Raw genomic sequence first — 49,821 nt, 5'->3', positions numbered from 1 at the left:
GACCGAAAAAGTGCTAATACATTCCGATCAAGGTGTGCAATATACCTGTTCAGATTGGCGTAGTTTTCTTAAAGAACACAACCTTGAAGCAAGTATGAGCCGCAGAGGGAACTGCCATGATAACGCTGTTGCAGAGAGTTTTTTCTCACTCCTAAAGAAGGATAGAGTTAAGCGAAAAGTCTATAAAACCAGAGATGAAGCACGCTCAGAAATATTTAACTATATCGAATATTTCTATAATCCAGTGCGCCATCATGGTAGTAATAACGGACTGTCACCAATGAAGTTCGAAAAGCAGTATTTTGAGAAACTAGAAAGTGTCTAGATAACTAGGGGCTTACCAAATCGTACCGCAAGTGCAAATACTGGATACCATCTTTTGAAATAGAACGAGTGTCTAAAACTCCTAGTTTGACACGCAGAAGTTCTTGATTGTCACCTGTATATTCAATCGGTGGATATACTGACGCGCCTTCATACCACTTTGCAATTGGCACTCGTGTTTTTCGGTCATCTGCTTTTTGGTTATAAACCTCAATAATCCACTTGTGCAGTAATTCATTAAATAAACTAAAACTAATGGCAGCTTCTTTATCTGGTTGGTAATCCCCTTTAGCATCAATGCTTCTAAAGTTTTTGCCTGGTAGAGAGTCTAAAAACTCTATGTTTAATGTTCTAAAGAACCGCTCTATTTTGGGCTTTTTCCAAGGTTTGCCAACGGGATTGTAACTCGTATTTATACCAAGCTCTTTACAAGCAGACTCTAACGAATCCCCCCAAAACTTTACCCCATTATCAACGACTAATAGCTCAATTTTTCCATGGCAAGGCCAGTCAGCATTGATACTTGAAAAACTATTAGTTACATCATCTTTACTCAGCATGGTATTAACTAATGCTGCTCGAATAGATAAGTGACTAGGCTCATTAAAGCTGACGTAAAACCCCACAACGCAACTACTGTAGCAATCCACGAGAGCGGTAATAGTTGGACGACCAATCACTGTCTGGTTGTCTTCCATTAATACAGTGAAATCGAGTACCGTGTGATCTATCTCCACTCGCTCCATAACACTGGTTGGCTCAGCAAATTTATCACCTAGCTTGTACTTTTTTTGGACATAACTACGACCAAAACGAGCTAAGTCAACATCATAGGGTTCCAAACTTTTAATACGTGCATTAAATCCTGTATAAGAAAGAGGGGTTATAGCTCCTGATACCAAACGACTATTTTCAACTTGAATTAGATCACAATAGTAACGGTAGGTAGTTGCGACACTTGGACGCTCTTTTCGTAAATACTTGTCTTCCAGTGCTTTATTAAAATAAAAATCACCACTGCTATTTTTAAGGGCTCTATTACCTTTTTTACCATGGGAGGGAATAAGTGCGGTTATACAGAAATTAGATTTTCGATATTTACTGTACCAAGCAGCGATAGCGCGCCACTTAGGCTTAGGTTCATTATCATAGGAAGTCATCTGTGCCAGTAGTGGATCTATATTCTTCTGAGTCCAACCTCCACCTATACGTTTTTCAATAAATCTGATGTAGTGCAAACGCTTTTTAGTTTCATATTGAATAGCTTGATCATACATCTCGAGAGGTTTGCTAGCATGAACACTAATCGAGACTTCGGCATCACTATTTGCATTAAAAATCTCAGAATCGAAGTCATCGATTTCATCCTTAAATAGATCTGTATCTTCATCCATGAGCGATAGAAAGTTCAGTATCTAAACCAAAAGGAGTCGCAGCTAAGTCAAACTTTAATAGCCCCTGTGATGCGCCAATTAGCACCAGTTTATTAAGCTGCCCATGGGTTAACTTGGATTCATCAAGTAACTCACGAATTGTCACTACACCAAGCTTACGTACCAATGATAATATCCATTCAATTTGAGTATTGTATTTTGCATCTCCAGAATAGCGATGTAACAGTTTAAGATTATTAAGGAGTGGACCTTTGTGTAGCTGTCGTTCCGTGACTAATCTGAGCTCTATACCGAGCTCAATACAAGCCTGCTGCTTATGCCTAAACCTGTGCTTCACCTCTGGATCACTAGCCTCTTTTGAACACTTAACTTCATAGTAGATCTGCTTACCATCTGCGCTTGAGACTAGAAAATCGGGGGTATAAGGAAGGGACTTACCGTAATATTGGTAATAAAAACCGATAGGTTGTGCTTCAAAGGCTGACACCGACTTACTGTATTCAAAATGAAAGCAAGCATCAAACTCTAATGAAGACTCTAGCGTTAACGAAGCATGATTCTTTAAGCTAGCAAACTTAAAGAGATTCTTCACGCGAGAGTGCTTTATGTTTCTTTGATACATAAAAACACTCAGATGTAGTTAAATGACAAACAAACAGTACACTATGTGAACTTATAGTTCAAATTATGCACACTTATCTATCACTATGCAGACTTATATGTAATTTATGCAGGCTTATGCTTTAAACAACATTACTCATGTCCCCAAGGTACTGGTGGCAGTGTTACGGGTTTGCTTAAGTCAAAATCGACACGGAAATCTCGGTTTTCGCGGGTTAAGCGATAAGTAAATTCAGAGGGTTTGATATACATATGCCACACGTTGGTGATGGAAACATCAAGGCCATTTTCTCTAAAGTTATTGATTGAGTGAGCATCTGCAGGGAAAGATTGCTCGGTCGCGCTCCCCATGTCTGCGGTCATACCGCCATACATGGTCACTTTGTCTTCGCTACCATCTTCATGGCGATGGTCGTGAGCTAAATGCAAACCATACTGGGTTTTGGTGATCACCCAAGTACGTGAATGATCATCACCAACATGAAACGGCACTTTTAACTGGTCATCAGTGCATTCACGCACATGCATCACCAACTTCTTACCGCTGAACGCTGAATCAGCATCGTTACCCGCGGTTACGGTACCTTCAAAGGCTTTGCCGCAATGGGCGGCAATATTATCAAAAAATTGATTTTGCTCAGTGGTGGTTGCCATTGCAGGGGCTGCAAAAACGGCTGCAGAGGTCAGAAGCAGCGCCAGCTGTGAATTTTTTGTTGTTGTCATTGTTGTTCTCATAGCTATCTTATTCATGATGGATAGATGAGGCTAACATAAACAGATAAAAATTAACTTAACGGTCGTACACTAACCAAACCAAGTGGCGCACTTCTGCTCGGCCTGCTTACGAACGTCATCGTCGATATACAAACTTACCATCGCTAATGCGGCAGCTAGTGCGCCTAAATCATCAGAAAACCCGACTACGGGCGTCAAATCAGGTATCGCATCTAGCGGTGCAATAAAGTAAGCCAGTGCACCAAATATCACAGTCTTAGCCCATTTAGGCGTATCGGGCCTTTGCGCCGCGTAATATAGACATAGGGCATTATCAATCACTTCACGGCCAGCTTGTTTAGCAAACTGTTTCACTTTTTGCCAAAAGCTGGCATCACTGTAATCGTCCGGTCCGTGGGGCGTACCCGTTGAAGAGTCGTGCTGCTGAGACATAATTAACTCCTAAAAAATAGGGGGAACATCAATGATATTCCCCTATTTCTCGCCAAATAACTACTACCTTTGATGCTTAGGCGTTGTGCCCCAAGCATTTTTAGCCGGGCGACGCTTACTGTTTGCGTTAGCTTGCCCACCTTTACCAGTCGCTTTACCACTAGCTTGGCCGCCGGATTTAGCCGTGTTCTTATTGCCTGACTTAGGTTTATGACTAGGCTTTTTGTTACCTTTGCCCGCTTCTCTATCGGCAAATTGATCGCTACTAAAACGGGTGAAAGCCCTTTTACTGCCGTCTGCTTTGGCATTGCCGCCACCTTTGCGCTTACCACGGTTTGCTTCGCGCTCTTGACGAGATTCAGCCGGCACTAAACAATCTGGACCATTACCAATCAGCTTAGTTTTGCCCATATCGGTCAGTGCTTCACGAATAAGCGGCCAACCAGCTGGGTCATGATAACGTAACAAGGCTTTGTGTAGCTTACGCTGACGTCCGCCTTTGGGGACATCGACTTGTTCACTGGTGTGCTTAACATTCTTCAGTGAATTGAGTTCAGTATGATAAATCGTGGTGGCGTTCGCCATTGGTGATGGATAGAAGTTCTGTACTTGGTCTAGCTTGAACTTCTCGCCTTTTAACCACAGCGCTAAATTGACCATATCTTCATTGGTGGTGCCAGGATGCGCCGAGATAAAGTACGGGATCAGATACTGTTTCTTACCCGCTTCAGCAGAGTACTTGTCGAACAACTCTTTAAACTTATCGTAGGTGCCCATGCCGGGCTTCATCATCTTGTTGAGCGGCCCCTCTTCTGTGTGCTCTGGGGCAATTTTCAAATAGCCGCCCACATGATGACTGGCTAGCTCTTTCACATAGCGCGGATCTTCAGTCGCTAAGTCGTAACGCACCCCAGATGCAATTAGCACCTTTTTGATACCCGGTACATCTCGAGCAGCGCGATAAAGATCGATGGTTGCCTGATGGTCGGTATCTAAATGGCCGCATATTGATGGGAATACACAAGATAAGCGTCGGCAGGTTTTCTCTGCTTTCTCACTTTTACAGCCTAGACGATACATGTTGGCTGTTGGGCCACCCAAATCGGATATCACCCCAGTAAAACCGGGCACCTTGTCTTGAATATCTTTAATTTCTTTGACAATGGACTCTTGCGAGCGGCTTTGAATAATGCGCCCTTCATGTTCGGTGATCGAACAGAAAGAACAGCCACCAAAACACCCACGCATAATATTGATCGAGGTTTTGATCATGTCATAAGCCGGAATTTTATCCTGACCATAACTCGGGTGAGGCACTCGCTGGTAAGCTAAATCGAACACCCCATCCATCTCATCAGTGTTCAATGGCCACGCGGGCGGATTCACCCAAATAGCGCGCTTGGCATGGGGCTGGAATAAGGCTCTCGCACAACCTGGGTTTTGCTCTTGATGCAAAATACGCGAAGCATGGGCATACAGGTACTTATCTTCTGCGACCTTTTCATAGCTAGGTAGGAGTACATAGGTTTTTTCCCACGGCTTAGGTCGCGGCGGCTGCACAGAGATGGCTTTAGGTGCATCGTTATCAAACACCTTTTCATCTGTTGGGCCTGAAAGGTTTTTACACCCTACATCATCGGCACCATACGGATTAGGAATGGGGTCAATTTTATGTAATTGATCTAGCTTGCGCGAGTCCATGCCTTTCCATTCAGGCAAAGGCTCATTACGGATCACCGCAGTGCCACGTACGTTGTGGATCGCACTGATAGGCTCTCCGCTGGCGATACGATGAGACAGCTCAACTAAGGGGCGCTCAGCATTACCGTAGACGAGAATGTCAGCTTTAGCGTCCAGAATTACGGAACGGCGCACTTTATCTGACCAATAATCATAGTGGGCTATGCGGCGCAAACTGGCTTCAATGCCACCAATAACCACTGGCACTTGTTTAAAGGCTTCTTTGCAGCGCTGGGTATACACGGTGACGGCTCTATCAGGTCGCTTACCGCCAATGTTGCCCGCAGTATATGCATCGTCATGGCGCAGTCTACGCTCAGTCGTATAACGGTTGATCATCGAGTCCATGTTGCCAGCAGTCACACCGAAATACAGATTGGGCTTACCCAGCTCCATAAAGTCGTTTTTGTTCGACCAATCAGGCTGAGAGATTATCCCCACCCGAAAGCCTTGTGCTTCAAGCATACGGCCAATTACCGCCATACCAAAGCTGGGGTGGTCCACATAGGCATCGCCGGTCACAATGATGATGTCACAACTATCCCAGCCTAATTTACCCATCTCCTTGCGGGACATAGGTAAAAACGGCGCCGCTTTATGTTGCTCGGGGCGGTATTTAGAATGGGTAAATAGTGTCGATTCAACTTGCATGTATCTAGGTGCCTAACTCTGCTACAGTCGTTATCTGAACATTAAGTATAAACCTGCACCACAAAAAGCGGCGATAAATCAGGTAAACTTCGACAGTATAACAACCTCATCACTGACTAAAATGGACGCGGAGTATAACAGGCTCAGGCAGCTCTAGGCGAACAAAAATCAACCAAACCTTTAAGAAAATGCACTAAATGCAAAAAAAATGATATTAACCACAGACAGCGTAAGGACAAGCAACCAGCTAATTAACCCACCCATAAAACGCCCATAATGATAGCCGCCATTGCCTTGAGTCAGCCCCATAGCATGCAATAGGCGAGCAACAATCCAACTGATACCCACAATGTGCAACCATAGCGGTGCAAGACCTTGTGATTCTGCCACCACCATTAATAGCAAAACAAATGGTGCATTCTCCACTAAATTGCCATGCACGCGACAGGCCAGCTCGAGTGCGCGATTATCTGCAGTACCGATACCAACCTTGTGTAACCGGCGTAACTTAACCACCCGCATCGCTAACACCACCACTAAAATAGCGGTTAAACTGATATATAACCCCGAAATAGCAAACGTCATCTGTCTTCCTTGTTATCCATTGGCAAGCTTAATCTAGCCATTTATCCACAATGGCTTGTAGCTCGCCTGATTGTTTTAGTTCTGCAAATGCGGCTTGGTAGGCCGCAACAAGCTCAGTATCACTGTCTAAGTTCATGGCAATGGCCATTGGCGTCGGCGCAGACTTCACCACAGGTGAATGGGCTACAATAACATGATCATCTGCCATTTTTTCAAGTAGGTAGGCAAAAGAGTGGCGACCAGAAAGAATAAAATCAATCCGCCCTTTTCTTAGTAAACCGATGCTCTGGCTAAAACCATTGGTGATATACAGGTTTTGGTTACGGATAAAACCGTGACTCTCAAGCATGGGGATATTGGCATCATCTCTGGGTAAACTCGTTAGATAATTCACCCGTTGTGGCCAATCATCTAAGGTTAACTGTAGATTTTCTTTGCGGGTCCATATCCATAATTCGTCCCAAAATGGCAGCTCGCCTACCCAATGAAATTGGGCGAGTCGAGCCTGGGTTTTGGTGATCCCTAAAATAATGGTGTTTGGCCGAGTGCTAGCCAAATAGATGGCGCGACTCCAGGGGTAAATATCAATTGCCGGCGTTTGGCCTACGAGTTGGTCTAAGCGCTTAATGATTTCAATGGACAAACCATGGAGCTCACCCTGCTGATGAAATTGATAGGGCACCATTTCTTCAGCAACCACAATAAGCTTGTTGTCAGCTACGGCAACAGACTGGCACCAGCCTACAGCAATACATAGGCATATCCATAGCCGTCGACACCTTGCCCATTCACCCATGATTACCGCCGTTTATTTGCTGCTATTACAGGCTAACTTATGCTGGAAGTTATTGGTTTGCAATTGATATGAAAAATAATAACTTAAACAGAAACCACCCATCTACTTAGAGTATTGCGCTACTTTTTAGCTTTATGACTTAAGGTTAACTACCTCAAGTTAGCAAGTGCTAGCTTAGCCCACTAAAGGATAGGTGATAACCTCACTTTTCACCTAGTTAGATTTGCCATCAATTAGCAGAATATCGCTAATTTAGCCTATTTTTTTATTCTGTGTGTTAGGCACAAAAAAACCTGCAACTCGTTAACCTTTTTGGCACAAGATAGGTTACTATGCGCTCGCTTGAGCCTAGGCTCACTACTTGATTATTGGACGGTATCACCAGTGACCAACGAAGAGTTTATTGAAAAACGACGATTTATCATAAAATTGGGCAAATCTTTGCACAAATTTGGCACCCCTGCCTATCGTTTAGAAGCTCACTTACAAGCGGTTTCCAACTTGCTGGGTATCGACGGCTATTTCCTGATCTCTCCAACCGCGATGACCTTTGTACTGCAACATGATACCGACCAAGAGTATAACCATGTTGCTCGCGTGCGACCCGGTGAGCTAGATTTAGGCTCGCTAGCGCGTACCGATGAACTGGTCGATGAGCTCGTGACTGGGCAGCGTACTTTAGCCGAAGCGTTAGAGCGTCTTGAAGAGATCGCTAACAAGCCTAACCCCTATGGTAACCTGCTTACTTTGCTAGCGTTTGGTAGCTCAGCCGGCGCTTTTGCCATGCTAATGGGCACCAGTTGGAATGATGTGTTTTGGTCGGCACTGCTCGGATTTATGGTTTATTGGCTGGTCTACCGCGCCGAGCGATCTAAACGTATGGCTGAGACCCTCGAACCCCTAGCGGCAATTTTATGTGCCATTGCGGCCTGTGGTATTGCCCAGTACGACCCCAGTATTAATATTCCGGTGGTGATTTTATCGGGAATTATTATCTTCATCCCCGGCCTAGCGCTCACCTTAGGCTTGGCAGAGTTAGCCGCTCGCGATCTGATATCGGGTACTGCCCGCATCATGGATGCGTGTATGTTGCTGTTTAAGCTCTATTTTGGCGCCATATTTGGCATGGTGATCGGCCAGGCAATTTTTGGCGAAGCTATCTACTTTGAACCACAACCGTTACCGCAATGGGCGATATGGTCAGCAGTGCCGATTCTTTCTATGGCGCTGGTTATTATTTTCAAAGCGCGCCTTAAAGACTCCCCTTGGGGAGTACTCGCCGGTATCGTGGCCTTCTTTTCAGCCATGCTTGGCGGCATCTACTTGGGCGATTCAATAGGGATTTTCTTCGGCGCGCTGGCGGTTGGGATCTATTCCAACCTATACGCGCGGTGGATGAAAGCACCGGCGTCTATCGCATTGCTGCAAGGCATTGTTATCTTGGTACCCGGCAGTAAAACCTACATCGGCCTTAACACCCTCATTTTGGGTGAGACCATGCTTAACCAGAGCCACATTGGCACACAAATATTCCTTATTTTTATGTCACTCATCGCTGGACTGATTTTCGCCAACGTCGCCGTACCACCACGTAAAACCTTATAATTCATCTTTACAGCAGTCACTAGCTTATCCAGGGTAAGTTAGTGATTGTTGATGTAAAATCATCTACTTATTTTGTTTCCAACCTTGACTAAAGCTGGAACTCGGTCTGTTATTAATAGGTCACCTATTTATCGTGTTTAGCGCCTATGTCTCCTTAAGTTGATGGTTGGATTATATTGAAAAGCCGCTGTGGTACGTTCATTTTATTGCTCACTCTCAGCCCCGCAGCTTGGAGCGATGTACCACAAGCCCACACCACCGCGGTCACCTCCAGCGCACTAAACCAAGCTTCAGAACATAAAATCAGTAAAATTGTTATCGTCAGTAACCCCATTTTTGATGAATCAGATGAAGATGCATTTTTTATTCACGACTGGGCCAACTACCTACATATCAATACCCGAGAATCCACCATATTAAACAAGCTGGCATTTGACGAAGGTGACACAGTATCAGTCAAAGATCTGCAAGAAGCCCAGCGCATATTGCGCAAAGAGGCTTACCTGCGCGATGCGGAAATTAGCTTTACCCAACTTGATCCCAACGAGGAAAATAACCACAGTGAGCAAGTGATTTTAGTCGAGACATGGGATAACTGGTCACTGCTACCAACCTTTAGCCTGAGTCACAGTGGTGGTGAAAGTAAGTTCTCGGTGGGGATTAAAGAAGATAATTTGCTTGGTTACGGTATCCGCACTCGACTGCGTTACTCTTCTGATGACGATCGCAGCGGTTACAAATTTGCGATTGAAGCGCCACTCGATGGGTTTATCAAACATTCAACGGTCGCGGTAGATTTTCACGACAACAGTGATGGCCAAGCCACCCAACTGCTGTTCAACAAACCCTTTTATACCCTTGATAGCCTAGATATGTACGGGGTGAATTTTATTGATAATTTACGCACCGATACCATCAAACAAAACGGTGAAGACATCCGTGAGTTTGCCCATCAAATAGATTATCTAAACCTACAATATGGCCGACGAATTAGCCGTAATGCCACCTCGCGCAGCCGCTTGCTTTTCGGTATTACTCAAGATAAACATCAGTTTTCCCACGTGCTCGAATACCCTGATGCTCCATTGCCACAAGACCGCGACTTTCTCTACCCTTGGTTAGCCTATGAGTATCTAGATGATGATTTTAGGGTGCTCAATAATATCCACTTAATCAGTCATAATGAGGACGTTAACTTAGGCTGGCACCACTTTATTAAGCTTGGCATCGAAACCCAAGATCTCAACGACAGTGACCCCCTCGGTTATCATATCAACTATTACGCATCACGCGGTTATCAGGCTCACAATCACCTCACTTTACTGTCTTTTAGCGCTGAGGGGGTATTTGCTACTGCCCAAGCAGACCGCTACAAAGCCTCGTTTAGCGCGGAGTATTTTTATCACATCACGCCTAAATGGACCTCATATAGCAAAGTCAGGCTCACTGGTTCGAAGAATAATTACCTCGACCAACCCATGACGCTTGGCGATGAAACCGGGGTGCGTGGCTACCCAAATGATTATCAACATGGGGATAACCAGTGGCTATTCACCACTGAAATTCGTAACTACCCCAATATCAATCTTTATCAATTAGCTGATTTAGGCTGGGCGGTGTTTACCGATTTGGGTGAAGCGAGTGGCGGCAACTATCAAACCAATGCCATTGACGGCCCTATTGGCAGTGTTGGCATTGGCGCACGCATCTATTCATCACGTTCAAGCTACGGTAATGTGGCCCATATCAACTTTACCGTACCTTATAGAACCGGCCCTAATGTCGATAAATGGGAGTGGCAATTCCAAGTCAAACGCCATTTTTAACCGACAGCTTTATAGGGAAACCGTCGATAAGGATGGACTAATTCGCCGCTAGAACTGGCCTAAAAAAGCTGCGTTCATAACTCACTATACAATCGGTTTCAGCGCCGAATTGAAATGCCTTCTGGCAATCTGGACAAGTTAACGACTGCTGGCGATAGCCTTCATACGCCGCCAAGCTCGCAAAAGTAAACAATGCTAGCGCAACGTTATTAGCGCCTTCAGACGGCAGAAAATAACCATTGTGCTGACCACCGAACTTTTCCACTAACGGAATCCACATCTTGGCATACGTTTCAAATTCGCTGATTTTTTTAGGGTCTATAATGTAGCGCACATAACAGGTGACCATAGTGATTTCCTCCTTAAAATAATCCCTAAGCATACCTGCTTATCGGCTGGCTCGCTGACCTTTAATGAGCAGTAAAATAAAGTACATGCCACCCACAACAGACACCACAGTGCCCGCCGCAATCTGCGACGGATAAACCACGTTCTGCCCTATCCAGTCTGACAAAATCATCAGGCCCGCTCCCATCAAGGCTGCAACCGGTAATTGCTGCTGCGCTTTTTTCGCTCCCAGCATCACCGCCATATGCGGCGCAAGCAAACCCACAAAAGCCACAGGCCCCATCGTGGCTGTCACAAATGCACACAGCAATGCCACACAGCAAAGCAGCAGAAGAAATGCGCGAGGAACATTGAGACCTCTCGCCTTGGCAAAATCACGGCCCGTTGAAATCAGTGTTAACCAGCGGCTGGTCAACAGTGCAAATGCCATTAAACCCGCTACGCCAAACAGCAGCCACAAAGACGCCACATTAGAGACCCGATATGTCGACCCAGCTAACCAACTCAAAATGGTGTAAGAGGTTTCATCACCGCGCGCCAGCGCAAATTGCACTAGGGCTTCAATGAGTGCCGTTAACGCAATGCCGGTTAAAATCAGCATAGATGGTGCAAATTGGTGCCGTCTGCCAAGCAGTAACAGTAGGCCGAGTACGGCCATGCTACCCGCAAATGCAATGAAAGGTGCGGCATCAAAAATATTCAACCCAATAAAGACACTGCCAGCGACCAATGCGCAGGTAGCACCGGCCGATATCCCGAGAATATCGGGGCTTGCCAATGGGTTATAAATCAAACGTTGCAGCAGCACCCCAGCCACTGCCAAACCAGCTCCAGCGGCGATACTGGTCGTGAGCCTTGGCCATTGAATTTGCCAATCAAAAGCACTGGGTAGCTGCCACTGCCAAACAGTATGCGCGTCAATAGTGGCTTGGCCAAATAGCAGCGATACCACTGCTAATACCGCCACGCCCACAGCCATCCATACCACCCCGGATGCGCGCATTTGGTAGGCACTTTTAGGCATTGAAAATGACAACTGATCTTGCGCTGATAATTTACGTCGCGTAAACCATATTAACGCGGGCGCGCCAATCAGGGCGGCCGCGGTACCTGAAGGCACCACATCGAAAGTCAGCGTGCTCATCAGCATTGCTAGCGCATCGGTCGCCACCAGCACGATTGCACCTAATAACATACTTAGCAGCAGCTCATCTTTGGGAGTCCGAGCCCCCAATTGCCGGGCAATATTAGGTGCTAATAGGCCAATAAAACTGATCACGCCAACGGTGGTGATCGACACAGACACGAGCCAAATACCTAAGGTAAATAATCCTAAAATTGCAGGGATGATATTTAAACCACGGGCAGCTGCGCCGGCTTGTCCCATGCGTAATAACGCTAGAATACGCGGCGCAAACACAAAAATCAGAATAGCGATCATAAGCTTGGGCCATAACCACTGCACTTGCTGCCAACCGTTTTGTGCTAAATCACCCGCCCCCCAAATAAACAGGTTTTTCGCGTATTGATCGTTAAGCAAGATAATGGCTGTCGCTACCGCGCCCAGTAAGATATTAACCGCCATACCTGCCAGCACCACAGGTAAACCAGACAAGTTATTGATGCCGGCGATAAGAATCACTAAGCCTAAGGTCAGCATGGCACCCGTTGTTGCCGCCAGCGGCGCGTAATCGCCAACCCAGGCTGGGAACCACACATTCATCGCCACTAACGCCAACCAGGCACCGGAAGCGGTACCTAAAGTCATTGGTGATACCAATGGGTTTTGGGTTAGTTGCTGCATCAAGCTACCGACTAAACCTAATACCGCCCCCACCATCAATGCCATCACAATACGCGGCATTTGCGCTTCGACAAACATGATAGCGTCAAAGTCATTAGCCAAGTTGCCGCGCTCAGCGAAGTGAATCAGTAACTGCCATTGCTGCGCTAAACTAATTTGGGTGTCGACTTGCGCAGATATGACGCAGAACACCAACAAGATGGCTAGGCAGAACAGATAGCGCAAGCTCACCGAAGCCATCATGGGGTCACCTCAGTAGCACTGGTTTTACGCGGTGCAATAGCCAATAGGCTTTGGGTCAAGGCCTCAGCCATATACTCTATTGATACCGCGCCACCGTAATTCCACGCCGAGGCCACTGAGCTCATTTTGCCATCCCGAACAAACGGCATGGCATTCCACATCACACTGCCCGCCAGTTGCTCCTCCTGGGCAAAGGGCTCGAAATACAAAGCCACCCCTTCACCAATATGCCTAAGGTTTTTCAGTCGCTGCTGTTTCACGCCCCATTGGGTCGGCCCTTGCTTGATTGCCGGCGCAATACCCAAGCGCTGCAACGCATACTGCGCAGTTGAGTTATCACCGTATTGATATACCGAGGTCATACTGGCAAAGCGAAAGGTAGTGACGGTTGGTAGCTGGCCCGCATAGGCTTGCATGAGCTGTGTTTTTAAGTCTGCTAAGCGTTGATCCATTTGCGCCAGTCGTTGCTCTGCCTGTTGCCGGCGGCCCAATAGTGTGGCGATATGCTTAAAATTATCAATTGCAGCTTGGGCGTTATTATGCTGCTCGCTGTAGGTTTGAAAAAACAGTACTGGCGCAATTTGCTGTAGCCGCGGCATTAAGTCTAACTGTGGCGAGGCAATAATAATCACATCCGGCTTGAGTGACGCTAGACGCTGCAAGTTTGGCTCAACACGGCTGCCAATATCCATCACACTGTCGGGCACTTCTGGTTTCATAACCCATTGACGGTATTCGCCGATGTCCGGCATCGCAATGGGCGTGACACCCAGTGCCAATACTTGCTCGGCAATATCCCAGTTGAGCGCTGCTACCCGTGATGGTACATGCTCGAATGTATGTTGGCCTTGGCTGTCTTGAACCACGATGACATCTTGTGCGCGGCTAATATTAGTCAATAAGGTGATTGCCACAAGACTCATCAATAGCAGGGCTTGTTGGCAGCGTACTAACATACAATCGCGACTTTATGTGGTCGATGAGGATGGTCGATAAGCGTAACAGGTGTGGCGTATAAATCGCTGAGCCGTTGCTCATCTTGCAGCAAACTAACATCGCCATGAAAAGCCACTTTCCCCGCTTTCAAAGCCACAATTTGGGTGGCATAACGCAAGGCTAAATTCAGATCATGCAAGATAACAATCACGCCTTTACCTGTGGTTTTATTGAGGCGACTGAGTAAATCCATTAACTGATACTGGTGTTGAATATCCAGTGCTGAAGTGGGCTCATCGAGGATCAAAAGTTCTGCTTGCTGAGCGAGCAGCATGGCCACCCAAGTCCGCTGGCGCTCACCACCTGAAAGCTGGTCGGCCAAGGTATCTTTAAACTGTGTCACCCCGGTTTCCGCCACTGCATCAGCGATGATTTGCTCATCTTCTTTGCGCCAACGGCCTAAGGTTCCGCGCCACGGGAAACGGCCTAACCTAACAAGTTCGGCGACATTCAACCCCGCCACTTCAGGCAACTTTTGCGGCAAGTAAGCCACGGTTTGTGCCAGTGCTTTAGCACTGTACTGCTGCAAGGTTTTGTCCGCTAAGGTGACGGTTCCCTGCTCGGGCTGGAATTGATTGGCAAGTAAGTTAACCAAAGTCGATTTACCAGAACCATTGTGTCCTAGTACCACAGTTAACGCGTGAGGATCGATATTTAGCTGCTCAATACCTAAGATTGTGCGCTGCTCGCGGATCACTTTGACATCTTTTAGTTGATACATGTATTACTCTTTACTTGAGCCGAGGGCAATTGGCACATTTACTTCCAGTTTGGGTTTTATAGACCGCGCAGCAGCTGCTGCGTTGCAATACTAATTTACCTTCACAATTGCTGTGAACCGTATCAAGCGCACGAAGGGGTAACGACATCGCCTCAAGCCACCAACCAATATGCTGACGTAAGCTAGCAGTGGGCATCTCTGGATGCGTTTGCTGTAACAATAATAGGCGACTGATTAACGTATCAGCTAATAGCGTATCGGTAAACTTAGGTCGGCATCGCACAGACTGGTCGAGCTCAACTCGATAATGGTCAAACATGGCACGCAACTGTTGCCCGGCTTGCTGAATAAGTTGCTTGACTGAGCCACTTGCACAGGCAGTACAGCTAAAACTGAAACCTGCCACCACACCATCACAATGGCGCTGCTGCATATGCTGCAAATTAGGTAAAGCCTGACATTGATAGATGGCGGTAACCGCAAGATACAAAGGTTGCCAAGTCAGCAAATCCCAGCTTCTGGTGAGCCAGTAACTGCGGCCCGCTTCTGGCGCTTGTTGCTGTAGATGATGATGCAGTGACTTAATGGTCGTGACGTTGCTGCCATTAACACTGATGTGACTGTCATTCGCTTGCAGTTCTGCCGTTGCCATCGCCTTAAGGTAGGGCGACAGTTGTTCACAGTGCTGATAAATCTGCTGAATAACCTGTTGTGTCATAGTTCACCAAACGGGTTAAGCGGTGAGCCTGACTCACCGCTTAACCACACTTTAGAAATTATACTTAAAGTTCAGTTCGATATTGCGCTCTGCGCCATACCAGCAGTTCACTGAGTCATAACAGGTATAGTACTCTTCATTGAACAGGTTGTTGGCCACAAGGTTTACGCTGGCACCAAGCAAGCTGGCACTGAGTTCGCTCAGATCGTATCCCACAGAGAGGTCAACTAAAGTGTACGACTCAACTGTGTCGGTGTTCATTGCATCCATCTGCATTTCACCCACATAGCGAACGCCGCCACCAATGCGCATACCGGCTAGTGCACCGTCATCGATGTGATAGTTAGTCCATAGTGACGCGGCATGTTTAGGCACATAAATAGGTTGTGTACCTTGTAAACCATTGCCGGCATCTTTAGTAATTTCCATATCGATGTAGGTATAGTTCAGTGCGACATCAAAGTTATCGGTCACAAACCAATGGCCTTCAAACTCAGCGCCACGGGATTCGATTTCACCAATTTGTAGCTTGTCACCCCAAGGATCATCAGGGTTGGCCATCAGCGCGTCACTTTTAACAATGTTGAAAAATGAAATCGCTGCCGTTTTACTGGCATCATCAGAGCTATATTTTAAACCGAACTCAAACTGCTCACCCATTTCAGGCTTGTAGGTTGTTCCGTCGGTTTTAGTGCCTGCAACAGGTTCAAAGCTAGTGGCATAGCTAATGAAGGGGGAAATACCATTTTCAAACTCATACATGGCTCCCACACGGTAAGAGAACTCTTGCTGATCGGCCTGAGTTTTACTGGCACCATAATCGTCAGAGTAGTCGCTCGATGAGCTATAGTCGTCCCAGCGGCCGCCAACAATCATGATTAATTGGTCAAAACGCATTTGGTTTTGGAAATACACGCCCAACTGCTCAACTTGCACATCATCAGTCGCGTCATAGGTCGATGACAACTGAGATGGGTCAATCATATCGTTATTCGGGTTAAAGATATTAAAGGTCCCAAATTGGCTAGTTGTGCCGTACTCTGAATATGCAGACACCCCATCAAGTTTCTGGTAATCCAAACCAAACAATAGATTATGTTCAACGCTGCCGGTCATCACTAAGCCCGACAATTGGTTGTCTATGGTGTAACCGGTTGAGCTTTCTTCAGTGCTGTAAATATTACGATCTAGATTACCTGTGGTCGGATCAAAGTTATCACCAATATGATAGGTATTCTTTTGGGTCAGTGACGCATCCATATAGCGGAAGTTCTGCAAGAACGACCAGTTATCATTGAATTCATGATTAATTTTATAACCCGCTAATACAAACTCACGCTCAAATTCAGACCAGTTTTTATCGCCTGCAAAGGTCGATGGGCTGGTGCTGCCATTAGGGTTATCGTAAATCATCCCCGATGCGGGTAGCGATGAGTTCATCCCCATTGATGGGTCTTTTTGATAGTACAGGTTGAAATTCACATAGGTGCTGTCAGATACATTCCAGTCAATCGACGGGGCAAATACAAAGCGCTCCTCTTCAGTATGATCCACTTGACCATCTTTACTGCGCGCCAATGCAATCACTCGATAAGAAAAATCGCTGTCGCCAATTTGTCCGGTAGTATCAATTGACGCTTCCATTAGGTTATGCGAACCGGTGGCTACATTGACCTCAGTGCTGCTGGTGCTTTGTGGCGTTTTCGCAATCATATTCACCATGCCACCTGGTGGCATAGAACCATAAAGTACCGATGTTGGGCCTTTAAAAACTTCGACCTGTTCTAACGCGATAGGATCAATTTGCGGTTGCAAGTTCCAACCATTGAGGTACTGCAGTACTAGACCATCATAGTAGCTCTGATTAACGTCAAAACCACGAATGTTAAAGGTGTCATACATAGTTACCGCGCCACCTTTTTGCTCAGTGGTCACACCCGGTACGTAGCGCAATGCTTGGTTTAAAGATTTCACACCACGCTCATGCAGTAACTCACTATCAATAACCGTAACGCCTTGTGGCGTTTCTTGCGGTGTGAGGGCGGTTTTGGTTGCGGTATTACGGTAAGCTTGACCCAGTACCGTAATGGTTTCCATTGTTGGGATCTCAATGGCGAGATCATCACTTTCAGCCGCTACGACCTGCGCTGAACATACTAACGACGTGCTAATTGCTGTCGCAACCACTGTTAGCTTAAATGACTTGTTAAATGCTGTTGAGACCATGCCGCCCTCTTCTACCCTGTAACCGTGTCGATTATTAACTTAACCTGAACACTAATGAGAATGATTATCAAGCGCAGATGGTATACTGTTTCATTTGCTCACATTTAACAATTTGGTGCATTAAAGTAGGAAAGTCGCAAATAGCTGCTTAAATCGCGAGTGGAATCACAGTTTTGTAGAGGGGGAAACGGGTAACCAATACTCCATTTTATTCGGTTCTTGGCCGAGCAGCGTCAGCTCGCCATAGCATTCAAGCTCAAAGCCATTGACGCTGTCATAGCCGGAATCTGGCAGCCATTCACAAATCAGCCATTCAACCAACTGGCTAAAGCCACTCAACTGGCCTTGATATGACACTACGGCATATTCTTGGGCCGGAATAGACAACGAAGCCAACGCTGACTCACTAAGCTGTGCTTGCAACAAGCCTAACTGTTCGGGCACCAGATCTAGCCCTGCCCAATATTCGACACTTTGCTGCTGATCATTGGTGAGGCGAGTATCTACCACACCTATCATTTGACCACTGAGCGATTCAATTTTAGCCACCTGTGCCAGCAGCTTTTCCCACGTCAGCGGTACTTGGGTATAAAAATCAGGGTTGTCAGCTAATACCCCTTGCAGCGAGGTGGATAACCCGGTGATTTGCAACGGCGAACGGTATTCAATACGGGTATGTAAAAAGGCTCTGTCGATGGGTTCGCCATAGCGAATCTTGATGGGCGTGCGCAGCCCGACTCGAATACCCCGACGTCGATAAGCGCTGGGGCTTAAGCCGAAAAACTGTTTAAAAGCACGACTAAAACTTACCTCGGAGGCAAAGCCATGCTGCAGCGCAACATCTAGCATACGGGCATCACTTTGCAATACGGCATCAGCTGCTAGGCTCAATTTCAGCTCACGAACATACTGTGCAACATTAAGGCCTGTTTGCTGTTGAAAAATACGCTGCAACTGCCAACGAGACACGCCACAAACCTCAGCTAAATCATCTAAAGCTAATGCTTGCTCCAAATTATCATGGATATAGGCCAACACTCGCTCTGTTCGAGTGAAAGGACTTTGGCGTGACATGATGCTCTCTTTACTAGTGATATTGTTGATAAGCTACGCGATATAAAATTTATAGCAAGTCACGCAGCCAGTTCACTGTTATCCATTTTAGTATCAGCCGCCACTTGTTCAATAAACTATTCACGAGCTGACCGCTATCGATTAGGGTGCCACAAACGGGTCACTCAGCGAGAGTTTAGCGCTTCTGAGGCAAGGTCCTTAAATGCTCCTCGGTAACTGCTCCTGCGTTACCCTACCTCCTATATCCCTATAGTCGTGCATTAATGACATTCACCACATCCATGTGGTTTGCAACGAGTGAAGAGCATAGTCATTCTATGGTTAAGCTCGTTAACATAGCATCAGAATCGCTAAAACTCGCCATCCTGGCGCGTTTTGGGCTGCCTATTTCTTCGTTGAATAACCTCACAAGGGAACAACCATTGTTTCAATCATTCGCCTTGAATTAGTTTGCCTAAAGCGCGCTGAGTAGATCAAATTCTTATACTGATTGGTATTACCGTTCTGGGCGGAGCCAATGTGCTCGGCATTACGCAATTGGCTGCAATCAATGTGTCTATGATAGCGTTGTGAATGTAAGCAAATGTCAACTGGGTGTAATGATACGCAAATGTTAACCAGATGTAGCAATCAAGATGGTAGCGTTTAAAGCCTAGCTAAGAATAACTATAGCTTAATGATCTGATCAGCCACTTCAATCATAGAGCGCGCCATAATATCGGGCTTTTTGTACAGCGGATGATAAGGGCTCGCTAACCTATCGACAAACGCACCATGCAGCCCCGCACACAGCGCACCATGGGTATCCCAGTCATGCGCTGCCACCAGCCTTGCCTGATGGGCTGGTACACTAAGCTGACTCAGTGCCAATTGATAGGCCGCTGCAGCAGGTTTAAAAGTCGCAGCGGTTTAGACGGAAATGACCTCATCGAATAAGGTTATGATGCCGGCATTGGTGAGTTGCGCGTTGAGTAGCGCCAATGATGAATTCGACAGCGCCACTAATTTAAAACCGGCTTGTCGCAATTTTTGCATAGCGGGAACGATGTCATCATGAGCTGCAAGCTGAGCAAAAGTTGCCAGGATCTCGTCAATACTTTCCGAGCTTAATGAGACTTGCACGCGACCCGCTAGGCTAAGTAAAGCTGCTCTGGCTAAGCCCTTAAAGTCACTACGTACCGATGTGGTCACACATACTGTTGAGGAGTGTAACAGCATGGCAAACCAGGTGCTCATATGTAACTCATCGCCAAAATAGTGCTGAAACTTGGGTTTCAAACTGGCCAGATCTAACACGGTTTCGTTGATATCAAACAAGATGACCTGCTGAGACATGACTGGACCTCACGTTTATTTTTAGAATGGGTAGTGGCTAAACATATCCTCAATCATCCCATTGAGTTGCTGCGGGTCACTGTTCATTTTGGCAAAAGTCCGCAGGCCGGCAATTTGAATCTGTACGTGGTTTGCCAAGTCAGAGGCAGTTTTAGTAGTACTAATCTCGCCTTTGGCCTGAGCCTGCTCAATGATTGCTGCAAACTCGGCGGCGATCTCTCCCAAATGCGCTTTGGTAGTCTCAATCAATGGCTGATTTTCTTCAGTCAGCTCACTCAGTGTTTTAGATAGCATGCACATGCCATTGGGGGCCGTGGATTGCGTATCAATGACTTGTGCTTTAACAAATGCTTTTAACGCCATAATTGGCGAATCATGTTGCTGACGACATGCTTCAATATGAGCGAGCCCCATATCGGTATAGTTGCGTAAGGTGGCTTTAAACAGGCCATCTTTGCTACCAAATGCGGCATAAATGCTGCCTGGGCGCATATCAATGACATCTTGAAGATTGCGCATCGACGTCGCATGAAACCCCTTTTGCCAATAGAGGTTGGTCGCTTTGTCTACAACCTGTTGACGATCATATTTTGCCACTTTTGCCATTTATCGAGCCTATCACCATCGTTGAACATTCGTTCAATTATAGTTTTTAGCTTTCTTAAGGTAAAGACTAAAGTGACGCCGCTGCCATTTGATCACAGCAAAAAAAGACCATATAAAAAATAAATAGTGACTTTATTGCATGAAGATCAAGATCTTAAATATTAAGATAGCACTCAATTGAACGACTGTTCAAAATAAAGCTTGAACGATCGTTCAAATAAATCTATAGTCTATTGCATCAACGAGGGCTGTCGACCTGCCTTCATTTAAACCAGATGCAGATAAGCAAACCATTGGAGCATATGATGAGCAAATTTACCTTTCACACCGTAGACACCGCGCCAGCTGAAAGTAAGCCTATGTTAGAGGGCGCCATAAAACAGATGGGCAGCATACCGGGTTTGTACGCGGTGATGGCTCAATCGCCTGAAACCTTAAAAGCCTACCAGCAACTGCATCAATTATTTACCGCAACCTCATTCGATGCAGAAGAGCTGACTGTGGTATGGCAAACCATCAATGTCGAGCACGAGTGTCACTTCTGTGTTCCAGCCCATACAGCCATTGCGCATTCAATGAAAGTTGATCCAGCAATTACCGAAGCACTGCGTAATCAAACATCAATGCCAACGGCTAAACTGCAAGCATTGCATGATTTCACCCTTGCTATGGTGCGCGAGCGCGGCAATGTAAGCGATGAACAATTAGCAGCATTTTTCGCAGCAGGTTACGGCCAGCAACAAGTGATTGAGGTGATTCTAGGGCTATCACAAAAAGTGATCAGCAACTATGTTAATCACGTTGCCAAAACCCCTGTCGACCCCTTGTTTGCCGAGTTTACTTGGAACAAATAACTTTGTTTGTGAGCCAGTCTACTCACCCCGTAGACTGGTTTTGTTCAACACGTCATCTACACCTGATGGAAGAATAATGAGTAACAAGATCAAGTTAGACATCATTTCCGATGTTGTGTGCCCGTGGTGCATTGTCGGTTACAAACACCTCGAAGCAGCCATTGCAGAACTTGGCCTAGAAGATCAGGTTGAGATTGAGTGGCAACCGTTTGAGCTCAATCCAGATATGCCGGCACAGGGCGAAGAGTTACGCGCTCACCTAGCCAGAAAATATGGTTCTAACCGCGAAGATAGCGACAATGCACGCGCCGCTATCACTCAACGGGGTGCTGACTACGGTTTCGAATTTAATTTTTATGATGATATGCACATCGTCAATACACTTGATGCCCACGTGCTACTTGAGCTGGCACAACAAATGGGACTACAAACTCAGCTTAAACTACGTTTATTCTCAGCCTACTTTTCTGAGAAAAAGGATGTGTCGGACAGAAAGGTCTTAATCAATGAGGCTGTAGCGGTGGGTATTAACCGCGAACAAGCAGCTGAGCTACTGGCTGACACTCAGGCACGCCGGCAGATCAAAGCCAAAATCGGCCAATGGCAACAGATGGGAATCTCTGGTGTCCCCACCGTGGTGTTCAATCGCAATAGTGCTGTCACCGGAGCACAACCGCAAGCCACCTTTAAGCAAATACTGCTTGAGCTGCAGCAAGCTTAATTTTAACTCAGGCTATGCTGCTTTAACGTATAGTGCCCGCAGTTTTGATACCATCCACTTCTGCAACGCATCGTCGTTATAACGTGGATACCATGCGGCAATAACATCGAAGGGCTGCGGCGCTTGTTCAAGCTCTATGGTCGTTAAATCAAGTCCGGCAATTGCTTTTGATGGCAAAAAAGCAATTGCATCGGTGGTTTGTAGGTACAAAGGCACCACCGAAAAACAGGGGGCAGAAATCACCACATTGCGCTCTAGGCCAAACTGTTTAAACCATTGGTCGATAGATCCCTTAAAATTGGGGCGCGAAGGAGACGCAATAATACTTGGATGCGCGGCGACTTCTGCCAGCGAAGGGTGTTTTGCAATAGATGAGCTACGAGATGTCACACAAACATGGTGCTCTTCAAACAACTTAACCACCGCATAATTACTTGGCATAAAATCGGGAAAAGCCAACGCGAGATTCACCCTACCACTTTCCATCCACTGATGAATTTTATCGATTTCAAAATCTCTAATAATTACCTTAAGCAGTGGCGCTTGCAGCCTTAGGATAGCAAGTAGATCAGGCAGCACCACCTGTTGTGCATAATCTGTTGCCGCAATCACATAGGTGCCTTGTGTGGTTTTGGGGTCGAATTGTTGTGGCGACAGTAATGTCTGAAAATCCCTGAGCAAGCGGTCAATTTCAACTGATAAAATTTCAGCATAAGGCGTGGGGACAAAACCACTGGTTTTTCTTAGAAACAATCGGTCATCGAAAACATCACGCAGCTTTTTCAACTGTTCACTGACAGCTTGCTGAGTTAAACCCAATTGCATAGCGGCCTTTGAGGCGCTTTGCTCGCGCATTAATGCTTGAAACACCCGCAGTTGCTTTATGTCTAACCTATCGAGTTTGCTCATCAATGGCGCTCCGCATTAAGTCTAAAGAGTGACGACTCATTTTTACCAACCACTTAACCAAATTTAATTGTATCACTTACAAGTTTTCGTTGTTTCTATTTGTTTAAACAAACTCCTATCATAGCAGGCATCGAAATAAGACAACTGGAGATACACATGAAAACCATCATTGTAATTGGTGCGCTAGGAAAAATGGGGCAAGCGGCCCTAACAGGATTAAGTAATCACAAGGTGATTACTGCCGGACGTTCAGGCTCAGTCGACTATATTGTCGACATTACCGATGAAAACTCTATACGTACTTTGTTCGAACAAGTCGGATACTTTGATGCAGTAGTAAATACTGTCGGTTTTTGTGAATACGCCAGCTTTGCCGACATGACCCAAGCACAGTGGATGACGACGGTGATGAGCAAGATGATGGGGCAAATAAACTTAGTTCGTATTGGTCAAGAATACATTGCAGACAATGGCTCTTTCACCCTAGTCAGCGGCATTTTGAATATTAAGCCAATTCCATACGCCATTGCCGATGCCACAACCAGTGGCGCAATCGATACCTTTGTAAAATGTGTGGCCTATGAGATGCCGAGAAATACTCGAATTAATGTGGTTAATCCTACTGTGCTAGCTGAAGCCTGGCACGTGTATGGTGAAATGATGCCCGGATTTCAACCGGTGCCCAGTGCATTAGTAGGCAAAGCATTTGAACGCGCTGTCGATGGGTTCATAAACGGCGAAGTATTATATGTCGATGCTTAACCCGAGTTTGGACGCAGACTCTTAATCAAACCCATCACAATCAAAATCATCGCCCCACTAGGCTGAATCAAGTCAGCCTAGTGGGGCGATACACATTGTAAACTAACGATAGATGCTTATCTCACCTGTTTTTCAGGCATATTTTAGCAAGTTAATTAAGCAATATTATTCTGTGCTCACCTTCTGCTCATGTTACCTTTAGTATATTGATTATAATCACCCCTGCTCAAACATTGTGGTAACAAACAAAGGCGTAAGTGATTGACTTAATTAATGTCACTTATCATCAATAAGAGAATGTAATATGAAATTATTATTGGTCGAGGACTCAGAAGCCTTACGTCGACCTGTGATCAAAGCGCTTAAAGCATCGGGTTTTGCCGTTGATGCCACGGGTGATGGCCAAGAAGGTTTATGGATGGCGCTTGAGCACGATTACGATGTCATTATTCTCGATATTATGCTGCCAAGTTTAGATGGCCGAGACGTGCTAAAGCAGTTACGCGAAGCCAATAATGAATCTCCCGTTCTATTCCTTACCGCTAAAGACGCCATTGAAGATCGTGTTGCAGGTTTGCGCTTGGGTGCCGATGATTACCTAGTCAAATCCTTTGCCATTGAAGAGCTCATCGCACGTGTCGAGGCCCTAGCAAGGCGTAAGTACCAAAACCGCTCGCCAAAACTTGTTGTCGCCGATTTAGAGTTGGACCGTTCTGCGAAAACCGTAATGCGAGCACAACAATCGATATCATTACCATCGCAGTTATTTGCTTTATTGGAATATTTGATGCTGAACACCGATAGGGTTATTTCTCGAACTCAAATAGAACAACATATCTATGACGAGCAAGTCTCACCTACCAGCAATGTGGTGGATACCGCTGTTTGCGCCTTGCGAAAAGCGATTAACGTATCAAGTAACAGCGCCCCACTTATCCACACACGTAGAGGAATGGGCTACATGATCAGTGCAGAGAAACCATGACCAGCATTCGCGCCAAGTTACTATTTTGGCTAGTTCCCTGCTTTGTGATCATCGCCATATTAGCGATATCTGCTCTGTACCTTTCTGAGCAACGTCGATTGAATGCCAGCCTCACTAATGAGTTGAATGAATTTGCTCGCATCATAAAACTCACGCTAAAAAGGCCGCCTAACCGGTTCACTCCACCTGCGGCGTTAAATCAAGATTTTAGCGCTAATATCATGTCAAAACTCGACAATGAAAATAGCAATTACTATCTACAATCTTGGAACAAGCAAGGTCAAACGCTGCGTAAGTCCAGCAGTCTTGGTGACTATCAACTGCCTGCACCCAGCAGTTTACAACAAACCGTTCACTCAGATGATCTCGAATATAACAGCCAGCTAAGTAACGGCGATGCTATTCGTGTGTATTCATTTGCTGTTCAAGGTGGCCCAAGAAAACCAGCAGTAAACATATCTGTGGCCATAAACCGAGAAGAGATGAATCAGCAGCTGTCCTCTTATGCACTGCAATTGATTGGCGGCGGGTTATTTTTTTGCATCTTATTATCAGCCATGTTGGTATTTGCTATTCGTAAAGCATTAACACCAATACAAAACTTGTCTGAACAGGTTGCCAAAGTGGAAGCGGGTTCGTTGCACAATCGACTAATTGCAACCAACGTCCCTTCTGAGATCAGCCCATTAGTCGACAGGCTTAACCAACTGCTCGCAAGGTTAGAACAAAGCTTTGCCAGAGAGCGTCAATTTAATAATGATTTAGCCCACGAGCTACGCACCCCATTGGCGGCAATGCGAACCACCAGCGAGGTTGCTTTGAAATGGCCAGAGCAATCGTCATCAGAAGACTTTCAGTATATTGCTGAGTCATCGGCTCAATTACAGCAAACCATTGATAGCTTGTTGTCGTTAGCACGAATCGAAAACTCAAGCGCTGAAACATTACTGGAACAAGTCAATATAACAAGACTCATTGAAGAGTGTTTATCATTGCAGACCACCCAAATGCAGCAGCGAAATATCACCATCAGTCAATTAGTCTCTCAAGATCAATACATAGTGAGTGACCCTCGTCTATTGCGCGTTATTTTCTCAAATCTAATCAGCAACGCCATCGCCTATGCACCGGTAAATAGTCGCGTCATTATTGACAGTGAAAGCCAACAATCAGTCATTCGAATCAGCAACCATGCACCTCATCTCGCTCAAGATGACTTAACAACCATGTTTGATCGCCTCTGGCGAAAAGACAAAGCAAGAACAGATAACCAACATGTAGGATTAGGCCTATCTATTGCCCATAGTGCTGCCCAGGCCTTATCTCTTGAGTTGCACGCCAGGCTTAGTGAACAGCAGTTACACATGTCACTTAACTACAGTAAATAACACTCGCTCATCTTCTGCTCATCTTTAGTTAATTATGCTACCCCTGTATGAACAACTCATAAGGGAAACACAGTGATAATTAAACTAAAAACAAACCACACGCTGCGTATACTTTGCTCAATGTTACTCAGTCTCATGTTATTGGGTTGCGGCAGCGATAGCACGGATAGCCATCAAGATGAAACAGATATTAGCGACACTCCTATCGATAACGGCGGCGGTTCTGGTAACGATGAGAATAGTGGAGGCGACGATACCGGTGGCGGTGAAGATGATGACGGTAGCGGTGAAGACGGTGAAACACCACCAGTGAGTTTCAATCTCGGTACAGCAGCCCTTAACGATACCGGCATTACCTTTGGTGCAGACTACAACCGAAATGGTTTTGACTGCAGTACGACACTCACAGCAAGTGATAACACAGCGCTCGCTCAAGATTGCAATCAAGGCCGAAGTGCTAGTGCGAGTCAAAGTGGTTTTGATTTTACCCGTATCAATGCAGATGGTAGTGAATATAACGGCAGTGGTGACTATCAAACCGCGCCTTGGGCATGTGTTAGAGATAATCGCACAGGCTTAATGTGGGAGGTAAAAACTCAGGATGGCGGCATTCACGATGCCAATAAAACCTACCGCTGGGGAGGACTGACAGCGCTCGAAAGAGATCACCCCGAACGTCAAGGGGATTACTATGATGATTGGAACAGTTTAATCATTGGTACCAATGAAGCTAACCTTTGTGGCTACAGTGACTGGCGAGCACCGAGTAATCATCAGTTAATGTCAATTGCCCATTTCGGTTCCACCTTTACCAATAGTAATGGCAATCTTGCGTCTAAAATTGACGGGCAATATTTTCCCAATACGGTTAGCGACTTTTATTGGAGTTCGGTGCCTTATTCCGGCGAACATCAAGCGTTTTACGCATGGGCGTTTCAATTCGTATTCGGCAATAACAAAAATATTCAGCGTTACCAACCAGCAGCATTACGCTTAGTGCGAGTGATTGACCCAATCGCCACCACTAATAGTGCGCAGCAAACCCCAGATGAACGTTACACAATACATGATGACGGTACCGTTACTGACTTAGCCACTGGCCTAATGTGGGCACAATGTGTTGCCGGTCTTGATGGGCTTAACTGTGATAGTGGCTCAGCAGAAGCGATGGACTGGGGCGTAGCACTTGAGTACGCCCAAAATACTCAACTGGCAGGTTACAGCGATTGGCGTTTACCCAATAATAAAGAGTTATTTTCACTGGTAGATTTTAGTGCTGTCTCCCCCGCTATTAACCTCACCATTTTCCCTTCAACCACCAATGATTACACCTGGACCTCATCGCCTATGATCGAGTTCTCACAAGACTCATGGTTTATCAATTTTAAAACTGGGTTAAATTGGTTTAAAGGGCGAAGTGATAATATGTTAGTCAGAGTGGTGCGGGCTGGTACGGCAGACTCACAACTGGCAGCTATTGATATTCAAGATGGCGAAGCGATAACCTTTGATGACGGTTTAGGTACTATCGAAGGTGATGTTGCGCCAGTAGATGTGCATGCTCAAGTGCTTATTAATGAGCAAGGATTAACGGGTGATCCTACAACAGGTCGCAATTTACTTGATATTAATGATGCTAAAGCCCAGTTAGGTAAAGCGCTGTTTTATTCAAAACGATTAAGCGGTGAATACGATACCGCCTGCGCCTCTTGTCATCATCCTGCGCTCGGTGGTGGTGACAATTTATCATGGCCAGTGGGTTACGATGCCGTTGATGTATTTCACGACTTTGCGCCTAACTTACTCGGTTCAGGTCGATACTTTAACGGCAGTGATAGTGATGAACTTGCGGGTTACCCTGTGATAGGTCGCAATGCGCCAACCGTGTTTAATCTGGGTCTGTTAGATCGAGGGCTGTTTTGGGATGGCCGTATCGAAAGCATCAGCGGTACACCGAATGCCCGTGGTACTGATGCTGGCATCATCACCCCTGACTCCGCTAATTTCAGCAGCGCAGATAGTAACATCCCGTTAGGTGCATCATTGGCCAATGCACAATCTCGTTTCCCTACTATTACCCATAACGAAATGCGTGGCGACGAGCCGCTAGGTGACAGTCATCAAGCATATCGTTCGATGTTAACAGCTCGCTTTGAAGGTCATGCAGAATGGGAAGCACTATTTCTAGCCGCCTATGGCAATAACACGGTGACATTTGATCGTATTGCTGAAGCCCTGGCCGCCTTTGAAGAGTCCATGGTTTTTGCTAACAACCCATGGAAAGAGTATGTCGCAGCGCTGCGTGGTGAAGCCAATAACAACATCGATAGTCTCAGCTTTAATCAAAAAGTCGGTGCAGTATTGTTCATGACAGCAGGTGACGAAGGTGGCGCAGCTTGCAGCCAATGCCATACTGGAGATGCGTTTACTGACGGTAAATTCCACACCATCGGTCTAGGCCAAGTCGGCCCGGGTAATGGTGATAGCAATCAGTTTGTCATCGACAGCGACTTTGGACGCCAAAATATTACAGGTGATATAGGCGATGCTTATCATTTTCGCACCTCGCCATTACTGAACATTGCGGTCACTGGGCCGTATATGCATAACGGCGCTCTATCTACATTAGCTCAAGTCATGGATGTTTATGGTAACCCAGGTGGTGCCATGAATGACCTGTTAGGCATTAGCTCAATACTCAATGCCGACTCACAATTTAATGAGCTCAATAATGCCGATTATTGCCAGCTAACCTCTGTAGTCGACTTAATGAACAAGTATGGTGAAAGTTGTGAGCAGGTTTACTACAATATGAACCCATACGCATTTGAAAATACACGCTTCTTGTTCCGTCAAAGCTTTGATGAATCAACATCCCATTCGCCAGCACCAGAAATCGATATCAATATTGAGCAATCCGATAAAGTCGTTGAATTTATGGAGGCGCTAACCGACCCCTGTGTGACCGATAGAGCCTGTTTACAACCATGGATTATCGATAGCAGCAATTGGCAACAACACCCTGATTATGCTGACAACCCTAATTTGATATTAATCGGTGAGGACAGTGATGGCATAAAGCATTAATGCTTTGGCGCATTTAGCTTTTTAAGTACTTTAGTACATGAAGTCATCCTTACACTTCAACAATATACGTTCAGCCCCTTAATGTGCAAAATGCTTGTAAACGGCATTTTCGGCCAAAAAGGGGTTGAACACATATTAATCATCTGGCGATTGACCCACTGCTAAAAACGATAGTTAGTCATCACTCCAAAAAAGTGAATATTGGCATTATATTCACCACGTAATGTTGAATCAGCTAACGCATATTCAATACTCGGTTGACCAACATCAAGGTACTCATAGTACACATTAAAGCGCCAATGATGACTCATCTCATACGTTGCACCTACGGCATACTTCCAAAGTTCGCCCGTTGGCACATCAGGATATTGCATGGTGGGATCATCTTGTGGTGACGTTTCATAAGACACCCCGCCCTCAAGACGCCATTGCTCATTAAGCTGATAATAACCACCGATACTGGCGGTGACTGTATCTTCCCACTGACGTTGAATGTCAAATACGCCAGAATCTAACGTAACATTTGTCGTCTCAACACTGCTAAATTGCATCCAGCCTAAGCTCCATAACAAGCTCGCTTTATCAGTCAGCTGATGAAAACCACTCATTGTGGCGTTAGCTGGCATGATAATACCGACGCTTGAATCAACCCTTTGGTTAGACAGAGTTAAGTCGCCTTCCATGTCGTGTTCAATTTCAGAACGGTACGAAAAGCCCACACGATGCTTGTCATTAAACTCGTATAAAGCACTTGCTGTATAACCAAATTCAAGGCTGCTGCCTGTGGCTTCAATTTGAAATTTATCGGTTCCTGCAAACCGTTGTTCGAGCATGCCATATTCGGCGACGACCCCAACACCCAACGACAAATTATCATTCACTTTGTACGCGATGCTTGGGTTTAATTGCGCTGTGATTAGCATGGCATCTTGCAATAAGATAGCGCCAGAAAAATCAGCGCCATAGTCGATCACCGACCCACCTGCAGACACTAACGCAATACCAGCACTCCACTTATCATTAAGTGGCGCAACATAGTAAACCGATCCCGCAGGCATGGCGCTACCTGCTTGTGTACTTGATTCACCACCAGCAAATAATCCATCCGAACCTGTATCGGTAAATTGAATATCTGACACCATGCCTTGCACATTAAATGCAATGGTTGGCTCGCTCATTTTGGTCATTGCTGCCGAGTTTGCATAAGCAGTTTCAGCGCCTTCTGCAACGGCCTGTGCACCCGCACCAGCGGTACTGATGTTTGCTCCCCCAAGCTCTGGGAACATGTATGCGCCTGCCAAGGTATTGTTTGCGACGAGCAAAGATATAAGCAGCAGGGATAATGTAGTTTTCATATAAAACCTTAATAATCATCTTAACAATTAACAAGAGCCGCCCCAGCTATCAGTGAGGCAACTTAATCACGTTAGATTGCGTTTAGGTAAGACTTATAAGAGTGAAGACGAACCGTTGCCGCGCCAATCACATCGATAAAACCGAAAAATGGGTGTGGCTTATTGGCTGCAATCCAAGCCGAGCCTGTCGCACCAATCGGAATAACCTTGCCTTCTGGTTCAAATATTTCTAGCACGACAGTACGACCATGGCTGCTGGTATTTGAGCCAACATGTTGACGTACACTTTGCGGGCCTTGCATGGGTGAAATCGATGCTTCACCTGTGCCTGTGGTAATACTGTGAACACGTGCACGGAAGACTTCACCAGGATAAGCATCCACATAAAACTCTGAAAATTGTCCTTTCTCAACATATCTAAATGTTTGGTCAGGAATACGCATTTCCAAGAATTTTCGGCTGGTATCGTAGATATGCATATTACCGATACGGCTACCATCAGCGACATTGACCACCGCAACTTGACCGTCAAACTGTGCTCGCACCGTTTTGCGATTCTGTTCAAAATGGGTTTTATCTAAGTCAGCATGCAGTGAACTCAGTGCAGCTTCCGCAATACGACGTTGTGAGCGGTAATACTCAACATCACGCTTTTTAAAGATATCAGGTGACGCTTTCGCACGTGCTAAGTCGCGATCAATTTGCGCGATATCTTCTTCATTGGTGACAATCGATGCTTTGATTTTTTCGACATCCGCTTTTGACTTAGTATCAACCAAGGTATAAATCACCTCACCTTGTTTAACGATTTGGTTGTGCCCGACATGAATTTGTTCAATCTCTTCACCTAGCAAAGGAGATAACACTGCATGTGGCGCTTTAATGGTCGAAGAATAAGTAAGATCGACCGGAGCCCAAAGTCGAGACAATATCCCTAGTACAACAAGAATAAATACCCCGCCAGACACAATCCAAAAACCGCTACGTAATGTCCACTTTATTGCCCCAGTCGATACTAAGATCCACATCAGCAAGATATAAGGAATCATGACTTCTTTCATTGTATTACTCCTCTGCTTTTTGAATCGCATCATTGGGGGATTTCAACTCATCAATCTTGTTACGACTATTGCGTAAAACACCGCTCAGCGATTCGCCGATGTGAGCCCAATTTGCAAAGGCAATAATGATTGCTAATACCCACCACGCCTTGTGAATAAACAGGCCACATAAAGACAATGCAAACACCAATTGAACATGTGAGCTGCGCTTTTCTTCTGCACGATGAACGGCAAGTTCATGCACTGTCCAAAGTAGGTATAAAACAAAGACCACCAACGCGATGGTGACCGAGAACAAATAACCACTGAAATACTCTGAATTGAAAATGAGCATCATGGTTTCGTTTGGGGTATTGGTGAAAAGACTCATATCGATATCTTTAGAATTCACCTCGCCCATTGGAGCGAGTAAGTAGGCACCGAATAACATCAATGCCATAAAGGAGATGAACTTGATAAGCACTAATAAAATCGTGCCTATTTTGGATAAAACGGTTGTTAATATGTTCATAACATTCCTCAAAAATGTGATTGGATATTAGGGTCTGTTGATCTTTGCTGATTAGAATTTGTTCGAATTAAAAGCACTTTAATCGCGGCGTGAGCGATGACGTCTAGTCATCTAAACCAACTCGCTCGCAACAAAGAGAAAAGTGCTTTTAAACGAACCTTACAGGCAGCACTTGTTGTCATTTCTACTGCGTTAACGACTTATCATGTGGAATAACCACACATCAAAGTCGTCGCCTTGTATAAATTTTCAACAAGTTGCTGCAAAAACAATCTTGAAAGATCGACAGACCCTAATTAACGCGATCTGATGGAAACAGGTCAGAGAACCATTTATCGAGCAGGGCAATGTCTTGTGGCAGTCCATTGATGCGAACTAAACCCTGACTTTTTGCATCTGGCCAGCTCAGTTGTTTGCTAGCCAATGCATCGAGTACGTCTAACTCGGAAATTAGTAACAGGTCACTAGACGACGGCATTGACGCCCGCTCTTGCACAACAATCATTTCAGAAAATAGTATTTCGCTATAATGTCCTTTAACGGCTTCAAACAGGCTAAATGACATATGTTGCTCGCTTTTAGATAACGCATTGGTGAACGAGTAGAGTTTGAAATGTTCAGGCTTATCCAGATTACTGAACGTGCCATGCTGCCTTTCATGAATAATGCGTTCAAATATCGGTAGCGAACCCGGTTCAGATACAAAGCTAAATCCTGCATCTTGATGTACTCCGCAAGCATTGACGTAAAGTGGCATCCCACATAGAAGCAAAAATAAAAGACGAGACATAATGATCACTCCAAACTCAGAGGGACTAAGCTTTTGTCACTTAGTCCCTTGTGGTGTTAACGAATTATCGAACGATTAATTGAAGCTCTTGAGGTGTCATTGGCTTATCAAAGTAGCTCATGAATAATCCAAAGGCTTGCACATCACCATTGGCAAAACTGAACTTACCTGAAGCTAAACTCTCACCAATCACCTGCTGTGATTTAGGGCCAGCAATCAAGATTTGATTTAACACAGCGCGTGTAGTGTTAATTTGAATATCCGCATCGACATATGGCTGCGTATGTAACTGTGCAATACCATTACGAATTTCAATAGTGATTGACTCTTTGGTGTCAGCAAAGTTGTATGTCATCGCCATTTCAACATCGAGCGTTTTTTCAGCGATAAGCGTGGCTGTCATCATGTCAAAGATCTGTTCGCTTGGAAGTGCAGTAAGCACGTCAACTGATGCAAAGCTAATCATGTTAGAGAAGTCACGTGTGCCTTCTAATTCTGCAGCGGCATTCAGTCCCCAGTTACGCCAGTTAATGTTGACTTGATTAGCCGACCAGGTTTTATAGGCTTGCGCCTTTAACTCACGTGCTTCAGTATCTTGCTTATTCACTGTGATTGGGTATGACAGGATTTCAGCTGCAAAGGTGTAGTTTTCTGCTTTAATCGCCGCTTTCGCCGTGTTAATGATGTTGTCACGACCGCCCATTAACTCAACAAATGCTTTAGCACGTTGCTCATATGCCATAGGCTCTAGTTGCCATGGATCTGCTTCAAAAAAGCCAACATATCCCACGTAAATCTGACGAACAGCATGAGCAACGGTGCCGTAGTGCTCACCTAACCAAGGGTGCTCAGCTAAATGCTTAGGTAACTTAACCACCTCAACCAACTCATCAGGAGTCATTCCTTTATTCATGTAGCGAATAGATTGGTCATGGGTGTACTGAATCGCATCACGATAAGCAGTTAATACATTTTCTACCGCGGCTTTACCTTCAACAGGGCGACCGTGAGAGTTAATCATCACTTCGGTGTCAAACTTACGCATAACATCGATGCCCTTGAACCACATTGCTGGGTCGCGGAATTTGGTACCACGAATGGTGTGCAAGTTAGGGAAGTTCTCACCTTGTAATACTTCAGCAGCGTGAAGGATTTTTTGCTTAGGTAAGTAAACAACCACTTCATCTTTGGTTTCTGATGGCACATTGACAATTTGCAGTTCAACACCTGCAATGGTGATGTCTAAGCGATCTTTTAAGGTGAGGTTTGGCTCAATAAATGAAATATCACCTTGCATAAAGCGAGGACCTAAACCATCGTTCACGGTACCGTGCTCACCTTCTTCAACGTGCTTAGCACCGGTGTAAGAAGTTCTGTGTCCAAACAGCGTACCTAGGTTTGAAGACCAGTTAGCCACAGCAGCCGTTAAGCCTTCCTGTGCAATAATGAGTATTTCGCCAGAGTCGACTTGTTCGTCAGTCGCCCAAGCACGAACACCTGAGATATGGTCAATATGGTTGTGTGAGTAAATGATGGCTTTAACAGGCTTGTCTGTGATTTTTCTAAACTGCGCCTTAACTGATTCAGCCATTTGTACTGACTCACCGGGATCAACGATGATAATACCGTCATCACCTTCAATCATAACGGGAGTATCAAGACCAAAACCGTAACCAAGGTAGACGTTGTCATCGACTTGGATAATGGCTTGATCCATCTTGCGACTGTGCTTAGTTAGTGCATCATGAACATGCGAAGATGCTTCGACAAAAGCCAGAGTTTCGCCTGTGGTAGAAAGCACTTTAATGCGCTCGCCTTTACCCCAGAATAGATTAGATTCATGCTCAAATAACACGCCATTGTTGTAACGTTTATCAAAGTTAATATTTTGGTAATGAGCAGCAGAGCTAGTTTGTAATGCTTGGCCTGTTGTAGATGTAGCTTCAACGGTAGGGGTAGCAAAGGCGGCAGATACAGGCACTAAAGCTGCACTTATCGCTACAGGAAGTAAGAACTTTTTCAACTTAGAAGTCATACGATACCTCAATTTTTGTATTTAAATGAACTTTCCTTTTACTAAATATTAATTCAGGCATAATGACTGATATATAAGCTGTTACGATTTCATAATATCGTAATTACGATATGTCATTGGTGATGTGTTAAAAGAGAGAGCTTAAAAAACATGAATAATGATATTCCTAACTTCAATTTACTCGCCGTGTTTTCAAAAGTGATGGAACATGGCAGCTTGAGTAAAGCAGCAGAACACTTGAACACCAATCAATCAACGGTGAGCACCATGTTAGGCCGACTGAAAGAAGAAGTTGGGCAAGAATTATTTACCAGAAAGGGACGAGGGGTCATTCCTACGAGTTACTCCACTAACTTGTACCAGCAAATACAAGATCCGATACATCAGCTGAATGACGTATTTACCTCATTTGGAAAATTCGATCCTGCTACCTCTCAGCGCCGATACGTGATCACCGCGCCAGAGCATTTACAAGGGGTATTGTTAACGCAGTTTTCACTGCTCGAAAATAAAGAAATTTCGCTAGAAGTCTATGATCAAATGGATAATGACGAAGGCTTTTTCGAAGCATTACAGCAACAAAAATTCGATTTGATGATTGATATTTTGCCGTCTGAAAATCCGAGCTTTGAGAGCCTAAAATTATTTGATAGTGAATTTGTGGTGATATGCAGAGAAGGCCACCCGAGAATTAAGGGGAGTATTTCAGAGCAACAATACATGCAAGAGTCCCATGCAGTGTTGGAAAGAACTCGTAACCATCTGTATAGCCTGAGCCACTACACCAATTTAGACCTCACCAAACGCAAAGTCGCATATCACGGACGCTCACTGTTCAGTAACTTATTAATGGTCAGCCAAACCGAGTTTGTCAGCGCCGTACCACTGTCGTTAGCGTTACAGTTTAAAGAACAGCTAAAACTACAGGTGTTTCAACCACCATTTGAATATAAAAAAGTCTCTAATTATCTCATCTGGCTTAAAAAACAAAACCAAGACCCCGCCCATACTTGGCTTCGTGATGAACTAGTGACCATATCCAATAAAATCGCACATTATCTTCAAGATAATTTTCCGAAGTAAGCATCAGCAGATTACGAGTAAGGCAACGATTTCCTGCGTCTATCGGTAAACAACTAGATCACTAATAAGCTGAATCAACAACGTTCAATCTATTTTCAGTTGTTACTTTCTTGCTCGCCACCTTCCGCTCGATACTCAAGCTTCTTCAAGTCGGCATCATACATGGCCGTTAATAGCGGCTCGCCATTACTGTTAACTCGAAACTCACCGTAATGCGCGGCTTCATATAACTTGGCATGCCCTTCTTGGAAGAAGAAGGCGTTAGTGGCAAACTTTATCTGTCCGTCTCTTACTCGGTATTGTAACTTTTGCTGATTGGGCGCTAACGTTTGATAAGCGCTAGCATCAGATACAATCCCGTGAAAATGGGCTAAGTGTTGTGCATCCAAGGTCACAATGACAAAACCATCGTGGTTGCTCAGCCGGCTTGGTTGCTGCTCTGTCGCCGCCCCATCAATGCTCTCTGTATTGGTTTGTGGCATTAACGCCGTGCGAATGTCGCTGGCAATTTTAAATCGCAACGCCATATAGTCTCCCTGCATCAGGGAGCGAGGATCAACAGGTGCTAACTCAAGGTAGACTTTGACGCCATGCGCTAGGTGTTGCTCCTTTTGATAAATTTGCCAATTCACCAAGCCAAGTAAGATAACTAAGGTGCCAAATAGCAGCAGTTTCTCTAATCCTGCCCGTTTTTGGGCCAACCGCTGTGTGAGCTTATTCATTCTCACTCTCCTTAGCTAACGTACCAATAGTCGCTGTAGCGGATTTCGGTGTACTGTATTTAAGTAGCAGCCAACGCATAGCTAACAGCGCCAATCCCAGTACCGCAAGGGTCAACGATTTTTCTAGTAAGGTGTAATGTAAAAAATAGTAGTAAGCAGAAACAAAACTTAATAGCGCAGCAATACCCAAGCCCATCAGCAAATAGTTACTCGCTGCAAAACCTAGTAGGATGACAATTAACGCCACATTGATACCGGGCGCTTCAAACGACAATACAGAAATAATCACCATTGCTAGCCATACCCCATAGCGCAACTTTTGCGATAACTCGGGGTAAAAGCTGAGTATTTTGTTGGCCACATAGACCGATACTAATGCCAATAAGATGTTGCCCATCCACGGAGCGGTATAGAAATCTTTGTCGGCGGTATCACTCATGAGTTGGTACCAAGAATACTGATAAGCCATAAAACATGACTGCATCAGCTGCGATATCAACAAACCATAAGCAATTGCCTGATGACGATAAAACGCACTGGCCACACCTGCTGATTTAAGCGGCTTAAATTCATTTAGTAGCAGCCAACAGGCCAGTCCAAATAGCAAACCACCCGCAATGAAGGGCAGCTGAAATAATGCTAATGCCGCCATCAAACAACCGGCAAATATCCAGGCACTGCAAAAGCGGTGAATGTCATTGGGCATAATGCCAACCAGCACCAACTGCAATATGGCCGCCAACAACCAAGTCAGATTGGTGTCAAAATGCTGGGCCACGCCAAAAATCCATAACACTTGGCCACTAAAGCTCAATGCGAGCGCCAGATGTTCAGCAAATTCATTGTGGCTTTTGACTAATAACAGCCACGCCAGCAGCATTAGAATGATGCCCACGGCATAGGGTCCGGCATCGCTTTCGATAATGAATTCGAACCCTAACGCCATAAAGCCCAAAAAGAATGAGGCAGCCAACCAGCCTGCGACAGCCAATAACAGTTTCACAAACCACGGCGAGTTCACTTCCGCGCCCTTAGGCGCCTCACCACTGACAAGTTGCTGCTGCGATAGCGTTTGCCACAGAGGCAAACTGGACTGCTTTGTCGTAACGTCTACCTGCTTCATGGTTGCCATTCCTTGTTAACGCGGCGCAGCCAAACTGCTGAGCCCGTCGCCATGCCGATGGTGGTCATTGATAACAACAAGAACCCGAGCTCATGGAGATTATCTAATAGATGAGTGGTTAAAAAGCTGATAACAATGACATTAACTGACAGCAATGTGCCTGCCAGCATGAATAAATCCGCTTTTACACGCCGATAAGTTACATACATTAGTGCACACCACACAGGCCACACCACGATAGGTAACCAGTCTTGATAGCTCAGGGGAGTATTACGACGATAGAAATAACTTGAGTCCACAATCAGCCACACCATTAACCAAGTGATGCACACGCCGCAAACCACTGCCAATATTCTGGGCGCCCAGCGAGCGGCTAACCACACGTAATGCTGGCTTGCTCTCTCCCAAACAATAAGCATCAATGAATTGAACGCAAATAAGCTCCACAGGGCATTAAGTTCAGCAGAGAAAAATAAGCCAACAGCAGAAAAGTTGATGTAATACAACATCATGGCAATATTAAATAGGCCAATCCATATCATCCAAAGTGCATTTAGCCGAGCGAGTATCACCCAAGGTGTAATCAACAGTGCCCAGTTAAAAAACAGTTGCCATGGGTCGGCACCGGTTTGATAGGTTTGACCAAACAAAGCCAATAACACCCCAAAGCAAACCGCTGCAATCAATAAAGGAATTTTACTCAGCGATGGCTGAACCTCATCATGATTGGCTGCATTTTCCCCGCGCTTAGCAAGTCGATAATAAGCCAGAATCGATACGATGATGATAACCTCAACCAGCGCAAATTTGGCAAACTTGCCCATTTGCTGCCAGTTATAAGCAATAAAAAACACCACAGCAAACAAAAGCGCTAAGCCGCCGCACCAAGCAAGTAATTGACTGATAAAACTCAACCAATTATGGGGTCGAGGTCGTACGCCACTCACCAACAAAGCTTGGTCGATATGCTGCTCTTCGATGGCTTGTTGTTCAAGCAACTCAAGCAGCTGATTGCGATTTGAGATCATAATGAGTCCATTCTCATAGGTTCCATGATTACTTTACTATGGTTTGCCGCGCAAAACATAACGCCAAGCAAAACAACAGCGAGGCATTTGCGGTTAAACGATTGCAAGTGAGCGTTATAAATACACTACGGATTGGCTTTGATGCAAATAGTGTCATTCGCTCTACTTGCTGTGATGAGTTACATTGAAGTGCTGTTATTAAGACGTAACTACCAACCCACAGCAAACTAATATTGCCGCCGCAGACTCTCTGTCACAGCGTCAGGTTTATCACTGCGGCAATGCCGCTGCGGTAACGTCAATGATGATTGCCGTTCCTTGTTCGCGTTCGCTATCAATGGTGATCTGCCAGCCTAGTTTTTCACACAGCCGGCTCACTATTGATAGTCCCAATCCAGACTTTTCTAAGACATTGTCATGTCGCTCTGCAGCCGCTTGCGAACACACCATGCCCTCACCGCTGTCTTCAACAACAATACAACTGCCCTTCATCGATACCACTATTTGCCCTTGGTACGTATGCTGGTAGGCATTGCGGATTAAGTTATCTAATACAATGGCGAGGTATCTTTTCGATGTCACCAGCATCAGCGACGGCGCGATCAAATTGACACTCTCGATGTCGGGCGAGCGCTTTAAATAACCATGTTTATTCATGGAGCACTGCACCAACTCATGTAAATCAAATTGGCTATGCTGTTCGCCATCTTGCTCTTGCTTGCCAAGTAGCAAAAAGGTCTCGATTAAGTGGCTCATATCAGCATTGGCACGCACGGCTCGGTTTAAGAACTTTGCCATATGTTGCTGCTGACCTTCAGGCGCTGCCAGTGCTAACTCAATGGCTGCACGACTTGTCGCCAACGGCGTTCTTAACTCATGACTGACATCGCGAGAAAAGGCTTTTTCACGCTCAATCATTTGGTGTGATTTTGCCACAAACCGGTCAATTTGCTTGGCAAGAAAACCAATTTCATCGTTATAGTACTTACCGCGATTTTGTTGATATTGCTGATAATTATCTGCATCAACTGAGCTTGCTAAACGTGTCAACGGCGACACAACCTGCTTTGCCAGCCAAAACCCAATGATTAAACTCAGCAGAAAAATCACCACCAATACATTGATAAACTTATTCAGGATGCGCTTTTCAGAGTTATTGTCGTAATTAACAAAGCCACTTACATCGGCAAAATAGTAAAAATGTGTCGCTAAATCCCCGCCTTCAATGGCGGCTTTTAACACATGGATATTTTTCTTTCTGGCCGAAAACTCATATATCGTAAAGCCTTGTGCTGTGGTAAATACGGGGCCAAGAATATCGAGTTCTTGCAACGACTGGTGACGCAATATCCTTGCTTTAACGCTGGGATCTGGAAAATACTCCGCGAGAGTAGCCAGCGCTTTATCTTCGCTAGTCACCCGCACTTGTGCTGAGGTCATGCTAGATAAATCTTGCTGTGGCGCGCGTTGATACTGAGCCAACAAGACTTGCGCCTCTTGGGTTAAATACCAATTGAACAATTCATCTGAGTTATATTTAAGCCCAAAGAAAGTCACCCAGGTATAGCAAACACTAACCACAATAGAGAAAAATACGCAGGCGACGATAATTCTGAAACGGATACTCTGAATAAAGTTCATGAAATACTAAAGCCTCGCCCCTTAACGGTTTTAATTAGTGCGCGTTCAAAGGGTTTATCTATTTTATTGCGCAGCTTATAGATATGACTGCGCAGTGAATCACTATCAGGTAGGCTATCTTGCCAAACAAGATGTTCTAATTCTTGCCTAAGCACCACTTCGGGGGATCGCTGCAGTAATATGACCAACAACTTATAGGTGTAGGGTGACAAGGTGATGGTCTGCCCGGCTCGGACCACTAATTCGGTTTTTAGATCAACGGTTAAGTCAGCCAAAGTCAATTGCGATTTAATGCCAACATAGCGTTTATATATAGCTTGAATGCGCATTTGTAATTCACTCAAATCAAATGGCTTTATCAAGTAATCATCGGCGCCAACGGCAAATCCGGCTTGCTTATCTCCTAAGGTATCGCGAGCCGTTAAAAACAGCACGGGCACATGATTATTATGCTGTTTTCTTAACTGGTCGCAAAGTTCTAGCCCATCCATTTTAGGCATCGCGACATCAAAAATGTGCATATCGTAGTCACTGTTAAGCGCCGCGTTGAGGCCTGCTTCACCATTAAAGGCAAGGTCGCAGCTGTGACCTTGCATCTCCAAGTAATCAACAATGCTTGCAGCTAGGTCGGTATTGTCTTCAACCAATAATATACGCACAGCAGCCCCTCACATTGACTCCCACAACTTGCACGTTAGCTCTTGTATTTTACTGAACAACCATAAGGTGGAGTAAGCTTATTGTTAACTGCTTTACCCGATAACAATGCCGCCATCGCTTGCTCGACATAATTGTCAGCTTTTTCAATATCAGCAATTTTGGCCGATTTGATGCTGTCGATGCCACCAGCATATCTCAACGTACCCTGTGGATCGATGATGTACATATGGGGAGTTGTTTTGGCACCGTACAACTTACCTACCTCACCTTCCGGATCAAATAAAACTTGGGTTGGCGCAGCGTTGCGGCTAGCGGTGAGTTCATCAGATGTAGCGCTATCAATGTGGCCTTGCTTACCGGGTGCCGATGAAATGATTGATAACCACACAATATTGTCAGCGGTATATTTACGTTGCATACTCGGAATATTGTCGCTGTCATAGTGTTTTTGCACATAAGGACACAGGTGATTCGTCCACTCTAAAATCACATACTTGCCTTGGTAGTCAGCCAAGTTAATTTGCTCACCTTTGGTGTTGGCCAAACTAAAATTCGGCGCCGCTTGATCTACTTTTACCGCAGCAAACGCACTTCCCATTAGCGTCATGAGTAAAACTGCGATTGCGATGATTTTTGTCTTAATCATTGTGTAGCTCCTTTTTAGCTAGATTGATTGCCTCTACAACAGTTTCAGGCGTGAGTATTTGGGGTAACACTTGCTCATAGTGGTTGCCAGCGTATACAACATATAACGGCACACCAGAGCGCTGATATTGCGTTAAATAACTTAAAATTGTGTCATTCTTGTTGGTCCAATCTCCCACCAAATAGTGCACTTGCTCTTGCTCAAAAGCAGCCTGCACCAATTCAGTGTTAAACGCGACATGCTCATTCACTTTACAGGTGATGCACCAATCAGCGGTCATATTGACTAAGACCACTTGTTCACTGTCCCTAAGTTGCGCCAGTTTTTGTGGTGAAAACGCCAAATCTGACTTATCAGCCATCGGCGATGTCGCTGTACCACTGCTCAATAATGACCACCCCATTAGCACGATAGCCAAGCACAACGCCAGATAAACATAGATGCCGCTAAACTGGCGGCTTAACCAAATAGCGAGGGCAAAACCAACCAACGACATCAGTAGTCCTAATTGTGCCATAGCGCTAGTTTGGCCTAAATAAACCCAAACTAACCAAGCTACGGTGGCTAACATAGGGAACACTAGCAACTGCTTAAAGGTGTTCATCCATGGACCTGGTTTCGGCAACCATTTAGCAAAACGCGAAGAGATAAATAATAATGACAGCGGTAAGGCAAACCCTAAAGCTAGCGCAGTAAATATCAAATAGGTCGTAGCGGCTGGGCTGACTAACGCTACCCCAAGCGCAGCGGCCATAAATGGTGCGGTACAAGGGGATGCAACCACCACCGCTAACACGCCAGTGAAAAATTGGCTTGAAAAACTATTACCCGACACCAGTGCTTGACCAAAGCCGGCTAACCGAGCACCCGCAGGCGCAATGTCCATTAATATCAGTGCAATAAACACAAACAGAAAAGCTAAAAAGGCGATAACGGCAGGTTCTTGCATATGAAAGCCCCAGCCTATCGCTTCACCACTGCTTTTTAAGACAATAATGACACTAGCAAAAAGGTTAAAGCAGACCAACACGCCTAAACCATAACCCAGCTTTTGACTGATGGTCATTTCATTGTGACCAATGGCTAACGCTTTAAACGACAACACCGGCAATACACAGGGCATGATATTTAATATCAACCCTCCAATAAATGCCATTAACATCAATATAATAACTGAATGGCTAGCGGCCACTTGGCCATCATTTAGGCTCGCAGACAAATAGTAACCTACGGTGCCATCGGTCAATAAAAAGTCTAACTGCTGCGCCCCAGCAATGAAGTAATCAGATAGGGCAATAACTTGATTATTTACCCCACCTTCGCTGACAAATTGCTGCTTTTGATTGTGTTGTGCAACATCTGATCGTAAAGGCAATAGTGACCACTGAGCCTGGAAAGGGGGTTGATAGGCCACTGTTAAGTAGTTGTCAGTGACTTCAAACTTGGCGCTGATACTGTCTTTATTAGGCAGCTGCTCGCGAGTTTGAGTAAAAAGACTGGCAGCGGCCGATTTTTCTCGCTCATTTGCCACGGGTAGCGTAATGCTTAAATCCGCCCAGCCGGGAATACAGTCTTCTTTACACACTAACCAAGATAGCGCCACCTGAATATCGACTTGCTGTGCAAGCTCTGACCCTTTAGCGAGATCCACAGGCACCATCAACAACACTTGCCCTTCATAGCCATAGTTAACCAGATGGGCCACAGGAATTTGATGTGGAATGGGCCATTGAATATCACCAAACTCAAGCTCGGTAGACGCCTGCCAGGTTACACTTGGCGCTTCACCGGAATCGCCAGGGTTTTGCCAATAGGTATGCCAGTGCGTCTCCGGGGTGAGCAACACCCCTAGCCAGTTTGTCTGGCCGGGTGTAAGTTGCTGATATTCTGCCACCAGGGCAACTTCAATATGCTCACCTTTGGCCGTGCTCTGTCCATAAACAAAGCTACTCGGCAGCCACAGCGCGCAAAGAAACAACACAATATTCAGTCTATTCATAAACACTATCATCTGCTTATAGGCTGCTGCTAAGCAACTTGACCCCATTTAAGTACTAGGCTTATTAGCGCGCATTTTTTGCATGTTGCAATTCACCCACTAAAATCTTCTCTTGATCCGCTCTAGGTTTGGCAAATCTTGCTAACCACACATATAACACCGGTGTTAAGAACAAGGTAAATACCACGGCAATGCCCAACCCGCCGAATACAACCCAACCTATGGCATTACGTGCTTCGGCACCAGCCCCAGTAGAGAGAATCAACGGTAAACCGCCAAAAACTGTTGACAGCAAAGTCATCATAATTGGTCTTAAACGCACTTTACCTGCTTCAACTATCGCCTCGTTAATACTCGCGCCTCTGTCTCTTAGTTGGTCGGCGAACTCCACCAGTAAAATGGAGTTCTTCGCCAATAAACCTATCAGCATCACTAAGCCAATTTGAGAGTAAATATTGATGGTGGTTCCGGTTAGCCACACAGCAAATATGGCGGCAGCAATACCAAAGGGCACGGTTAGCATGACCACTAAAGCACTATAAACACTTTCAAATTGTGCCGCTAACACCAAGAGTACGATTAAGAATGCCACCACATAAGTCATGGTAACTTGTCGCTCTGTTTCTTGGTAAGTTTTTGCTTCACCCAATAAAATAAGATCGTAGCCATTAGGCAGATGCTCTCTGGCAAGTTGACGGATGATCTGCACGGCATCTGCCATTGTCATATCTTCTGGCAAGTCAGCACTGACTTCGATAGCTCTGCGCTGCGCGTGGCGCTCAAGCTCAGCAGCAACACCTTCTTCGGAAATGTAAGCGATTGATGATAGCGAGACCAGCTCACCATTTTGCGCGGCAACATACAAATTAGTGAGATCAGAGGGATCTGCAGAGTCTTTGTAGGAAGATTGCAAAATAATCGGCACCGCTTTATCACCGACATTTAAATCTGTCAGATCGTCGCCACCAATGGCTGCTCGTAAGGTTTGATTGATGTCACTGAATGGCACCCCTAATTCTTCGGCACGATTGCGGTCAATATGGACACGCATCTGTGGTTGCGTCGGCTGATAAGAGATCTCCAATTGACCAAATTCAGGGGAACGGCTCTCAACTAGTGCGGAAAACGACTGCGCGACGCGAAAGGTGTCATCATAATCATTACCGGAGATGGCAAAATCCAATCCACCACCTTGGCCTCTCAAGTTTAAACTGTTGGCACCGAACGCCCGTGCTGGCGCGCCAGGAATTGCCGCTAATTTAGGCCGAATTTCACTAATGATCTGTTGCTGACTATTATCGCGTTGATCCCAATCTTTAAGATTGACGGTCATAAACACAATATTGGGGTCCCACTGACCCACGACCGTTCTGATGGACTGAATGTCTCCCAATTCGGCATAAGGCAACAAAATATCTTCCATGACTTCGGCTTGGCGGTCCATGAAGGAGATACCCACTCCATCTGGCCCCTTGGCACGAACACGGATGATTCCTCTATCTTCTGATGGCAGTAGCTCTTTATCCACTTTGCTATATAACAATGTTGCACTACCCGCTGCGGTAACACTGAGCATGAGAATCAGCCATGGAAGTTTAATGCAAACTTGCAGGGATTTCTCATAGGCGGTCACAATAGCGCTACCCACCTTTTGCAACTTAGGTTTTTGTTCAGTTTGATTGTGGCTATTGATTCGAGCTTTTAGCGCGGGCACTAAGGTTAATGCCACCAACGACGAGATGATCACTGCACCGGCTAACACACCGCCAAACTCCCTAAAGAGTTTACCTGCTGTTGATGGTAAAAATGCAATGGGTAAGAAAACCGCCACCAGCACCGCAGTTGTCGCCACAACGGCAAAAAACACTTCTCGGGTTCCCACTACAGCGGCGGCTCTAGATTTTACCCCAAGGGATTTATGTCTTTGAATATTTTCGGAAACAACAATGGCATCATCAACAATTAGTCCGGTTGCCAGTACCAGAGCCAGCAAAGTTAAGATGTTAATTGAAAAGCCAAAGGCCCAAATAATCACCAGTACGCCAATTAACGACACCGGAATAGACAGCGCCGGCACTAACGTGGCCTTCCAACTGCCCAAAAATAGCCATAGCGTGAACACCACTAACAAAATGGTATAGCCCAGCGACTTAATCACCTCTTCAACCGAGCTACGTATAAACTGGGCGTCATCGGAAGTGACATAGATATCTAGGTCGGGATAGCGCTGTTTGACCTCCTCGACCATTGCCAGAGCTTGGTCTGATATCTCAATAGTATTAGCGCTGGCTTGCCGAATGACGCCTAAACCAATAACGGGTTCACCGTTTAAGCGTACAAAACTGTGGGCATCAGCAGGACCAAAATACACGCTAGCGACATCTCCAACCCGCGTGGTGCCATTCACCATGATATTTTCCACTTCGGCGGCCGTCACGGAAGTAGCATCAGCACGAACAATCACTTGGTGATCGGTAGAGCGTAAACTGCCGGCGGCAACATCAAACGGCGCCGACCTTAACGCTGTCGCGATATGGGTGAAAGACAAGCTGTAGCTCGCCAAGCGCACGGGGTCGACAACCACCCTTAATACTCGCTGTCTTTCGCCGTTAAGCCTGACATCGGCAACGCCCGGTATTGAGAGAAACATCGGCGAAATATCACGTTCAACGATATCCGCAATGGTTTCGGTATCGATACTTTGACTGCCTATGGCGATATTAAGTACCGATTGAGCGTCATTGTCTGCTTTAACTATCGACAGTTGTTCTACTTCCTCTGGAAGCTGGCGCTGCACTCGACTAACAGATTCGCGCAGTTCATTAGCCGCATCATCAATGTTAATGCCTGGGCGAAATTCTACGCGAACACGAGATGAACCTTCTTCGCTTTGTGCTCGAATTGACTTAACACCGCTAACTCTCGCCGCCGCTCCCTCAATTCTGCGCGTAATTTCATTGTCGACAGTTTCAGGCGCACCGCCAGGAAAATTAGCAACCACACTGACTATGGGACGATCTACGTCAGGTAATTCTCGCACTTCAAGACCAAGAATCGCCGACAAACCAGCAATAATAATAAGAATATTGAGGACAACAATCGTGACCGGACGGCGAACAGAAAGTGATGGCAGATCGTCTTTATTTTGAAATAGATTAAGCATGATTTGTCCTTAACTTACTGACCGCTTACTAGCATACTTTTCGAAGCCACTTCAGCACCTTCACGCAACCGCTGTATACCCTCAACAATCAAGGTGTCACCATCTTGTAAGTCCCCTTCTACCAATATGGAGCCTCTAAGACGTTGCTTTATCGCTACCGATTTTTTAACCGCTTTGCCATCTTTCTCTAACCAAATGTATGAACCTGTCGCCCCCCAAGCCAAGGCGGATTCTGGCACCACAGGATAGAGAGCACCTTGGGTGTTCAAAGTGACCTTAAAACTCAGGCCAGGACGAAATAAATCTTCTTGGTTGTCGAGCAATGCCCGTACCTTTAAAGTGCGATTATTCGCATCAATCCGGCTATCAAGTTGGGCAAGAGAGGCCTGATAAATTTCACCTCGATCATGCCATGGCTCAACAGTCACTTCGGTGTTAGTCGCCACTAAGCGATACGAAGATTCCGGCACAGTGAAATTAATGTATAACTGCTGACGGTCATCAATTGTGGTAATGAGCGTAGACTGGTTGATCCTGTCACCAACCTCAATATCGACTAAGCCTAAATAGCCACTAAAAGGTGCGACTAAGCTGCGATCTTCCATATCCGCTTCCGCTTCTGCTACTGCAACCTGCGCTAACCCATGTAACAGCTTGGCTTTGTCCACTTCAGACTCGGTAGCCGCACCGCTCGCTTGGCTTTTAACCAAGCGCTGTACATCCCTCTGGGTATCAGCCAACGCGATTTTCGCTCGTTGTAGTGCGGCCAACTGCCGGCGGGCATCTAACTCCATTAGCAAGGTGCCTTTCTCGACAAAATCACCGGGTTCAAAAGTAATATTGGTGACTTTATCCGAGGCCGCAGAGTATAAGCTGACTGACTTATGCGCCTGTGCTGTACCAACAGTTTCAATGGTGAATTGAATAGACTGAAAGGATAATGCCTCGGTAATGACATTCGACGGCGCTCTTTTGCGCTCTTCGGCGACAACTGAGGTTGATAGCAAACATATTGCTATCAAATAAAGGATGACTGATTTCATAGGGCCCTTCTAAAACCTAAAATAAACGTACCGCTAGGCTCAGTATTTAGTTAAACATATGTTAAATATAAATCGGCAAACGTGAACGGAACGTGAAAACGGCTAGATTAGGTATCGTGGCGCTACGCCCGGAGATAACAGCACGGAATTAAGTACGAATAGTGACTCACACTTTACTTTAGATATGATATAACGTAACAAATATAAAGTTAGCAGTAACAATATCCATAGATAAGTTATCTATCACCACTGAGTCAGATGTGATGAGTGTAAGAGCTTGGTAGTTAAATCTTCACAATTTCACTGATAGCACACTGAACTGACAATGTTAGACCTCAGTTGGTTTAGTTAATAAGAGTACTGACTGTTTAGCCACCATTGGAGGGTGAAAAAGTTATGACAAAGCATGAAAATGAACAGGTTGATCAACGCCAACTCACGCAGATTAGCCGCTTTGTACCGCAACTGCGCAGAACTGCAGTTATCTCTACAAGCACTGACGTGTTAACCGACATCTATCAAGAAGACGTGAACATTGCTGTATGGCAACAACAGCTGAGCGATGATGTGATTCTCAGTGCACAGCAACTGGTTACTCAATTTCCACACCTTAAAGTTGTCATGACCGTTCCCCCTGCGGATACCTACAAACAATTAGCAGAGCATTTAAGCCTGTTTGCAAACAACCATGAAATTTGCCACAAGATCAGTTTGCTGGTTGATATGTTTTGCACTTTATTTGACCTAAAACGAGTCGGCCTAAGGTTAACTGCACTAGAAACCGCCATGTGCCCTAAATTTCATGTCGATAAAGTCCCTTGTCGACTGGTAACGACTTTTACCGGCAGCGCAACACAGTGGCTCAACAATAATATTATTGACCGCTCCAAATTAGGAGCAGGCAGCCTAGGTTTACCAGACGAGCAATCAGGGCTGTATCGAGCAAACAGCCACATCAATCAACTTTCTGTCGGTGATGTAGCCTTACTAAAGGGGGATGGTTGGTTTCACAACGAAGGCGGCGGCCTAGTACACCGCTCTCCAAGCCTAAAAGCCGGAGAGAAAAGGCTGCTACTAACACTCGATTTCAGTGACTAAAAATCTGCCTTGCAAATAGCGGTACATAAAAACAACAGGCCCCACATTGCTGTGAGGCCTTTATTGATAAAGAGGTGAGTTGGCCGATAAGCCGCCATGCCTTGATCGAGTGTGGAGTGGACGGTTACTCATCTAATCTTACGATCGCTGTTGGTAAAAATAAAAGGCCCCACATTGCTGTGAGGCCCTTTATTGAAAAGAGGTGAGTTAGCCGATAAACCGCCATGCTTTGATCGAGTGTGGAGTGGACAGTTACTCATCTAGGCCTGCTATCGCTGTTGCTAAAAACAAAAGGCCCCACATTGCTGTGAGGCCTTTTATTGAAAAGAGGTGAGTTGGCCGATAAGCCGCCATGCCTTGATCGAGTGTGGAGTGGA

At 45.5% G+C, this 49,821-nt stretch carries 43 protein-coding genes; 11 read left to right on the top strand and 32 right to left on the bottom strand.

Going from position 1 to position 49,821, the window contains the following annotated elements:
* The coding region (locus L865_RS0122710; RefSeq protein ID WP_028775316.1) for an IS3 family transposase at nt 1-325 on the top strand (325 nt) is incomplete at its 5' end.
* 4 nt (nt 326-329) lie between these two features.
* On the opposite strand, the gene L865_RS24425 is transcribed toward L865_RS0122710, so the two are convergent.
* From L865_RS24425 to L865_RS0122675, 7 genes are all read right to left on the bottom strand, one after another.
* On the bottom strand, nt 330-1,718 hold the full coding sequence (locus L865_RS24425) for a DDE-type integrase/transposase/recombinase (RefSeq protein ID WP_051484784.1): 1,389 nt from the start codon (nt 1,716-1,718) through the stop codon (nt 330-332).
* Nucleotides 1,711-2,310, bottom strand: a complete 600-nt coding sequence (locus tag L865_RS0122700; protein ID WP_051484782.1) for a TnsA endonuclease N-terminal domain-containing protein — start codon at nt 2,308-2,310, stop codon at nt 1,711-1,713. Before L865_RS0122700 ends, L865_RS24425 begins: the two co-directional genes overlap by 8 nt.
* Nucleotides 2,311-2,471: 161 nt before the next feature.
* Nucleotides 2,472-3,062, bottom strand: a complete 591-nt coding sequence (locus tag L865_RS0122695) for a hypothetical protein (protein WP_028775314.1) — start codon at nt 3,060-3,062, stop codon at nt 2,472-2,474.
* An 81-nt stretch (nt 3,063-3,143) separates the two neighbouring features.
* A complete protein-coding gene (locus L865_RS0122690) occupies nt 3,144-3,506 on the bottom strand; it encodes a YkvA family protein (protein ID WP_028775313.1) in 363 nt (120 codons plus the stop codon).
* A 63-nt stretch (nt 3,507-3,569) separates the two neighbouring features.
* Entirely contained in the window at nt 3,570-5,897 is a 2,328-nt protein-coding gene (locus tag L865_RS0122685; protein WP_028775312.1) for a YgiQ family radical SAM protein, read from the bottom strand.
* Nucleotides 5,898-6,077: 180 nt separating this feature from the next.
* Nucleotides 6,078-6,482, bottom strand: a complete 405-nt coding sequence (locus tag L865_RS0122680) for an MAPEG family protein (RefSeq protein WP_028775311.1) — start codon at nt 6,480-6,482, stop codon at nt 6,078-6,080.
* A gap of 28 nt (nt 6,483-6,510) precedes the next feature.
* The gene (locus L865_RS0122675; protein WP_028775310.1) at nt 6,511-7,278 is read right to left on the bottom strand and encodes a substrate-binding periplasmic protein; all 768 of its coding nucleotides are present in this window, start codon (nt 7,276-7,278) and stop codon (nt 6,511-6,513) included.
* A gap of 384 nt (nt 7,279-7,662) precedes the next feature.
* On the opposite strand from L865_RS0122675, the gene L865_RS0122670 reads away from it, so the two are divergent.
* Nucleotides 7,663-8,883, top strand: a complete 1,221-nt coding sequence (locus L865_RS0122670) for a threonine/serine exporter family protein (RefSeq protein WP_028775309.1) — start codon at nt 7,663-7,665, stop codon at nt 8,881-8,883.
* A 176-nt stretch (nt 8,884-9,059) separates the two neighbouring features.
* On the top strand, nt 9,060-10,709 hold the full coding sequence (locus L865_RS24420) for a BamA/TamA family outer membrane protein (RefSeq protein WP_372847443.1): 1,650 nt from the start codon (nt 9,060-9,062) through the stop codon (nt 10,707-10,709).
* 37 nt (nt 10,710-10,746) lie between these two features.
* Here L865_RS24420 and L865_RS0122660 read toward each other — a convergent pair whose 3' ends face one another.
* The 10 genes from L865_RS0122660 to L865_RS0122620 form a co-directional block, all read right to left on the bottom strand.
* Nucleotides 10,747-11,058, bottom strand: a complete 312-nt coding sequence (locus L865_RS0122660; RefSeq protein ID WP_028775308.1) for an NIPSNAP family protein — start codon at nt 11,056-11,058, stop codon at nt 10,747-10,749.
* 39 nt (nt 11,059-11,097) lie between these two features.
* Complete coding sequence (gene fhuB, locus L865_RS0122655) at nt 11,098-13,104, bottom strand: Fe(3+)-hydroxamate ABC transporter permease FhuB (protein WP_245608482.1); 2,007 nt, start codon at nt 13,102-13,104, stop codon at nt 11,098-11,100.
* Nucleotides 13,101-14,060 (bottom strand): ABC transporter substrate-binding protein, encoded by a 960-nt coding sequence (locus tag L865_RS0122650; protein WP_028775306.1) that lies wholly within the window; start codon nt 14,058-14,060, stop codon nt 13,101-13,103. Before L865_RS0122650 ends, fhuB begins: the two co-directional genes overlap by 4 nt.
* Complete coding sequence (locus L865_RS0122645; RefSeq protein ID WP_028775305.1) at nt 14,054-14,821, bottom strand: ABC transporter ATP-binding protein; 768 nt, start codon at nt 14,819-14,821, stop codon at nt 14,054-14,056. Before L865_RS0122645 ends, L865_RS0122650 begins: the two co-directional genes overlap by 7 nt.
* A 10-nt stretch (nt 14,822-14,831) precedes the next feature.
* A complete protein-coding gene (locus L865_RS0122640; RefSeq protein ID WP_028775304.1) occupies nt 14,832-15,539 on the bottom strand; it encodes a siderophore ferric iron reductase in 708 nt (235 codons plus the stop codon).
* A 51-nt stretch (nt 15,540-15,590) separates the two neighbouring features.
* Entirely contained in the window at nt 15,591-17,765 is a 2,175-nt protein-coding gene (locus L865_RS0122635; RefSeq protein ID WP_028775303.1) for a TonB-dependent siderophore receptor, read from the bottom strand.
* A gap of 165 nt (nt 17,766-17,930) precedes the next feature.
* The gene (locus L865_RS0122630) at nt 17,931-18,839 is read right to left on the bottom strand and encodes a helix-turn-helix domain-containing protein (protein WP_037471806.1); all 909 of its coding nucleotides are present in this window, start codon (nt 18,837-18,839) and stop codon (nt 17,931-17,933) included.
* A 666-nt stretch (nt 18,840-19,505) separates the two neighbouring features.
* Nucleotides 19,506-19,664 carry an HAD family hydrolase gene (locus L865_RS25820; protein ID WP_211237718.1) on the bottom strand — a complete coding sequence of 53 codons (159 nt, stop codon included), beginning with the start codon at nt 19,662-19,664 and terminating at the stop codon, nt 19,506-19,508.
* An 84-nt stretch (nt 19,665-19,748) separates the two neighbouring features.
* Nucleotides 19,749-20,174: an HAD family hydrolase gene (locus L865_RS25815; RefSeq protein ID WP_211237717.1), complete on the bottom strand. Its 426-nt coding sequence runs from the start codon at nt 20,172-20,174 to the stop codon at nt 19,749-19,751.
* Nucleotides 20,175-20,195: 21 nt separating this feature from the next.
* Nucleotides 20,196-20,780: a TetR/AcrR family transcriptional regulator gene (locus L865_RS0122620; RefSeq protein WP_028775301.1), complete on the bottom strand. Its 585-nt coding sequence runs from the start codon at nt 20,778-20,780 to the stop codon at nt 20,196-20,198.
* A gap of 305 nt (nt 20,781-21,085) precedes the next feature.
* On the opposite strand from L865_RS0122620, the gene L865_RS0122615 reads away from it, so the two are divergent.
* Together L865_RS0122615 and L865_RS0122610 are read left to right on the top strand one after the other, a co-directional pair.
* Nucleotides 21,086-21,634 carry a carboxymuconolactone decarboxylase family protein gene (locus L865_RS0122615; protein WP_028775300.1) on the top strand — a complete coding sequence of 183 codons (549 nt, stop codon included), beginning with the start codon at nt 21,086-21,088 and terminating at the stop codon, nt 21,632-21,634.
* Nucleotides 21,635-21,710: 76 nt separating this feature from the next.
* The gene (locus L865_RS0122610) at nt 21,711-22,355 is read left to right on the top strand and encodes a DsbA family oxidoreductase (RefSeq protein ID WP_028775299.1); all 645 of its coding nucleotides are present in this window, start codon (nt 21,711-21,713) and stop codon (nt 22,353-22,355) included.
* Between the two features lie 12 nt (nt 22,356-22,367).
* On the opposite strand, the gene L865_RS0122605 is transcribed toward L865_RS0122610, so the two are convergent.
* Nucleotides 22,368-23,264, bottom strand: coding sequence for a LysR family transcriptional regulator (locus tag L865_RS0122605; protein WP_028775298.1), 897 nt, complete (start codon nt 23,262-23,264; stop codon nt 22,368-22,370).
* A 156-nt stretch (nt 23,265-23,420) separates the two neighbouring features.
* Here L865_RS0122605 and L865_RS0122600 point away from each other — a divergent pair, with 156 nt between their 5' ends.
* From L865_RS0122600 to L865_RS0122585, 4 genes are all read left to right on the top strand, one after another.
* A complete protein-coding gene (locus tag L865_RS0122600) occupies nt 23,421-24,026 on the top strand; it encodes a short chain dehydrogenase (protein WP_028775297.1) in 606 nt (201 codons plus the stop codon).
* Between the two features lie 304 nt (nt 24,027-24,330).
* Nucleotides 24,331-25,011, top strand: coding sequence for a response regulator transcription factor (locus tag L865_RS0122595; RefSeq protein WP_028775296.1), 681 nt, complete (start codon nt 24,331-24,333; stop codon nt 25,009-25,011).
* Nucleotides 25,008-26,399, top strand: a complete 1,392-nt coding sequence (locus L865_RS0122590) for a sensor histidine kinase (RefSeq protein ID WP_028775295.1) — start codon at nt 25,008-25,010, stop codon at nt 26,397-26,399. The genes L865_RS0122595 and L865_RS0122590 overlap by 4 nt, the downstream gene beginning before the upstream one ends.
* A gap of 72 nt (nt 26,400-26,471) precedes the next feature.
* Nucleotides 26,472-29,486 (top strand): Lcl domain-containing protein, encoded by a 3,015-nt coding sequence (locus L865_RS0122585; protein WP_028775294.1) that lies wholly within the window; start codon nt 26,472-26,474, stop codon nt 29,484-29,486.
* A gap of 161 nt (nt 29,487-29,647) precedes the next feature.
* Here L865_RS0122585 and L865_RS0122580 read toward each other — a convergent pair whose 3' ends face one another.
* From L865_RS0122580 to L865_RS0122560, 5 genes are all read right to left on the bottom strand, one after another.
* Nucleotides 29,648-30,841 carry an OmpP1/FadL family transporter gene (locus L865_RS0122580; protein ID WP_028775293.1) on the bottom strand — a complete coding sequence of 398 codons (1,194 nt, stop codon included), beginning with the start codon at nt 30,839-30,841 and terminating at the stop codon, nt 29,648-29,650.
* Nucleotides 30,842-30,912: 71 nt separating this feature from the next.
* The gene (locus L865_RS0122575; protein ID WP_028775292.1) at nt 30,913-31,902 is read right to left on the bottom strand and encodes an efflux RND transporter periplasmic adaptor subunit; all 990 of its coding nucleotides are present in this window, start codon (nt 31,900-31,902) and stop codon (nt 30,913-30,915) included.
* Between the two features lie 4 nt (nt 31,903-31,906).
* Complete coding sequence (locus L865_RS24410; RefSeq protein ID WP_037471804.1) at nt 31,907-32,413, bottom strand: hypothetical protein; 507 nt, start codon at nt 32,411-32,413, stop codon at nt 31,907-31,909.
* A gap of 292 nt (nt 32,414-32,705) precedes the next feature.
* Complete coding sequence (locus L865_RS0122565) at nt 32,706-33,203, bottom strand: hypothetical protein (RefSeq protein WP_028775291.1); 498 nt, start codon at nt 33,201-33,203, stop codon at nt 32,706-32,708.
* A 64-nt stretch (nt 33,204-33,267) separates the two neighbouring features.
* On the bottom strand, nt 33,268-35,238 hold the full coding sequence (locus tag L865_RS0122560; RefSeq protein ID WP_028775290.1) for an alkyl sulfatase dimerization domain-containing protein: 1,971 nt from the start codon (nt 35,236-35,238) through the stop codon (nt 33,268-33,270).
* Between the two features lie 150 nt (nt 35,239-35,388).
* Here L865_RS0122560 and L865_RS0122555 point away from each other — a divergent pair, with 150 nt between their 5' ends.
* Nucleotides 35,389-36,321 carry a LysR family transcriptional regulator gene (locus L865_RS0122555; RefSeq protein WP_028775289.1) on the top strand — a complete coding sequence of 311 codons (933 nt, stop codon included), beginning with the start codon at nt 35,389-35,391 and terminating at the stop codon, nt 36,319-36,321.
* 95 nt (nt 36,322-36,416) lie between these two features.
* Here L865_RS0122555 and L865_RS0122550 read toward each other — a convergent pair whose 3' ends face one another.
* The 9 genes from L865_RS0122550 to L865_RS0122505 form a co-directional block, all read right to left on the bottom strand.
* Nucleotides 36,417-37,043 (bottom strand): GDYXXLXY domain-containing protein, encoded by a 627-nt coding sequence (locus L865_RS0122550; protein WP_051484779.1) that lies wholly within the window; start codon nt 37,041-37,043, stop codon nt 36,417-36,419.
* A complete protein-coding gene (locus L865_RS0122545; RefSeq protein ID WP_028775287.1) occupies nt 37,036-38,166 on the bottom strand; it encodes a DUF4401 domain-containing protein in 1,131 nt (376 codons plus the stop codon). The genes L865_RS0122550 and L865_RS0122545 overlap by 8 nt, the downstream gene beginning before the upstream one ends.
* Nucleotides 38,163-39,194, bottom strand: coding sequence for a DUF2157 domain-containing protein (locus L865_RS0122540; RefSeq protein WP_028775286.1), 1,032 nt, complete (start codon nt 39,192-39,194; stop codon nt 38,163-38,165). The genes L865_RS0122545 and L865_RS0122540 overlap by 4 nt, the downstream gene beginning before the upstream one ends.
* A gap of 270 nt (nt 39,195-39,464) precedes the next feature.
* On the bottom strand, nt 39,465-40,835 hold the full coding sequence (locus L865_RS0122530; RefSeq protein WP_028775285.1) for a sensor histidine kinase: 1,371 nt from the start codon (nt 40,833-40,835) through the stop codon (nt 39,465-39,467).
* Complete coding sequence (locus tag L865_RS0122525; protein WP_028775284.1) at nt 40,832-41,494, bottom strand: response regulator transcription factor; 663 nt, start codon at nt 41,492-41,494, stop codon at nt 40,832-40,834. The genes L865_RS0122530 and L865_RS0122525 overlap by 4 nt, the downstream gene beginning before the upstream one ends.
* 35 nt (nt 41,495-41,529) lie before the next feature.
* Entirely contained in the window at nt 41,530-42,141 is a 612-nt protein-coding gene (locus L865_RS0122520; protein WP_028775283.1) for a redoxin domain-containing protein, read from the bottom strand.
* The gene (locus L865_RS0122515) at nt 42,134-44,140 is read right to left on the bottom strand and encodes a protein-disulfide reductase DsbD family protein (protein ID WP_028775282.1); all 2,007 of its coding nucleotides are present in this window, start codon (nt 44,138-44,140) and stop codon (nt 42,134-42,136) included. The genes L865_RS0122520 and L865_RS0122515 overlap by 8 nt, the downstream gene beginning before the upstream one ends.
* 64 nt (nt 44,141-44,204) lie before the next feature.
* Nucleotides 44,205-47,303, bottom strand: a complete 3,099-nt coding sequence (locus tag L865_RS0122510) for an efflux RND transporter permease subunit (protein ID WP_028775281.1) — start codon at nt 47,301-47,303, stop codon at nt 44,205-44,207.
* Between the two features lie 14 nt (nt 47,304-47,317).
* The gene (locus tag L865_RS0122505; RefSeq protein WP_028775280.1) at nt 47,318-48,346 is read right to left on the bottom strand and encodes an efflux RND transporter periplasmic adaptor subunit; all 1,029 of its coding nucleotides are present in this window, start codon (nt 48,344-48,346) and stop codon (nt 47,318-47,320) included.
* A 396-nt stretch (nt 48,347-48,742) separates the two neighbouring features.
* Here L865_RS0122505 and L865_RS0122500 point away from each other — a divergent pair, with 396 nt between their 5' ends.
* The gene (locus L865_RS0122500) at nt 48,743-49,444 is read left to right on the top strand and encodes a DUF1826 domain-containing protein (RefSeq protein WP_051484774.1); all 702 of its coding nucleotides are present in this window, start codon (nt 48,743-48,745) and stop codon (nt 49,442-49,444) included.
* Nucleotides 49,445-49,821: the final 377 nt, after the last annotated feature.

Origin of the sequence: Shewanella waksmanii ATCC BAA-643 (genome assembly GCF_000518805.1) — a bacterium.
Classification (GTDB): Bacteria; Pseudomonadota; Gammaproteobacteria; order Enterobacterales; family Shewanellaceae; genus Shewanella; species Shewanella waksmanii.
This window is presented reverse-complemented; position numbering and strand designations above follow the sequence as displayed.

Excerpts from the sequence above, each read along its gene's own strand:
- L865_RS24425 (WP_051484784.1), bottom strand. The coding sequence starts at position 1,718 with ATGGATGAAGATACAGATCTATTTAAGGATGAAATCGATGACTTCGAT.
- L865_RS0122695 (WP_028775314.1), bottom strand. The coding sequence starts at position 3,062 with ATGACAACAACAAAAAATTCACAGCTGGCGCTGCTTCTGACCTCTGCA.
- L865_RS0122690 (WP_028775313.1), bottom strand. The coding sequence starts at position 3,506 with ATGTCTCAGCAGCACGACTCTTCAACGGGTACGCCCCACGGACCGGAC.
- L865_RS0122685 (WP_028775312.1), bottom strand. The coding sequence starts at position 5,897 with ATGCAAGTTGAATCGACACTATTTACCCATTCTAAATACCGCCCCGAG.
- L865_RS0122680 (WP_028775311.1), bottom strand. The coding sequence starts at position 6,482 with ATGACGTTTGCTATTTCGGGGTTATATATCAGTTTAACCGCTATTTTA.
- L865_RS0122675 (WP_028775310.1), bottom strand. The coding sequence starts at position 7,278 with ATGGGTGAATGGGCAAGGTGTCGACGGCTATGGATATGCCTATGTATT.
- L865_RS0122660 (WP_028775308.1), bottom strand. The coding sequence starts at position 11,058 with ATGGTCACCTGTTATGTGCGCTACATTATAGACCCTAAAAAAATCAGC.
- fhuB (WP_245608482.1), bottom strand. The coding sequence starts at position 13,104 with ATGATGGCTTCGGTGAGCTTGCGCTATCTGTTCTGCCTAGCCATCTTG.
- L865_RS0122650 (WP_028775306.1), bottom strand. The coding sequence starts at position 14,060 with ATGTTAGTACGCTGCCAACAAGCCCTGCTATTGATGAGTCTTGTGGCA.
- L865_RS0122645 (WP_028775305.1), bottom strand. The coding sequence starts at position 14,821 with ATGTATCAACTAAAAGATGTCAAAGTGATCCGCGAGCAGCGCACAATC.
- L865_RS0122640 (WP_028775304.1), bottom strand. The coding sequence starts at position 15,539 with ATGACACAACAGGTTATTCAGCAGATTTATCAGCACTGTGAACAACTG.
- L865_RS0122635 (WP_028775303.1), bottom strand. The coding sequence starts at position 17,765 with ATGGTCTCAACAGCATTTAACAAGTCATTTAAGCTAACAGTGGTTGCG.
- L865_RS0122630 (WP_037471806.1), bottom strand. The coding sequence starts at position 18,839 with ATGTCACGCCAAAGTCCTTTCACTCGAACAGAGCGAGTGTTGGCCTAT.
- L865_RS25815 (WP_211237717.1), bottom strand. The coding sequence starts at position 20,174 with ATGTCTCAGCAGGTCATCTTGTTTGATATCAACGAAACCGTGTTAGAT.
- L865_RS0122620 (WP_028775301.1), bottom strand. The coding sequence starts at position 20,780 with ATGGCAAAAGTGGCAAAATATGATCGTCAACAGGTTGTAGACAAAGCG.
- L865_RS0122615 (WP_028775300.1), top strand. The coding sequence starts at position 21,086 with ATGAGCAAATTTACCTTTCACACCGTAGACACCGCGCCAGCTGAAAGT.
- L865_RS0122610 (WP_028775299.1), top strand. The coding sequence starts at position 21,711 with ATGAGTAACAAGATCAAGTTAGACATCATTTCCGATGTTGTGTGCCCG.
- L865_RS0122605 (WP_028775298.1), bottom strand. The coding sequence starts at position 23,264 with ATGAGCAAACTCGATAGGTTAGACATAAAGCAACTGCGGGTGTTTCAA.
- L865_RS0122600 (WP_028775297.1), top strand. The coding sequence starts at position 23,421 with ATGAAAACCATCATTGTAATTGGTGCGCTAGGAAAAATGGGGCAAGCG.
- L865_RS0122595 (WP_028775296.1), top strand. The coding sequence starts at position 24,331 with ATGAAATTATTATTGGTCGAGGACTCAGAAGCCTTACGTCGACCTGTG.
- L865_RS0122590 (WP_028775295.1), top strand. The coding sequence starts at position 25,008 with ATGACCAGCATTCGCGCCAAGTTACTATTTTGGCTAGTTCCCTGCTTT.
- L865_RS0122580 (WP_028775293.1), bottom strand. The coding sequence starts at position 30,841 with ATGAAAACTACATTATCCCTGCTGCTTATATCTTTGCTCGTCGCAAAC.
- L865_RS0122575 (WP_028775292.1), bottom strand. The coding sequence starts at position 31,902 with ATGAAAGAAGTCATGATTCCTTATATCTTGCTGATGTGGATCTTAGTA.
- L865_RS24410 (WP_037471804.1), bottom strand. The coding sequence starts at position 32,413 with ATGAACATATTAACAACCGTTTTATCCAAAATAGGCACGATTTTATTA.
- L865_RS0122565 (WP_028775291.1), bottom strand. The coding sequence starts at position 33,203 with ATGTCTCGTCTTTTATTTTTGCTTCTATGTGGGATGCCACTTTACGTC.
- L865_RS0122560 (WP_028775290.1), bottom strand. The coding sequence starts at position 35,238 with ATGACTTCTAAGTTGAAAAAGTTCTTACTTCCTGTAGCGATAAGTGCA.
- L865_RS0122555 (WP_028775289.1), top strand. The coding sequence starts at position 35,389 with ATGAATAATGATATTCCTAACTTCAATTTACTCGCCGTGTTTTCAAAA.
- L865_RS0122550 (WP_051484779.1), bottom strand. The coding sequence starts at position 37,043 with ATGAATAAGCTCACACAGCGGTTGGCCCAAAAACGGGCAGGATTAGAG.
- L865_RS0122545 (WP_028775287.1), bottom strand. The coding sequence starts at position 38,166 with ATGAAGCAGGTAGACGTTACGACAAAGCAGTCCAGTTTGCCTCTGTGG.
- L865_RS0122540 (WP_028775286.1), bottom strand. The coding sequence starts at position 39,194 with ATGATCTCAAATCGCAATCAGCTGCTTGAGTTGCTTGAACAACAAGCC.
- L865_RS0122530 (WP_028775285.1), bottom strand. The coding sequence starts at position 40,835 with ATGAACTTTATTCAGAGTATCCGTTTCAGAATTATCGTCGCCTGCGTA.
- L865_RS0122520 (WP_028775283.1), bottom strand. The coding sequence starts at position 42,141 with ATGATTAAGACAAAAATCATCGCAATCGCAGTTTTACTCATGACGCTA.
- L865_RS0122515 (WP_028775282.1), bottom strand. The coding sequence starts at position 44,140 with ATGAATAGACTGAATATTGTGTTGTTTCTTTGCGCGCTGTGGCTGCCG.
- L865_RS0122510 (WP_028775281.1), bottom strand. The coding sequence starts at position 47,303 with ATGCTTAATCTATTTCAAAATAAAGACGATCTGCCATCACTTTCTGTT.
- L865_RS0122505 (WP_028775280.1), bottom strand. The coding sequence starts at position 48,346 with ATGAAATCAGTCATCCTTTATTTGATAGCAATATGTTTGCTATCAACC.
- L865_RS0122500 (WP_051484774.1), top strand. The coding sequence starts at position 48,743 with ATGACAAAGCATGAAAATGAACAGGTTGATCAACGCCAACTCACGCAG.